The following is a 57,671-nucleotide window of genomic DNA, read 5'->3' on the forward strand; positions in this document are numbered from 1 at the left end:
GGCGGTTGCCCCACGTGCTGTTCGAGATCGTCACGTCGCGCACCCAGTTGTAGTCGCGGCCGACGGCGCCCTGCAGCGTATCGACGAGCTGCTTGTACGGCCCGAGACCCTTCGACACGTCGGCCACCGCCTGCTCGCGGGCTGCCGCGAGATCGGCCGCGAACCGCGGGTCGACCGACAGGCGGCCTTCGAGCCGGTCAGCCAGCTCGGCGAGCACGCGCTTCGAATCGCCGTGCACGAACAGCGCGTTGGGATAGCCGCGGTTGTCGGCAAGCGCGTCGGCATCGATGCGGAACAGCGGCTGCGGCAGCGCGAGCCGGTACTTCAGCGTCTCGTTGCCGCGCAGGCGCGAACCGACGACGACCAGCGCATCGCAGGTCTTGTAGAACGCTTCGACGGACGCGTGCACGTTGAACGCGCCGAGCGTCGCCGGATGATCCTCGGGCAGCACGCCGCGGCCCTGCACGCTCGTCACGACGCCGAAGCCGAGCTTCACGAGGCGTTCGACTTCCTCGCGTGCGTGGCGCGCGCCGCCGCCGAGCCACAGCAGCGGGCGGCGCTTGGCCGCCAGTGCGTCGGCGAGCTTCGCGACGCGGGCCGCGTCGTGCTCGCGAACCGCGACGTGCGCGGGCTCCAGGTCTTCCGGCCATTCGATTTCAGCGGCCTGGATGTCGATCGGAATCTCGACCGACACCGGGCCTGTCGGCGCGGTCTGTGCGATGCGCACGGCTTCGCGGATCGTCGGCAGCACGGTTTCGACCGAGCGCACGCGGAACGCGGCCTTCGAGATCGCGTCCAGCATCGACAACTGGTCGGGGGCTTCGTGGATGTACGCCAGATCCCGGTCGAGGTACGGCGTCTCGATCTGCCCGGTGATGTGCAGCAGCGCGGTGCCGGCCGTCAGCGCCTCGACCATCGCGCCGGCCGCGTTGCCCGCCGCCGTGCCCGTGCTGGTGAACGCGACGCCGAGGCCGCCCGACACGCGGGCCAGGCCGTCGGCCATGTTCAACGCACCGGCTTCGCCGCGTGCGCCGACATACCGGATGTTGCCGCGCGTGTTGATCGCGTCGAGGATCGGCATGTTGTGGATCGAGATGACACCGAATGCGGTCTTCACGCCGCACTGCTCGAGGAAGGTGGCAATCAGCTCGCCGACCGTGGTTTTTTCAGACATGGCGTGCAAAGCCTCCAGAAACGTCGATATGGCTGCCCGTCGTGTACGACGACAGATGCGTTGCGAGATAAAAAAGTGCCCAGGCGGCCTCGTCAGGCTTGCCGAAGCGGTTCAGCGGAATGTTCTTCGTGCGGGCGATCGCGCCCGTCCAGTCCTCCCAGCTTTCGCCGGACCGCGCCTGCGTTTCGTAACGGCGGCGCCACTGGCCCGACTCGACGATGCCGATCAGGATCGAGTTCACGCGGATGCGCTGCGGCGCGAGTTCGGTCGCGAGCGACTTCACGAGGCTCAGCACGCCCGCGCGCGCGGACGACGTCGCGACCATGTGCGGCTCCGGCTGCAGCGCGAGCAGCGAGTTCACGCAGGTGATCGTCGGCGCGTGCGCGTCGCGCAGCAGCGGCAGGAACGCGCGCGTCGGGCGGATGATGCTGAAATACTTCAGTTCGAGCTCTTCGCGCCACGCGTCGTCGGTCGTGTCGGCGAAGGTCGACACGCGCCCCTGGCCGGCATTGTTGACCAGCATGTCGGCACGGCCGAAACGCGTCGAAACCGCTTGCGCGAACGCGGCCACATCGGTTTCGTCGAGCACGTTGCAGCGCTCGGCGAGCAGTTGCGCGCCCGGGTATTTTTCAGCGAGCATCGCTTCGGCGCGTGCGAGGCGGTCGCTGTCGCGGCCGCAAATCGCGACCGATGCGCCCGCCTGCAGGAACCGTTCGGCCGTCGCGAGGCCGATGCCGGACGAACCGCCCGTCACCACCGCGACCTGCCCGGTCAGATCGATCTCAATCATCGGAGTCCTAATGCCTTCAGAAACGTGTGCTCGTCATCCGAGCGGTAATTGAGCCGCCGCGACAGTTCCGCCGCCGCGCGCTGCACCTTGTCGATCAGGCCGTCCGCGATCAGCGCCGCGTCGATTTCTGGCCTCGGCACCGTCACCGTGATGCACGCGACGATCTTCTGCGTCTCGTTGCGCACCGGCGCCGTGACCACCGAGATGCCGCGCTCGAACGACGAATTGCTGACGCCGTAGCCGCGCAGCGCATCCTCTCGGATCACTTCGTACAGCGCGTCGACCGTCTCGGGCGTCGCGTTCGTCATCCGGTTCAGCGCGCCTTCCGGATACAGCGCATGCAGCTCCTTCAACGACAGGTCGCCCATCAGTACGTGGCCGTGCGTCGTTGCATGCGCGGGCAAGCGCGTGCCGACGTTCACGCGGATCGAGCTGAACACCGGCGCCTGGCTCTGCGCCTTCGCGACGAATACCACGTCGCGGCCGTCGCGGATCACGATGTGCGTCGTGAAGCCGGTCGCGTCGCGCAGGCTTTCGATCACGGGCAGGCCGAGATCGGTCAGCTCCAGCGAGCTCAGGTATTCGAAGCCGAGCCGCAGCACGGCGATGCCGAGCTTGTAGTTGCGATCCTTGTCCGCGCGCTCGAGGAAGCCGAGCGATTCGAGCGTTTGCAGCAGACGGAACACCGTCGTGCGCGGAATGCCGAGCCGCTTCGACAATTCGGGCGCGCCGAGCACGGGCTCGCGCGGCGAGAATTCGGCGAGGATCCGCAGCCCGCGTTCGAGACCCGGCACCACGTAACTGGCTTCGCCCTTGCCGCTTTCGGATTCGGCCTGTTGCAGCGGTTCGTTCATGCGAGCCCCCGCTGTGGGTCGCACTGACGGCAGAACGTGTCGATCAGTGCGGAATAGACGGCCGGTGCTTCCACGTAGCCGGCATGGCCTGCTTGCGGAATCACCTGCAGCCCGACATGGGCGGCCGCGGCGATCCGCTCGCACGCGGCGGGCGGCGTGATCGCGTCGTTCGCGCCGACGGCCACGGCCGTGCGGCCGCGAAAACCGGCGAGATCGGTGGCGAGATCGGCGTTCGCGAGCAGGTGCGTGGCCTGCGCATAGCCGGCCGGCACGATGCGCGCCATGTTCCAGCGCACCCACGCACGCGCCTCCTCGCTCGCGAAACCGGACAGCATGTTGCCGCTGCGCTGTTCGGCGAGCCCGGCCGGACCGAGTGCGGCCAGCATCGCGAGCCGCGCGTCGCGGCGCGATTCGCGCGTTTCAGCCGGTGCGCTGCCGTAGCCGCCCGCGGGCGACACCAGCAGCAGGCCGGCGATCCGCGCGGGCATCACGCGGGCGAGACCGCCCGCGATGATCGCGCCGAGCGAATGCCCGACCAGCACGCAGCGTTCGATGCCGAGTGCCTCGAGCCACGCGTTCAGCGATGCCGCGTAATCGGCGGCGGCCGGCGACGCGCCGTGCACCGGCGTCGACACGCCGTAACCGGGCGCATCCCACGCGAGCACGCGCCGCGATGCGCCGAGCGTGTCGAGCTGGCGGACCCACGATGCGGCGCCCGAGCCGATCCCGTGCAGCAGCACGACGGGCAGCGCACGGCCTGCATGCTGCGCGCCGGCCTCACGGTAGCCGATCGTGCCCGCCGCGCCGGCCGCGCAACGCTGTTCGGGAAACTGCCCGAGCAGCGCGGCGAATGCCGCGGTGCGGTCGCGTTCACGTTTGTCGATGACACTCATTGCTTCACCGGCTCCGTCTCAGCGCTTGATCTTCGCGAGCGGCGAATCGGGCGGATACGTCGGCGTGATCGGCTTCGGCGAACCGAGCATCACGCACATCAGCGCATCTTCCTCGCCGATGTTGATTTCCGTGCGATACACGCCCGGCGGCACCGAGATCAGGTCGCGTTCGCCGAGGATCGCTTCCCACGTCTCGCCGTCACGCTCGCAGATCACCTTCATCTTGCCGCGCAGCACGAAGAAGATTTCCTCGACGTCCATGTGGATGTGGCTCGGGCCGATGTTGCCGGCCGGGATGACCATCGTCGAGAACGTGAAGCCGCCGGCCGGCACCGTGTTGACGTCCTTCGCGACGCCCGTGCCGCCCGTGCCGACGTAGCGCATCTGCGCGCGGCGGTACTTCGGGTCGTAGTCGGCCTGGAACTTCAGTGCGTCCCAGTCGTAGCGCCGCGTCGCGTAGCGCGCCACGCGCCCTTCCATCCAGTCGTTGAAGCTTGCGCCTTCCGGCTGGTCCCACGATTTGCGTTCGAGATCGGCGTCCGCCATCGTCAACTCCTTCATCAAGGGTGAAAACATCAATTCATCACGAAGCCGCCGTTCACCGGCAGCAGTTGACCCGTCACGAAGCGCGCGCCGTCCGACAGCAGGAACAGCACCGGGCCCGTCACGTCGTCGGGCACCTGCGCACGCGTCAGCGCGCGGCCCTGCATGTAGAACGCGTGGCGCTCGGCCGGCACGTAGGCCGTCGCCTCGACTTCGGTCAGCCCCGGCGCGATCGCGTTGACCGTCACGCCGTGCGCGCCGAACTCGCGCGCCTGCGCATGCGTCATCGCGATCACCGCGCCCTTGCTCGCGACGTACGCGAGCAGCTTCGGTGCGCCCCACAGCGCGGTGTCCGATGCGAGGTTCACGATCGCGCCGCGGCCCGACTGCGCGAGGTACGGCAGCGCCGCATTGCTGACGAGCCACACGCCGCGCACGTTCACGTTCATCACGGCGTCCCACGTCGACACGTCGAGCTCGGTCGACAGCTTGCCGCCCGAGTTCGTGATCGCCGCGTTGTTGATCAGCGCGTCGATGCCGCCGAGCGCCGCCGCGCCCTGCGCGACGAACGCGGTGACGCTCGCCGGATCGGCGAGATCGAGCGCGATGAAATGCGCGACATGGCCGGCTTCGGCGAGTTGCGCGGCAAGCGCGCGGCCTTCGTCGGCCAGCACGTCGCCAAACGCGACCTGCGCGCCCGCTTCGACGAGCGCCGTCACGAACGCCGCGCCGAGCCCGCGCGCGCCGCCCGTGACGAGCACGCGGCGCCCCGCGAGCGACACGACCGGAGCGCGCTCAGCCATTCGAGGGCTCCGCTGCGGCCTGCGCCGCGCGATGCGCGTCGAGCGCGGAGAGATGTTCCTGCGCACGCGTGCGCAGCATCCGGCGCACGCGCGTCATGCCGACGTCGTGCTGGTACAGGTATTCGTGATCGCGCGCATTCGGCGCGAGACTTTCGAGGACGTAGCGGTCCTGCTCGAGCACGTCCCAGTGCAGGCCCTCGAGGCGGTTGCGGTACATGAAGCGCCACACGTCGCGCTGCCAGCCGCTGACCTTGCGCGTGCGCCAGAAGTAGACCTGGCAGTTGTCGCCGTCGACCGGCGTCGCGAAGCCGATGATCCCGAAGTTGCCGCCCGGGCCGAACTTCTGCTTGTACGGGATCGCGAGGCGCATCCACAGGCAGCCCGTTTCGCCGAGCTCGACCCAGTCGAAGTTCACGTCGCGCTGGCCGATCTTCTCGAACATCAGGCCCGTTTCCGTCTTGCGCACGCGCATCTCGGCCTGCTTGTCGCCTTCGGCCATCGAGTGCGAGGTGGCGTGCAGGTACGCGCCGTGCATCGGGTCCATCACGTTGTCGATCGCGTACTGGTAATTGCACTTCCAGTTCGACACGCACAGGAAGTGGCCGTACTCGTCGTCGACCAGTTCCTCGGGCAGGTTCAGCGGCGCCGGCTCGCCGTGCGCTTCGTCGCCGAACCACAGGAAGATCGCGCCGGCCTTCTCCTCGACCGGATACGACTTCACGCACTTCATGCCTTCGAGCGGACAGTTCGATACGGCCGGCACGCGGTTGACCGTGCCGCCACCGTCGACTTCGATGCCGTGATACCAGCAGGCAATGTTGCCGCCGAGGTTCCAGCCGAGCGACAGGCGCGCGCCGCGGTGCGGGCAGCGATCCTCGAGCGCGTGAACCTTGCCGTCGTGATCGCGCCACAGCACGATCTGCTCGGACAGGCGCGTGAGGCCGACCGGTGCATTCGACACCTGCCAGCTCGGCGCGACGGGATACCAGTAGTTCTTGATGCCGCGGTCGAGGTAGGCACGGACCGGGTCGTGTTGGACTGCGTGTTGTACGGGGGACGTCATCAGTGTGCTCCGGATGCGGTTGTCGTCGGGTCGGCTGCCAGCGCTCAAGCGGTCATTCCGCGAGCGCGGCCATTTCGGCGCGGAAGCGCTCGGCGGTCCACACCGTGCCGTCCGGCGCGCGGAAACCGATGCGGTTCAGGCCCGCGACGACATCGTCCAGCTCGATCGCGCCGGCTTCGAACACGCGCTCGAGCGCATCGCCGAGGTCGTTTTCGTACTGGGTCGGCGCGGCCTTGCGGTTCTGCCAGACCTGGTTCTCGACCTGGCCGGGGATCTCGATCTGCCCCTTGCCCGCGACGTTGTTCGGCTGCGGCGCCACCCACGGCTTCAGGAAGGGATTGAAGTTGACGGTCGCTTCTTTCATGTCATTCCACCTTGATCTGGATTTCCTCGCCGGCGAGACGCACCGCGTACTGCTTCAGTGCGCGTCCGCCCGGCCCCTTCAGGCATTCGCCCGTCTTGATGTCGAACACGGCCTCGTGCAGCGGGCATTCGACCGTGCCTTCGTCGACGAACCCCTGCGTCAGCAGCGCGTACGCATGCGGGCATACGTTCTCGAGCGCATACACGTCGTCGCCGACGCGGTAGATCCCGATTTCGACGCCGTCGGTCCGCTTGAACTCGATCGGCGTGTCTTCCGACAGCGCGCCGGCGTGCCCGGCGCAAACCCATTGTTCAGACATCTCACACCCTTCCTTCTGATCGACTCTCGGTTTGTTCCTATTTGTTCCATATCCGGAACGTCAGTTTATGGATGGTGATTATAGGAGCGAGTTTCCACGAGTAAAACAAAAAGCTGCACGTCCTAGGGAAAACACCGACCGCTGGCTCGACGATCGCTTTCGCCTGCCTTATCAAATGTAATTTTTTGTTGTATTACGGGCATTTACCGGCTTTTTCGAGACGTCGGGCACCGCCGCCGGGCGTCGGTCGGCAACCCATCCGTCCCGAAAAAATTATTTTTGACTCGGTGCCCGCCGCCTCTATACTCCATTCCATCAGAGGCACATCGTTCCTTATATGGAACATACGAATGCCCACTCGATGGCGAAAACGCGCGACGGCCGGCCGTCCCTGCGCACGCCGCCACGGTACGTTTTCATCAGGTTGGAGATTCAGGAGATCAAATGGTCAAGCATGCGGTAGCAGCAGCAGTGATCGGATTGGGCGCCGCGTCGGGCGCGTGGGCGCAGAGCAGCGTGGTGCTGTACGGCAGCATGGATGCGGGCGTCGCGTACGTGAACAACGTCGGCGGCCAGGCGAAATGGGCGATGATCCAGGGCAACACGCAGCCCGATCGGTGGGGCCTGAAGGGCAAGGAAGACCTCGGCAATGGCCTGTCGGCGATCTTCCAGCTCGAAAACGGCTTCTATACGAACAATGGCCAGTTCGCGACCGCGAACACGATCTGGAACCGCGCGGCATTCGTCGGCCTCGGCTCGGAACGGTACGGCACGCTGACGCTCGGCCGCCAGACGCCGCTGTCGTTCGACTATCTCGATCCGCTCAGCACGGCCTACCTCGCGATGAGCTGGTACGCGTTCCACCCCGGCAACATCGACGGGCTCGCCGCGACCGGCAACGTGCCGTACAACAACGCGGTCAAGTACCGTTCGCCGACCTTCGCGGGCTTCTCGGCCGCGGCGACGATGGCGCTCGGCAACACGACGAACTTCTCGACCGGCAAGTCGCTCGGCGTCGCGCTGAACTACGCGAACGGGCCGTTCAAGGCGTCGGCCGTGTACTCGAACGAGCACGACCGCTCGATCCTGATCAGCACGACCGGCATCACGTCGTTCCAGGGGCAGAACACCGCGAACGGCTACACCGCAAGCAAGGTCGAGAACATTGGCGCAGGCGCGTCCTACCAGTTCGGCGACTTCCTCGTGCACGGCCTGTACACGCGCACGAAGATGCAGTCGAACGGCTTCTCGGACACGTTCCAGAGCTACGACGCGGGTGTGAACTACCGCAGCAGCGCGTTCAACACGATCGCGGGCGGCGCGGCGACCACGACGCTGGCCGGCCGCCGCTGGACGCAGGCCGAGCTCGGCGACATCTATTCGCTGTCCAAGCGCACGCAGTTGTATGCAAACGTGCTGTACGAACACGGTTCCGGCGGCGCGCAGGCCGCGTTCTTCACGGCAGGCGTGTCGAGCACCGCGAACCAGGTGATCGTGCTCACCGGGATCCACCACTCGTTCTGAACGAAGCCAGGCGTTCGCCGCCTGAAACGACAAGAGCGGCCCGCGGGCCGCTCTTTTTCGTTTGTGCGCGGCTTTTGCACGGCCGCGCATCGCAACACTCAGAACATCGCGACCTTGTGGCGCGCGTGCGCGAATGTCGGATCGCTTTCGAGCGGACGATAGTTCAACCGCTGTGACAGGTCGACCGCCGCGCCGCACACGGCCTCGACGAGCCGTTCCTTCTCGCGGGCCTCGCCGATCTCCGAGCGCGGCACCGTGGCTGTGATCGCCGCGACGATCGAGCCCGAATGATCGCGTACGGGCGCGGTGACCGCCGAAATGCCGCTCTCGAATGCCGCCTCGCTCACCGCGTAGCCGAGCCGCGCATAGTGGCGCACGCGTTCGTACAGCTCGTCGACGGTGCCCGGCGTGCGCTCAGTGAACTGCTCGAGGCGCTTTTCCGGGTAGAGCTGGCGCAGTGCGTCGCGCGTCAGGTCGCCCATCAACACGTGGCCGTGCACGGTCGCATGCGCGGGCAGGCGCGTGCCGACGTGCACCTTCACCGAACCGAACATCGACGCGTTGCTCTGCGCCTTCGCGACGAACACGACGTCGCGCTGGTCGCGGATCAGCAGATGCGTCGACAGGCCGGTCGCATCGCGCAGCCGTTCGAGCACGGGCCCGCCGAGATCGGTCAGTTCGAGCGAATTCAGGTATTCGAAGCCGAGCCGCAGCACGCCGACACCGAGCCGGAAATAGCGGTCGCCATTCACGCGCTCGAGGAAACCGAGCGCTTCGAGGGTCTGCAGCAGGCGGAACGTGGTCGTGCGCGGAATGCCGATGCGCTTCGACAGCTCGGGCGCGCCGAGCACCGGCTCGCGCGCGGAGAATTCGGCGAGGATCCGCAGCCCGCGTTCGAGCCCCGGCACCAGGTAGGACGACGCGCCGCCATGCGATTCGTCGTCGCCGGGCGCCGCGGTTTCAGGTGCGTCGCTCATCGTTGTCTTGACCATGTGGACATGGACGGTAGGAAATCAGTCACGAAACAGGCCACGGATCGTCGTGGACGGCCGGTCATGCCGCCCCGGCGCGCACGCAGTGGCACCCGCGCGCTTCGCCGCGACGCAGCATGCGCCGCCACGACTCCATGAAGAGTCATTCACGGTCGAGAGGATAGCAGTGATGGACAGCGCGACGCCATGCGGAAATCGCCGGACGGCCGGTAGCCGCCGCCCGGCAGCGTGCGCGGCGAGCGGCCCACGGATCGCGGCCGGCGCGGCCTGCCGCGCCGGGAGGCGCGAGTGCTACAGGCGCGACAGATGAACCCGAATGTTCGCGCGGTCGTACGTAAAGCCGCCGGCCGCGGCCGGTTCGAGCACGCGTGCGAGGTCGACCGCATACCGCCATCCGCTGCCGAGGAGCCCGCCGTTCACGGCCCGGATCGAGGTGCCGCCGACGGCGATCGCCGCATGAAAGACCGAGCCGCCGCGCGAGAAGCCGACCGCGGTCCCGGCCGGAATGTTCGCGCGCCCGTCCCATTCGCCGCCGTTCTCGAAGTTGAACCGCGGCCACCAGTGCTGACCGATCGTGTCGAGCAGCGTGTTGGGCGTGATCATCGCGTCAGCGCGCATCAGATACCGCACATAGGCCGCGGCGTCGTAGCAGACGCCGCCGGAAACATACGTGTTGATGTCGGCCGTGCCGGCTATCAGCGCCTGCGCGTGTCTCTGCCGCTCGGGGAAACCGAACTGGGCGACCTGCGCGCCCAACGGGGTCAATTGCATGGAGGGCTCCTGTTGAAGCGGCGGGACGTCATCGCCCCGCCAACGCAATAACCTCATATCTTATTACGATATCCGGCCTGGTCCGCGCGCACGGCTCCGGACGTCACGGCATGCGCGCCGCCGAGGCCGGCGCGGCGGCCGCCGCATCGGGATTCGGCGCGAGCCGCAGGCGCACGCGCAGCGGCTGCAGCATGTCGGGCGGCGGCGGCTCCCCCAGCGGGCCGGCGGTGAGCAGCTGCCGCAGCGTCGCGTCCGCGTCGGGATCGCCGAGCGACGCGAATTCGACGCGCGTGACGGCGCCGCTCGTGCCGATCCACGCGCGCACGACGATCGCGGGCGGCGGCGCCTCGGCGCTCGCATTCAATACGCGCGCTTCGAGATAGCGGTGCAGACGATCGGCCGCGTCGCCGTCGGCTTCGAGCCACGTCTGGAACTGCTGCCCGGCGAGTTGTCCGTAGCGGATCCACGTTTGCGGCACGTCGGCCGTCTGTGCGACGGCCATCGACACGGCACCTGCGAAAAGCGCCCACGCGACGACGATCGCCCGCCACCCACCGGATACGCCCCACTGCTGCATTCGTTTCATCCCGCCTCCCGTTTCGACGATGCGCCGACGCGCCGCGTTGCGTCGCCCGCTCGTCCTGCAACCCTCAGCCGATCTCGATCGGCACATACAGGCGCGTGCCGCCGCGCTGGACGAGCAGCGCGACGTTGCCGTGCGCGGCGTCGATCTCGGTCATCAGCGCACCGATGTTCGCGACCGGCGTGCCGTTGACCGACAGCACGACATCGCCGGGCTGCAACCCCGCGCGGGCAGCCTGGCCGCTCGCCTGCTCGACGACGAGCGCCTGGCCGACGCCGAGCCGCTGGCGCTCCTGGTCGGTCGCCGCGCGCAGCGCGAGCCCGAACCGCGCGGGCCCTTGCTCGCCGCTCGCCGACGCCGTGCCGCTGTCGAATGCGCCAACCGTCGCGCTCATGTGCATCGCCCGGCCCGCGCGCCACACGAGCAGGTCGGTTTGCCGCCCGGCCCGCATGCCTGCGACCGCGCCGAGCAGGTCCGCCGATTCGGCGACCGGCCTGCCGTCGACCGCGAGTACGACGTCGCCCGGCTGCAGGCCCGCGTGCGCGGCCGGGCCATCCGGCTCGACCACGGTGATCAGCGCGCCGTCCGGGTTGGCGAGGCCGAACGAACGCGCAAGCGCCTGGCTCACTTCCTGGACGGCCACGCCGAGCCGGCCGCGCGTGACCTTGCCGGTCCGCAGCAACTGGTCCTTCACGTCGAGCGCGATATCGATCGGAATCGCGAACGCAAGCCCCTGATAGCCGCCCGTCTTCGAGAAGATCATCGAGTTGATCGCGATCACGCGGCCGCCGAGGTCGAACAGCGGGCCGCCCGAATTGCCGGGGTTGATCGGCACGTCGGTCTGGATGAACGGAATCGCGCGCTCGCCGGGCAACGAGCGCGATTTCGCGCTGACGATGCCCTGCGTGACCGTGTTCGCGAACCCGTAGGGCGAACCGATCGCCATCACCCAGTCGCCCACTTCGGTGCGCGCGGGGTCGCCGGTCGCGACGACCGGCAGGTTGTGCGCGTCGATGCGGATCACCGCGACGTCGGAAACGGGATCGCTGCCGATCACACGCCCCTTGAACTGCCGCTTGTCGGTCAGCTTCACGTCGATCGCGACCGCATCGCCGACCACGTGCCGGTTGGTCAGGATTACGCCGTCCTCGCTGACGATGAAGCCCGAACCGAGGCTCACCTCCTCGCGATTGCCGATCACGCGGCGCGCAAGAAACGGCGCGAGCGGATGATCGGGCGCGATGCCCGGCGGCAACTGGATGCCCATCTGCGTGACTTCGCGCGTGACGCTGATGTTGACGACGGCCGGGCCGACGCGCCGGACCAGCGCGGCAAAGTTCGGCAGCGAGACGGAAGGCGCTGGCGTTGACGTCGGCGATGCGGCACCCGACTGCGCGGGCCGCTCGGCAGCCGTTGCCGTTGCACAAACGCACGCGCAGGCCAACGCCAGCCCGCCGGCCATCGCTCGCGGCATCGCCGCCCGGTTCGTTTGCCTGCCCGCTTTCATGTCGCTGTTCCTCGTCGGTTCGCGCCGGAACGCCGCCGGCTCATCGATACCCGCGCCCCACGTCCGCCCGCATGCATTACTTCGGCGGCACCGCGACCGGCGCATCGGGCCGCTGCGGCGTCACCGACCGGCCCCAGTTCGCGCCGAAACGGTTTCGCTCGGTCGACAGGTTGAACGTGCCGAGTCGGTTCGACGGCTGCTTCGACAGCCGCTCCGAATCCGTTTGCGACGCGCCCGCCTGCGGGTCGGCCTTCGGCTTCAGTTGCTGACTGAGGCAGTCGTACGACAGCGCACGCTTGCCGTCGACCTCCGCATCGACGCACACCGGCTTCGTGACCGAACCCGGACTGGCCGGCGCAGGCGCGGCCGCACTCGCCGCCGCGCGGCCGACCTGCGCGTGTGCGCCGGTTGCCAGCAGCAGGCAGACAATCGTCGAGATGCCGCGTCGTCGCATCCTCATGCGCGCCTCCTTCGGAAATGGCTTCATGGCACTCGCCCCGGCGCCGTCACAGGTTCGTCCCCTGCGCCGACGCGCGCGCCAGGAAACGCGCGAACGCCGCGCGATCGGACGCTTCGACGGCAGGCTCCTGCGCATCGACCTGCCGCACCCATGCGTCGCGCATGCCGTCGACCGGCTGCCACGCTTGCACCTGTGCGCCAGTCGGATACGGCGTGACGAGCGGTTCGCGATAGTCGACGCGAAACAGCGGCGGCGCACTGCCGCCCGCCGTCCACAGATCGCCGACGTCGCGCACGCTCGCGTCGAACCAGAACCGCACCCAGCGCACCGCCGGCGCGCGCGTGTCGTTGCCGGGCGCATCGGCACCGCACGCGTCCGGCACGCGCAGGAAGCCGGCCAGCACAAGCAGCACGGCCGCCAGATCGTCGTCGCGCAACATCCGGTACGACCAGAGATCCGCCACGTCCACGCACGAGATCACCGCAATGAAGCGCCCGATCGTGAGCGCGGGCCACGCGCGCCGCATCAGCGTGTAATGGCGCGCCCAGTGCGCCACGAAGCGCTCGCGATGCCGGGCGGCGACCTGCACGTCGCGCGAGCCGCGAATCGTCAGTTCCTCCGGCTGATACTGGCGGGTCGTGAGCACGCACTGCGCGGAGCACCGCGCGCTCCGGTGCCGTGCATAGCCGCCGGCACCGGGCAACGGCTCCAGTGCGCCGAAGCACAGCGGGCAATGCGTGGGCCACTCGCCGGGCCGGCCCGGCCACGGATTCGCCTTCGGCATGCGCGGGCGGTCGGCCGCCGCGGCCGGACGGCGTCGCCCCGGCGTGCGCGGGTCGGGGGCGTCGACGCGCGGCGTCGAACGAACGGTTGCCATGAGCACGCCTACCGGGCAGACGCGAGCGCTTTCTTCAGCGCGTCTTCGTTGATCGGTGCGTTCGCGGCGAGCTTCGCAAGATACGCCTGTGCATTCTGCTGCGTGCGCTGCGCACGCATCATCTCGCGCAGTTGCGTCTTCACGTCGGCCAGCGGACGCGGCGCGGCCGCGCGGACGTCGATCAGCTTCACGACATGAAAACCGGCCGGCGTCTGGATCGGCGCGGAGACCTGGCCCGGCTTCAGCGCGTCGGCCGCCTGCCGCACTGCCGGCACCATCAGTTGATCGGGCACGAAACCGAGATCGCCGCCGTTCGCGGCACTCGCCTTGTCCTGCGAGTTCGCCTTCGCGAGCGCGGAAAAATCGCCGCTGCGCGCGCGGTTCGCGAGATCGGCCGCCTGCTTGCGCGCCTTGTCGAGCGTGGCGGCATCCGCGTTCGGCGGCACCGCGATGTAGATCTGCGCGACATGCAGCGCGCGCGGCGCGGTGAACGCGGCGCGGTTCTTGTCATACGCGGACTGCAACTCCGCGTCGGACGGATAGTCGGCCGGCGGCGCATTCACCGACGCCAGGTAGCTGCGCACGACGATATCGCGCCGGGCCTGCTCGACAGCCGCCTGCACCTGCGCCTGCTTGTCCCAACCCTTCGCTTTCGCCTCGGCCAGCACGGCCTTCTGCGCAAGCGTCGAACGCACGACCTGGTCGAGCGCCGCGGGATCGGCCGCGAGACGTTCGCGCCCTTCCGGGCTCACCGTTTTCAGCAGGCCCGCGATGTCGTCCTGCGTGACCGACGCCTGCGCGGCATTCGCGATCACGTCGTCCTGTGCATGCGCGACGAACGGCACGCCCAGTACGAGACTGCCTGCCACGACCGCCAGCCTCTTCATCTTCGTCATCATCGTTCGACTGCCCTCTCGATTGCTCTTGAAATGCGGACGCCGCATCAGCGCGCGTCCGTCAGCGTCATGCGCAGGACCAGCGGCTGCGCCATCCCGCGCGGCGGTGCCGCGCCGACCGCCCGGCCGACGAGTGCCGCATGCAGCGCGGCGTCGAGCGCCGGTGGCCCGGCCGCGCCGCTGTCGACGCGCGTCACGTGCCCGTACCGGTCGAGCCACGCGCGCACCGGCAGCACGGGACCGTCGTCGCCCGCATCGGCCCGTTCGCCGGCCCAATGCTCGATGCCGGCACGCAGGAGGCATACCGCCGCGTCGTCGCCGTCAAGCGTCTCCTGCAGCCACAGCGCGGTACGCCGGGCATACGCGCCCCACGCGGCGGGTGCGTCGCCCGCGGCTATCGCGTCCGCCGCGCGCCGTGCACGGCCCGGCAGCAGCGCACGCAGCGCGGCGCCGATCCTCACTTCGCAGTGGCCTCGACCGCTGCCGTGGTCGCTTCGACCGGCGATGCGCCTGCCTGATCGCCGGCCGCCGCGCGTGCCGCCGCTTCCTGCTCGGCCATCGCGGGACGGTTGCGCAGGTGCAGCAGGAATTCCTGGATCAGGCGATCCCATAGCTCGATCGTCGAACGCAGGTAGCGCTCGGACACGCCGCCCGCGACGACCACGTCCATTTCCAGCGCGAGAAACGGCCCGTGGCTCGCGAGACGCGCGAAGCGCTTGGTCCGGTTCCAGTCCGCGACGAGTTCGGCCGGCAATTCGCCCTGCACCTGCAGCACGCACGACAGCGTGTAGTCGATGAACAGCAGCGCGGCGGGCGGTGCGTCGGCGCCCTGCGGCGCGAGCGCGGCGGCCGGATTGCCGAAGCGCACCGCGAAGCCGATGCCCTGGCTTGCGCTCATCAGTTGCACCGCGCCGTTCTGCTCGGCCGCCGTCACGCGGTAGCCCGCGCGGCGCAGCACGTCGGCAAGGTGGTCGGCGCTGATCGCTTCGATCGGCGCGTCGTGTGCCGTGCGTTCGTCGCCGGCGTTCGGTTGCGTGTCTTGCATGTCTGTCTTCCCCGTATTCAACGAATCGATCGGTTCCATCCCGGCTGCGGGCCACGCGCTCACTGCGCGTTCGCCGCGGTAGCCGACGCCGACGCCGGTGCCGGCGCCGGTGTTGCGGCCGCCGGCCGCGCGGCCGGGTCGTACTTGCCCGCATACAGCGCATCGCCGTAACGTTGCGCGATGTCGTCGTACTTCACGCGCGCCGACTGCGCGAACGGCTGACGCGACGAGAACAGCGTGCCGATCCCGACATGCTCGTACGCGTCGAGAATCTCGTGCCCCACGCGATACAGCTCGGCATTCTGTGCCTGGCAGGATTTCAGTTGCGTGTCACGCGCGGCGGCGTCCTTCTGCAGTTGCGTGTGCTGTGCATCGCGGGCGCGCGACACGGCGAGCAAGTCCTCATAGGACGACTTGTATTTCGCCAGCGACTTCGCGTCCTGCTCGCGGCTCGCGCGCTCCTGCGCGAGCGCGCGCTTCGCAGCCGCCTCGGCGCCCGAGTCGCCGCGCGCGGCCGCCAGTTGCCCCTGCATCGCCTTCAGCTGCGCGAGCGCGTCGTCGCGCTGCTTCTCGGCCGCCGCCTTGTCGCTCTGCAACTGCGCCTGGTTGTCCTGCAACTGGCGCAGCTCCTGCACGGTCGAGCGCAACTGGCTACGCAGCTTGTCCTCGATGCTCTGCGCGTGCGCGCCGCCGGCCGCGAGCAGCAGCGTGCCGGCCAGGGCGCTCGCGAACATCATGCGAGTGATCGTGTTCATGCGCGACTCCGGTCAGAAGCGAGCATTGAGCTCGATCTGCAGCACGTCGATCGAAACCGGCGGCCCGTACACTTCCTTCGAGCTCAGGTAACGGGCCGACACCCAGGTATCGCGTGCGACCGCATACGCGGCGCCGAGCACGTAGCCGCGCGCGTTGGTGCCGCCGAGGTGGAAGTCGGGATCGTTGAATGCATCGAGCACGGCGTCCGGCTGCAGGTACTTGTAAGCGATCGAGAAGTTCCACTGGCCCTTCTCGCGCGGCTCCGGCTCGCCGAACGTCGCCTTCGCGAGGAAGCCGTTCGGGCCGCTGCGGTAGTCGGCGCGCGTCGCGTTCACCGACGTCGAATCGTAGTTGTTGACCGGCAGCGACGCCGCCGCGAACGCCTTGTTGTCGTTGTACGCGAGGTTGCGCACGTACTCGCCGTCGAGACGCAGCTTGAAGCGATCGGCCACCACCGTGTCCCACTGCGCCTTCAGGTCGAGCAGCCGGTAGTTGTAGGCGAGGCCGAACAGCTGCGGCTGCGGCGTCATGCCGGGCGCGAGGTTCGGGTTCTGCACGATGTTGCGCAGCGCGATCAGCGTGTTGCCGCCCTGCATGAATGCAGGCGCCTCGTTGTCGGTGCTGCAGCTCGTCGCGCCCAGATACAGCGCGCACGGCGACGACAGCGTGCCGCGCATGTTCTGGAAGTCGTAGTACGCGATCGCGCCGCGCAGCCGGTTCTTCGCATCGATCTTCCAGTCGGCGCCGAATTGCGCGCCGAACATCCACTTCGTGTCGCTGCCGGCCTTCTCGGTGCTGTTCGACGGGAAGTTCTCGCTCGTGTACTGGATCGGGAACACGCCGAGCGTGCCGAACAGCGTGACGTCCGGATTCCACGGCAGCGCATGCCGCAGGTTCGCGGCGATCCCGTCCATCATCAGGTCGTCCGAGAACACCAGGTCCGACTTGAAGAACGGGTTGTCGAAACGGCCGGCCGTCAGGTTCAGCCACGACGTGGGCTTGTACGCGAAGAACGCCTTGTTCAGCCAGATGTTCTTCTTCGCGAAGCCGCCGCCCGCGGTGGCCGTGGTCGACACGGGCCCGTTGTCGTTGCCGCTCGCGAGCTGGATGCCGGCGATCATCTCGTCGGACAGCGTCGCCGTCACGCCGAGCCGCGCGCGGTAGCGCAGCAGGTTGTTGCGGTTCTCGCGCGTGTTCTGCGTGGGGATCTGCGTGTTGTTGGTGTTCGGGTTGACGTCGAATCCGCCGGCCTGGTTGATCGCCGCGAAATTCGTCACGCCATTCGTGTTGCCGCCGCCGTAGAAGTGATACTCGTCACGCACGCGCAGGTCGCCGTCGAGCTTGATGCGCGACACCCAGTCGGGGAACGTGTTCGGCTGCGCCCAGTTCTCGGCCTTCGCCTGCGCGATCACTTCCTGCTTCACCTGGTCGCGGATCTGGTCGCGCACGAGCTGCGGCACGTACGGCACCGCGACGTCGCCCGGCTGCGTCGGCGGGTTGACCACGCCGCCCGCCACGACCGGCGCGCCCGATGCGCGGGCCGATCTCGCCTGCACGGCCTCGGTGCGCGCCTCGCTGATCAGCTCGTTCGCGTTCTGCTGCGTGAGCACGCCACGCTTCACGAGCAGGTTGATCAGGTTGATCACCACGCTCTCGGTCGGCGCGGCTTTCCCCGACGCGGCCTGCGCCTCGAGCGATTGCCCGTGCGCGGCGGACGCGCAGGTCAGCCCGAGCGTCAGCACCGCCGCGCCGACGCGCGACAGGCGCGCGGGCAGCGCGCCGTTGCGGGGCACCCCACCCCGTCCGTTCATCTTCCTAATCATCGAAGCACTCCGAACAATTTTCGTTTCTTTTCCGGCAGCATCCGTGCAACGGCGCCACCCCAGGATTCTTTCGTCGTATCGCGCACGCATCGTCATGCCGGCTTGCGCCCCTGAAGCTTGACGAGCACCGGATACGAGGTCGCCGGCGGCGGTGCCTCGTCGACCCGGCCAAGCGCTTCGACCGCCGCGACGACCGCCGCGTCGATCTTCGCGTCGCCGGTGGACTGCGCGACCGTCACCTTCGTGATGCGCCCCGACGTATCCATCCACAGGTTCAGGCTGCCCGCGAAACGCGCGCCGCCGGCCTCCTGCACGCCCTTGTCCTGCTCGATCGCACGCTGCAGTACGTACACCATGTACTGCGCATAGCTCGCGTTGCCGAACTTGCCGCCCCCGCCGCTGCCGACCATCCCCGAGCCGTCGCCCGCGCCGATGCCGAAGTTGTCGGTGCCCGCCTGCGCATCGGCATTCATCGTCATCTGCTTCGGCTGGTTGTCCGACGGCTTCGGCGCCTCGGACGGCTTCGGCGCGATCGTCGGCCGCTCGACCGGCGTCTTGACCTCTTCCTTCACCTTCTCGGGCGGCGGCTTCTGTTTCGGCGGCGGCGGGGGCGGCGGCAGCGGAATCACCGTCGTCACCTGCGGCGCGCTCACGCGCTTCACGCCTGCGGTATCGCCCGCGAAATGCCAGATCAGCGCGGCAACGCCCGCGAGCACCAGCACGATCGCGACGGGCTTCACGTAGCGGCCGGGGCCCTTGTCCGGCGGGCCGCCGTTATAGGTCATTTCCATCGCATCAGCCACCCTGCTTCGCCTTGCCGGTCACGAGACCGACCTGCGACAGATCGAGGCGGCGCAGCAGGTCGAGCACGTCCATCACCTTCTGGTACTGCACGCCCGCGTCGCCCTTTAGCACGATCGGAAAATCCGGACTGGTCGCCTTCTCGGTGCGCAGCCGGCTCTCGAGTTCGTCCATCGTCACCGGGTACGCGTCGAGGAACACTTGCCCCGAATCGGCGACCGTGATTGCCTTCGTCTTCGGCTTCGCAAGACTCGCGGACGAGCTCGCCTTCGGCAAATCGACCTTGATGCCCTGCACCGACGCGGTCGTCATGATGATGAAGATGATCAGCAGCACGTACGCGAGGTCGAGCATCGGCGTGATGTTGATGTCGTCGTACGGCTTGTCGTCGTCCTGAACCTGCATGGTGGTCTCCTGCGTGCGTCAGTCGGCCAGCACCGCGTGATCGGGCGCGCGGTGTGCTTCGGCGAGGCGCGTGACGAATTCGTCGACGAACACCTGCATGTTCGCGGTCACGTTCTTGTTGCGGATCAGCAGGTAGTTGTAGCCAAACAGCGCGGGGATCGCGACGAACAGGCCCGTGACGGTGGCGAGCAGCGCGGCCGCGATACCCGGCGCGATCGCGTTCACGTTCACGTCGCCGGCCGCCGCGATCGCGGCAAACGTGATCATCACGCCCACCACCGTGCCCAGCAGCCCGAGGAACGGGCCGCCCGAGATCGCGATCGTCAGCAGCACCATCGACTTCGACAGCCGCTGGTTTTCCCGCACGAGCGTCGCGTCCATCGACGCGCGAATCGCCTCGATCGATTCCGACGTGATCACCGTGCGGCCGTTGCTGTCCACGCGGCTGTGGATTTCATGCACGCCGGCCTTGTACAGCCGGTACAGCGACGACTGATACAGGCGGCGGCCGTCGGCGCTCGCTTCGTCGACATGCGCGAGGCCGACCAGGTGACGCCCGGCCACTTCGCGGAAGCGCTGCACGAAATACTGGTTGGCCTTGTCGACGGTGCCGACGTAGCGCGCCTTCGTCCACATCACGATCCACGACACGAGCGCCATGCCGAGCAGGATCGTGATCACGACCCACGCGTCGACGGTCACCGATTGCACGATCACGCCGAAGTAACCGAAGCCGAAACCCGACTGCTTCTCGTCGGCGCCGTACGCGACGAGCTTCGATTCCGAGCCCTGCGCGAGCGCGTCGACCGCGATCGCGGCCGGCGAGCGCGCGATCTTCGACAGACGCAGTTCGTCGAGCGCGCCCGAATACGCGGCGAACCCGGCCGGCGCGCCTGTTGCGTCCGCACCGATCGTCGCCGCGGCGTTCAGCGCGGGCAGCGCCGCCGCGACCTGTGCGGCCTGCTTGCCGTTCACGTAGACGGTGAGGTTCCTGCCATCCGCCGTGACCGCGAGAAACGTCCACTGGTTCGCGGCGACCGGCGACGCGGCCGGCGTGCGCACCGGTGCAGCGCCACCGTCGACTTCCGCGAACGGCACGCCATTGTCGAGTCCGATCAGCAGCGCGTTCGCGCCGTCGCGACGGCTGTACAGCAGCGTATTCGGCGTGAACGCCGACGGCTTCACCCATGCGCTGAACGTGAAGCTGCCGCCTGCCGGCACATTCAGCGACGGGCTCGCCGGCAGCGTCAGCGACCCGTTGCCGTCGAACCGCGCGCCCTTGCCGACGATGCCGTCCTCGACCGTGCGGAACGACGCGTTCTGCGCGTGGTTGCCGTACGCGGTCAGGTCTTTCGGCGGCGCACCCGCCGCACCGTTGAAGTGGTAGACGAGCGTGTAGTCGGCATCGAACGTCTCGGCCGGCTTGCTGCCGTCCGGCGCCTTCTTGTTGCCGTAGTACATCCAGATCGACTCCGCGGCGCCCGCCGGCATCTTCGGAATGTCGACCCAGATCAGCGCGACGCCGAGCACCGGATCGTATTGCTCGACGTGGTAGTTCAGCGGCGTCTTGTCGTCGGCGGCGACGAAACGGATGTCCGCGCCGTTGTCGGCCAGCCCGTCGAACTGGAAGTTGCCCGAGTGCAGGCGGATCAGCAGCGGCACCCGGCCGGCCGATTCCGCGAGGTTCGCGCCTTTCGCGCTCGCGTCGATCGTGATCGCCTTCCGGTACGACCAGTCGTTCTGCCACCATGCGTTCGCGATGCCGGGCAGCACGCCGAGCATCACCGCCAACAGGAAAAACAAGACTCGCTTCACGATCCACTCCCCGAATGTGCGGGCGCCGCGCTCGTCGCATCGCCCCGGCACGATCAAAAAAATCCGTCAGAACCCCAGCCTTACGTAGAAATCGAATCGCGGGCTGTACTGCCGCGTATAGATGCCCGCCTTCAACGGCCAGCCGGCCTCGAAATCCGCGCTGGCGTACTTCATGATCTGCACCCGTGTACCGACGCCGACGCTCATCAGGTTGAAGCGCGACGTCTGCTCCGGCAGCGGGCTCAGCAGCCAGAGGTGCGCCGCGTCGAAGAACGCGTGGAAACGCCATTCGTTCACGCGGCTGCCGACCGCGCCGCCGAGCCACTTCGCGAGCGACGGGCTGCGCAATTCGACCGATGCGATCACGCCGCTGTCGGCCGTGTCCTCGGCCTGCATGTAGCCACGCACGCTGTTCATCCCGCCCGCGGCGAACTGCTCGCTCGACACGAGCGGCGAGTTCGCGATCTGCGCGTTCACGTGCGCATTGGCCTGCATGTCGTTGGCGAAGCGCTGCGTGTGGTTGACGTCGAACTTGCCGTACACGAAATCGGGCGTCGCGTTGTAGCGCTTGTTGTCCCATGCGCCCCAGTCGCTGCCGAGGCCGCGGATGTTGGTCGTCACCGACGCGGAGAACGACGTCTGCGAATGCTTCAGGCTCAGCTGGCCGTTGTACGACAGCGTCACCGGCACGTATGTGAGCGGCGCGGTCGAGCCCGCCTGGCCCGGTATCGACACGTTTTCGTCGAAGTGCTTGCGGTCGATCTCGACACTGACCGAGTGCGCGTAGGTTTCCGATGCCGGCAGCGCATAGATCGCGGTGAAGCCGTACGTGGTGCCCTTGCCGAGCACGTTGGTGTTCGCGACCGAGGCGACGTTGCTGTCGGAATGCACGACCGTCGCGAGGAAACTCCAGTGCGAATCCCTGATCGGCGCGAGATACGAGAACGCATAGACGCGCGCATCGTTCGGATGCTGCGGCGCAAGCACGTAGGTGCCCGAAATCACGTGGCCGAGCTGCCACAGATTCGAGTAGCTGAGGTTCGCGGTCGTGCGCAGCGACGACGTGCCGGGGCTGTTGTCGTTGTTCAGTTCGAGCGAGCCGTGCAGCGGGCTGTGATCGTCGACCTTCAGGTCGACGTCGACCGTCTGCGGCAGCGCACCCGGCTTGAGGATCGGAATCACTTGCCGGTCCGCCGAGCGGTTCAGGTCGGTGAGCTGTTGCTGCGCCTGGTTGAAATCGGGCACCTGGCCCTCGGCCAGCGCGGGCACCGCGTCGCGAATGTTCTGCGGCGAGTTGTACTTCGCGCCGTCGACGCGCAAGCGCCCGACCTTCGCTTCCGTCACCTGCAGCAGGATCACGCCGTTCTTCACCTGCTGCTGCGGCAGCTCGACGACGACCGACTGGTAGCCGCGATCCTGGTACGCCTTCTGCAATGCGTCACGCGCCGCGTTCACGTCGGCGAGCGTGCGGCCCGGCCCTTCGAACGGATACACGGCCTTCTCGATCTCGAGCGTCGGCAACGTCGTGTTGCCGCGCACCACGAAGGCATTCACGTCGAACGACTGCGGTGCAGCCGGCACCGCCTTCGCGGCCGGCGCGGCTTCCTGCGCATGAATCCCCGGCGCGAAGCCCAGCCCACCGGCCAGCACGACACCTGCCAGGCATCGGCAGTTCAGCCGCCATCGTTCGCGTGACTTGCGGTCTACTCTCGGCGGCATGCGCCATTCCCCTTTGTTGTTCCGGATCGACGCAAAGCGCACCGCGCCAGCCGTTCGCTCCGCTATCAAATGCCTGTTTCACTTTGATGACGATTTATTCGTCATCCTTAGCATGATCTGCGCGATGCTGTTCCGATCACCGAACCGACCTTACCCGTGATGCATCCGCGCCGCCCCCGCATCGACCGCACCGCCAAACTGCGCACACGCGAACTGCACCAGCGCATCGACGCACATCGCAAGCGAAGCACGACCCGCATCGATCTCAAGGTCGGCTGCCACCGGCGGTTCGTACGGTGCCGAAACACCCGTGAACTCCGGCAGCGCGCCACGCCGCGCCTTCGCATACAGCCCCTTCGGATCCCGCGCCTCGCAGCAGTCCAGCGACGTGCTCACATACACCTCACGGAATGTCGGCCCCACGATCGCTTTCGCTTCGTCGCGCATCGCCGCAAGCGGTGAAATGACCGCGACGATCGCAAGCGCGCCCGATTCGCTCAACAGTGCCGCGACTTCGGCGATGCGCCGCACGTTCTCGAAACGATCCTGCACCGTAAAACCGAGATCCCGATTCAACCCCTTCCGCAACCGGTCGCCATCGAGCACCACCGGATGCATGCGTCGGTCGCTCAGTCGCGCGGCCACCGCATCGGCCAACGTCGTCTTGCCCGCGCCCGACAGCCCCGTGAGCCACAGCACTCCGCCAGCCCGCTGCGGCGAGCCCCCCCACCCTGCGCGAGCCCCGTCTATCGATATGGACGAAACGACGGCCGGAAACCCGCAACGATCGATCGTCATCACGCCTTCTCCCCCGTATTCGCGGGTTCATCGTCCTCACGCGGACGCGTCTGCCAGAAGCCGCCCTGCATCGTTACGATCGACGGTGTCTCGGCCCATTGATGCGGGCTCAGGATTTCGGCGCGCCGCACGTTCGGAAGCACCTGCACGTCGAAGATCTCGTCGACGCCGTTGAAGAACTGAAGGATGCCGAGCACGTCGCCGGTGTTCGCGTCGAGCGCGGCCACCCCCGCGACCAGCACGTCCGATTCGCTTTCGATCGGCAACCCCTGCGGGCCGCGTTTGTCACGCAGCTTCGACAGGCCGACGAACAACACGCCGCCGTACTCGGCGAGACCGTGCGTAAAGCCAGGCAGCTTCGCGAGCACACGCCGCGCACCGGACTGCGGATCGATCTGCAGCACGTGGCCGCGGCCGCCTTCGAGCACATGCAGCCGCCCGCCGATCACGCGCGGCGAATGCGGCATCGACAGCCCCGATGCGACGACCCGGCCCGACGGCACCTCCATCACGATGCCGCTGCCGGCCATCCCGCTCCGCCAGCCGAACGGCTCGTTGCTCATGCCGAGCGCGGTCACGAAGCGCACCTTGCCCTCGGCAAACGCCATGCCGTTCAGGTGGCAACGATCGTCCGGTGCGGTTTCCGTCACGAACGGCGGCTGCCAGATCGGCGTGAAGTTGAAATAGCCGTCGATCACGCTGATGCACGAATAGCGCGTGTTGACCGCGAGCAGGACGTGCTTGTCGAACGCCATGTCGTGCAGGTCGAGATCGCCTGTGTAGTAGGACATGCGCGGCACGAACATCGCGTCGTAATGATCCGGGCGAACCGGATAGCGCGGCGCAAGCGTCGACACGTTCGCGAACACCATCAGCTCGTGCATCGTCGCGACCGCGAGCCGGTTGCCCGACACGGCCATCCCCATCGAGCGCGGCAACAGGCACGCGGACAGCGTGGGAACGCCATCGTCAACACCGATCACGGCGACGCCGGACGGACGGCGGCTCACGGCCAGCGAGCACTTGAGCGCCTCGAGCACCTGCAGGAAGCGCCCCGTGTCGCGCAGGTTGATGACCGGCGACAACGCCTCCGCCCGCCGTGCCGATGCATCGTCCGCCGGCGCGCCGCTATCACCGGTCGTCCTGGTTTCCTCGAACTGTTCCACTGTCATGCACCTGTCGGCTTCATGCCGCCTGATGAGAAAAAATGCGCGTATCCGCGTGCCCCCGCGCGCCGGCACGGCGCATCGGGGCCGCTTGCCGCGCACCGAGTCGCAGCTCCCACCTACCTAGACGGAACGAAGCGCGCATTGCCGCAATGTTTTTTGCGTGACGTCGATCGATCCGCCTGCACCGGCAAACGATCGACGCACGCGGCCTGCAATGCGCGCGCAGCCGCCCCTCGCGCAAGACTGGCGAGAAGCGGCGCATGACCTTGCGTGGCCCCCGTTTCGTGTACGTGTCGTCGCGTGGCCGGCGTGCGGCGCTCGGCGGTCCGCCGTTGCGCGCGGATGGCCGGCAAACGTGTCGCCGTCTGGCCGGCCGACGCGCAAAAAGCGCGACGTGCCGACGAACAGCCCGACAATCCTCGGGTTTCAACCGGGAAGTTTTTGTGACATTCCGCTGAAGATATTCACGAAACGCTCGCGAAACACGGCAAGCGATCGTCGAGACCGTTTACGCGGCGCCGCGCAATCGCGATGTGCAGCGCGGCAAACCGCCGGCATGCGCGAAATCCTGCGGCTTGCGGCTGCCCGCTTCGTCCTAGCTATTGAGACCAGAACACGTCACCGACAGGACCCTCCATGTCATTCGCCACGATGCTCGTACGGTGGCTCGCCGGGCGATTGTCCGGCGCCGCCGGAATGCCGGGCCGGCCGCTTCCGCCCGCCGCTCATGCCGCGCTGATTCCGCCGCTGCGCTGGCGCGGGCCGTGGCTCGCGTGGCAACTGCTGTCGTGGTCCGTCCTCACCTTGCTCGCGCCGCCGATCTGGATGATCGGCACGCTGCTGCTGATCAATCCGGCGAGCGACCAGCCGCTGTTCTGGCGACTCGCGATGGCGATCGTGCCGGTCGCAAACGGGGTCGCGATCGTCGCGACGAACCAGCGGCATCACCGCATGCCGTTCACGCGGCGCCCGGTCGTCGCGGCACACATGTTCGGCATCGCGATGGCCGTCGGCTGTGCGCTGTTCGTGCTGCTGCTGTGGCGCTCGCACGCAATCGCCAGCCTGGTCGGCCCGCTGGCAAACGACGGCATGCGTCCCGCGACGCTCGCGTGCTGGGTCGCGGGGCTCGCCGCGCTGTTCGGCGTTACGTCATCTGCGCATGCGAGCATCGCGCATGCGTGGCTGGCGTTCGAGGTGTGAGCGCACCGCGCGGACAGACACTGCGGAGGCACGCGGATGCATCGATACGGGACGGGAAGGACGGCGCGCGCGCGGCGCGAACGCGGCATCGCGATCGTGACGGTGCTGCTCGTCGTCGCGCTGGCGGCCACGCTGGCCGCCAGCGTGCTGTGGCGCCAGCAGGTCGCGACGCGCGACGTCGAGAACCAGCGGCTCGCCACGCAGACGATGTGGATCGAGCGCGCCGCGGTCGAATGGGCGCGCGCGACACTGCGCGCGCAAAGCGCGACGTCGAACGTCACGTTCGTCGGCCAGCCGTGGTCCGCACCGGTCGCCGACGTACAGCTCTCGGACCTGCTGCCGTCCGACGCGCTGGCGGTCAACGCCGAGCTGTCGCGCGCGTGGATCTCGGGCAGCGTCGAGGACGCGCAGGCGCGCTTCAACCTGACGAACCTCGTGTCGCGCGCGGCGCCCGGCAAGCCGTGGCAGTCCAGCGGCGAAGGCGTGCTGGCGTACCGGCGCCTGCTCGGCCAGCTGTCGCTCGATCCCGCGCTCGCGCAATCGACGGCCGACTACATGCTGCGCTCGCTGCGCGACGCGAACGGCCCTGACGGCTGGCCGCTGCAGCTCGTGTCCGTCGACGATCTCGCGCGCATTCCCGGCTACGACGCGCGCGTGATCGAAGCGATCGCGCCATTCGTGACGATCCTGCCCGACCTGACCGTCGTCAATGCGAACACCGCGGCCGAACCCGTGCTCATGGCCGCGATTCCGAGGCTGTCGCCGAGTCAGGCCAAGCGGCTCGTCGACCGGCGCGCGACTGCCTATTTCGTCAGTACCGGCGACATCGCCGAATACCTGCTGCCGGCGCAGGGCGGCAACCCGACGCTGCCGGACGGCTCGGCCGTCGGCGTGAACAGCGGCTATTTCCTCGTGCATTGCCGCGTGCACTCGACGCGGATCAACACGCGTATCGACACGCTGATCGCGCGCTACGGCAGCGGCAATTTCGCGTGGACGTCGGTCATCTGGGTACGACGGCTCACGAGTTGAAGCCGACGAGCCGGCGGCACGCTAGACCCGCGACAACTCGCCCAACCCGACCGCACGCACGCCTTGCGGCGTCACCGCCGCATCGAACGACAGCCGCGTGAAGCTCGTCTCGCGCACTTCGCCGAGCAGCCGGTTCCAGTCGTCGATCGACACGAGCAGCGCGATCGGCCGGTTGTACTTGGTCACCATCACGAGCGCCTCGCCCGCATGCCGCAGCGCCTTCGACGGGTTGCTGCTGAAGTCGCGCGTCGCCATCGCGATCGTGCGCAGGCTGAACACGTTGGCGGCCGGATCGTCGCCGTCGTCGTGCATCAGGCGCTCGAGCGTCGCCGCGCGCAGCAGCGCCTGCGACTTCGCGGAAAGCCGGTTGTCGCGGCGCCGACGCCGCTCGCTGCGCGGGTCGACGTGCACGGCGAGCATCCGCACGATCTGGCCGAGCGTCGTCGCGGGCAGCTGGTCGTAACGCTGCCACCAGTCGGGCGGCAGCGCGATCATCATGCCCGCGTAGGTCGCCGTCACGCCGTCGGCGATCAGCGACGGCAAGCGGTCGACGTCACGCGCATCGAGATCGAGCGCACCGCCGACGACGCGCGTCATCACGCTGAACGCGTTGTATGCAAACGCGGCGATCCCGCTCGCCAGCAGCGCCGCGCGCGCGGGCACGGCGCCGAACGGCGCGCCGCCCGTGACGGGCTCGAGCGCCAGCGGCAGCGCGTCGCGCCAACGCCGGCAAGACAGCGCCACGACCTGCGGTGCGTCGAACCGCTCGGCCGGCAGATCGGTCAACAGCGTGACGACTTCGCCGGGCGCCTCCGCGCGGTGCCATTCGATGCGCCGAAACGCGCCCGACACGCCGCCTTCGCCGGCCATCCCGACGGTTTGTTCGCGCAGCCGCCCGTCGCCGAACACGCCACCCTCCTGCCAGTCGCCAAGCGGCCGGCACGCGGCCGAGCGGCCGTATTCACGCAGCACGAACGCGCCGCCGCGGCGCGGCCAGCCGGAAAGGAGCGCGTCCGTATCGAAGCGCCCATCGACGATCCACAGCTCGCCGGGCCGCACCGTTTCGAGCAGCGCGCCGACGAACGCACGCTCGTGCGTCCGGCCACGCTCGCAAGGCAGCAAGTCGACGATCATCCCGAGCTCCGGATCGTAGACCGGCAGGACTCGCGCACCGCTCGCCGCCGCATCACGTGCGGGGTCGTCGCACGCGCGCCCGCAGTCGCATCCGCCGGCCTGTGGCGCGCAAGCCTCGCCGGTACCGTCCAGCACACGCAGCCGCATCCCGTCGACTGCATGCGCGCCGTCGGCGTTATGCGCCGACGCGACCGGCAGCAGCAGTTCGACACTGTCCTTTGCCAGCGCACGCCCCCAGCCGGCACGCCACCGGCTCATGCAATCGTGCAGTGCCGTCACGGCCGCGCCGAACCCAGGCGTAGCGGCCACGCCGGCATCCGGCATCCGCTGCCACGCGGCAATCGACGCGATCGCGTCGACGGCGAGCGCAAACAGCGCCTCGCGGATCGACTCGCCGTCGGGTTCGTCGCCGGCGTCCGCCGCGGCGCCGATCCAGTCGTCGTGCAGCGCGCATTGCAGCACGAGCCGCGCCATGATCGTCATAGGGCTCTGCTCGACAAAGCGTTCCACGATCGTGCGCATCATCGGATTACCCCACACTGTCTGGTTGATCGCACGCGCCGCCGCAACGGCATGCGCACGCGTGCGTCGCGATACGTTCGCACTTGACGGGCTGCCCGCGACGCCGCAGCATCGTGGGCGACCGGACCCGCGCGACGGCGCGCCGCCGCGGCGGTCCGCCCGCAATCGATGCACGAGGCACCGGCATGTACGTAGATCCCCGCGTGGCCCATGGCCGCGCCCGGTTCGACCTGAGCGGCTCGCCGCGGCTCGTCGCCGACGAGCGCCGCTGGGAAATCAGCGACGTCGTCACGCGCGGTCTCGACGATTTCACGGGCGTGCGTAACCGCCGCAACCTGATGCGGCTGCTCGAGCGCCAGATCGCGCCGAAGCTCGCGCGCCTCGGGCTCGAGCCGTACGTCGGCGTGCTCGGTCATGCCGAAGGGTTGTTCGTCAACTTCTCGACGATGAGCGCCGAGCACGGCCTGCGCGAATTCCAGCTTCAGCTGACGGTGCCCGACCTCGTGCTGCGCAGTTTCGCGTCGAACGTGATCCGGCCGCACGCGGTCGCACGCTGCATGCAGCGCAACGGCGTGATGTCGCTGGCGGAAATCGAACACGAAACGCGCATTGCGTTCGTCGCGGCGCGCGTGATGCGCTCGCTGGCCCTCGCGGAAGGCTGGCAGCAGATCGGCGTGCCGACGCCGCACGGGCTGTTCGTCGGCGCGCTGACCGACGCGCACGACATCGCGATGAACACCTATTTCCGGCCTGGCGACAACGACCGTCCGTCGCGCTGGAGCGGCTTCTCGGCCCTCTTCTCGTCGATGCCGGACTGGCGGCCGGAACAGGTCCGGCACGGCGGCGATCTGCTGCAATGGATGGTCAAACATATCGTGGCCCTGCAAGAATCCGCACCGTTCGTGGAACGCTTTCCCTTTCTGCGCGAGCCGCTGCGCGGTGCCGGCGATCCGCTCGACGCCGCCTGGAACGGCGCACGCGCCGGCCTGCAGCCCGGGGCGCCATCCTGAATCCCGGGTCGTAAATCCGGGCCTGCATGACGCGGCCGGCACATCGGCGCCACACGCCCGCCACCGTGCGTGCACGGTGATCCGGGGGCCCATTCAGGCCCCCGTTCCCCGGTCTCCGCACTACAGCCCCTCCGCACTGCCCCCTCGCTCTCTCATATACAAGGTCGAAGCGGGCCCGCATAACCCGCAGACTTTCTTGCAACGCCCGTGCGCCGCCGCGCGAACGCGAATGCGCACCATGCCAGTGCAGTGCGCGCGCAAAGCCGCCGCATCAATGCGTACGCGTCGACCCGCCCGGCTCCGGGCGGCCGACCGTCTCCAGCACGGCCCACATCCAGATCAGCTCGCGGACCGTGCGCGCATGCTCGTCGCTCTGCGCGCGCCAGCACGCAAACGCATCCAGTTCCTGTTGCGTCGTGTCGCCGGTGCGCAACCACAGCAGCCAGCGCACCGCGCCCTCGCGGATCGCATCGGCGCGCGTATTCGCGTCGCCGGGATCCTTGTCCCGTTGCGATTCGTTCATGATCACGCCACCGCCCGAAGCTCCATCGACACACATCCCCCGCACCGCGCATCGCTGCACGGCCGGGGCGCTTGCCACCCACGCCTCGGGTCCGACGACGTCACACCGGGCCGCCATGACAGACGGCCCGGCGTTTGCCGGCCCTCATTGATCAAGTCGTATCGGACGGCCGTAACCCGCAGTGCGCGGACAGCCGCAAGCGCCGCGAACGCATCGCCGGCGGGAAGGAGAACGGGAAGTAAAGCGCGGGGAGCCGGTCAGGTCAGCAGCACGATGTTGCCCGGCAGGCGCGTGATGTGCGCGCCATACAAGCGGCCGACCATGTCGATCACGTCGTCGAGCCGCGTGATCGGGAACTGCGCCTGCATCCGGTTTTCGCCGAGCGACGCGCTGCGCAGGATGACCTTGCCGCGCCGGTAGCGATTGATCTCGTCGACGACGTCGGATAACGGCGCGCCATTGAACACCAGCATCCCGCGCCGCCATGCGCTGACCGCGCCCGGATCGATCCGCGACACGGGCTGCACGCCGCGATCGTCGTACACGACCTGATCGTCGGCCGTCAGCGTGCGCGCGCCGCGCGGATGCTCGAGCGCGACCGTACCGGAGAGGCAGGTCACGCAGACCTGCGAGCCGGTGCGCCGCACGTTGAAGCGCGCGACGGTCGCCTGCATGCGGCCGCCGCCCGCCACCACGGTGACGGGCCGGATCGGCGTCGCGCGGTCGGCCGGCGGCGCGGCCGCGTCGATCTCCGCCTCGCCGGCGACGACTTCGACGCCGTGCGCGGCATCGCTCGCGGCCAGTACGTCGAGGCGCGTCTGCGTATTCAGCTCCACCGTCACGCGTGACGACAGCGCGACGCTGCGCTGTTCGCCGGTGCCCGTGTGGTAATCGGCCGCGAGATCGCCGAGCGACGGCCACAACTGCATCGGCGGGCGCAACGCGAGCCACGACGCGCCGGCCGCGACCGCGAAGCCGATGAACGCGCGCCGCCCGGTGCGCATCGTGCGCTCGCGTTTTGCAACGTTTGCCCAGGCAGCGGCCGCCCGTTCCTCGTGCGCGAGTTCGGTCGCCGCCGTGCGCAGCGAGCGCCAGGTATCGCGCAGCAGATCGGCGGCTTGCGGACGATCGGCGCACCAGCGCTCGAACGCATCGGCTTCGGCCTGGCTCGCGTCTCCCGAGCGCAGACGCAGCAGCCACGCACTCGCTTCGTCGAGTTCGTCGTGGGCAGGTTCGGCCTGGGCTTTCGTCATCGTCCTGATGCTCAAAATTTACGCGGGCCGCCTCGCGTGCCCGGGTACGGATCGCCGTCTTCCTGCATGCGCTGCAGGCAGTACTTCATTGCCGCACTCAGCTCGCTTTCGACGAGCCGCAGCGAAATGCCGAAATGCTCGGCGATCTCGCGGTTCAGCAGGCCGTCCACGCGGGCGGCCAGCAGGATCGCGCGGCGCCGCGGCGGCAGGCCGCGCAGCACGTCCTTCAGTGTCTCGACCTTGCGGCGCGCCGCGACGATGCGCTCCGGATCGGCCAGTTCGTCGGGCATCTCGAGCAGCGTCTCGACATCGTCGTCGTGCAGATGCCTGCGTTCGCGGCGATGCTGGTCGATCGCGACATTGTTCGCCATCCCGAGTATATAGGCGTCCGCGTTCGTCACCTGCGTGGAGACGTTCGCGTTCTCGAGGCGCAGCCAGGTCTCGTGCAGCGCGTCGGCGGCACCGTCCTTCGACCCGGTCACGCGCTCGAGGCGCCTGACGAGGTACGCGTAGCGCGTCGCCAGCAGATTCCGGAGCCCGGAGCGGTTGCTGTCGGACATGACGGCCTAGCTCCGACCGGCCGGCTGCGGCGCCGGACAGCGGAAATGCACGCCGTTGCCGGCCGGCCGCAGCAGGATCGTGACCGGCTGCGGCAGGTCTGCCGGCGGCGCGTCGTCCAGCTTCAATGCGCGCAGCGCGCGCATCACCGCCGCGTCGCGGGCGGCCGAACCGCTCGATGCCACCATGTTGACCGCCACCACCGCCCCCCTGTTGTCGATGCGCACCTGCGCGACGAGTCGATAGCTGCCCGGCACCGCTCCCGGCTGCACGCAGAGCGCATCGATCAGACGCGCCTGCAGCAGGCCCGCGAACGCGCGCCGATCGTCGGAATCGCCGATCCCGTCGATCGGCAAGGCCGCATCCGCCGGCATGTCGGCCGTCGCGGGCGCCTGCTCGGCGGCCGGCTGTGCGACGATGATCGCTTCGTCCGGGCGCGAGAATTCCGCACGCAACCCCGTTCCGGCCAGCATCCGCTCGAGCGCGTCGCGCGGCGTGAATTCGCCCTGGACCGGCGCACTCGTGCGCCCGTCGAGCAGCGGCGCCGGCGCCAGCACGATCAGCTCGGTGAGCCGCGCGAAGTCCTGCAAGGTCTTCGCGAGCGGCTGCGCGGGCAGATCGAAACGCACCACGCTGCCCGGCCGGCGGACGATGGAACCGGTCTCCTGCGCGTGTATGCCGTGCATGCACGGCACGACGAACGCCAGCCACGCGACGAGCGCCAGGACACCGGTCGGCGCCCGTGAACGAGTCATGAATCCCTGGACGGAAGTGGAGTTGCACGTTGCCGGCGAAACGCGCACCCCCGTGAGCGGTTCCGCAGCAAACGAACGTCAGATTGTGAGCGGGCACTATGACAGTCCGGTGAAGCGTGCAGCGATGCGATTCAATCGCGGCGCGTTCCCACATTGCGGGCATGCCAGGCGCCGAACGTCGCTCACGGCCGGCGCACGACGAAGTTGCCGATGCCCGTGCCGACGACGGCCATCCGCACGTCGCCGGACCACAGCGTGATCGTCACGGGCACGTCGATGCCTTCACTGCCGAGCACGACGCGCGACGGCACTTCGCCTCCGCCGGTGTACCGCACCGACACGCCCGTCACTTCCGCGCCCCAGCGGCGTGCGCGATACATGTCGTCGCTCATCGGTGCCCACGCGCCGCTTTCGGTGCGCTGCACGAAGCGATAGCCGCCGCCGATCGGCTGCCATGCGATCGGGATCGACCGCACCTGCGCTTCGTCGCCGGCCGATTCGAGCAGGTTCGCGAGGCGCTGCGCCTCCTCCGCTAGATCGGTGCGGCGATTACGCGACGGCGCGAGCGTCACGACCGCGACCAGCAGCCCCACGATCACGAGCACGACCAGCATCTCCAGCAGCGTGAAACCCGTCGACGTACGACGCACGACGCGCGTGTGTCGTATGCGGCGGTTCACGACGCGCACGCCGTCACTGCCACGAGCCGATGTCCGCATCGTTCCCCTCGCCGCCCGGTTTGCCGTCCGCGCCGTAGCTGAACACGTCGATCGCGCCGTGCGCGCCCGGGTTCAGATATTGATACGCGTTACCCCACGGATCCTTCGGCAGCCGCTCCAGATAGCCACCGTCCTTCCAGTTGTTCGGCACCGGATCGGCGGCCGGCTTCTGGACCAGCGCGGTCAGCCCCTGCTCCTGCGACGGATAGCGGCCGTTGTCCAGGCGATACAGGTTCAACGACTGCATCATCGTGCCGATGTCCTGCTTCGCGGCGATGCGGCGCGCCTCGTCCGGACGGCTCATGATCTTCGGCACGATCAGCGCCGCGAGAATCCCGAGGATCGCGACCACCACCATGATCTCGATCAGCGTGAAGCCGCGTTGCGTGTGTCCTCCCGAGTGACCGGCGTATCGCGTTGGGGTTTCGTTGGGCCCCGTCATCATGCATTCACCCTCGCAACAAAGAATGGAAAACCTCTTCTGTTCATCGCACCGACCTGTCGCCATGAAACCGTTCGACCTGCTTCGCATCGCGCCTTCGCGCGCCGATCTCGTTCCACTCGCCGCGACGCTCGCGGCCGCGGCCGCACTCGTGACCGTGTCGCTGTGGGCCGTGCGCGTGCTGAGCGCTGCCGATGCGCCGGTCGCGACGCTTGCACCGCCGCCCGCGCCGATCGACGTCGCCGCCGGCGCGCGGCTGTTCGGTGCAAAACCCAACGACGGCCGCGATGCCATCCAGCTGCTCGGCGTGCTCGCCTTCGATGCACACCGAGCGGCGGCGATCGTCAGCGTCGGCGGCGATGCCTCGCGCGTCGTGTCACTCGGCGCGGCGATCGGCGAAGCCGCGAAGCTGGCCGAGATTCGCGCACGCTCGATCGTCGTCGACCGCAACGGGCTGCATCGCGAGATCGCTCTGCCCGCCGCGGAGAAGGCCAACGCGTACGTGCGCTGAGCGGCGCATCACTGCACCATGTTGTTCAGCTCGATGATCGGCATCATCACCGCCAGCACGATCACGAGCACCACGCCGCCCGTCGCGAGAATCAGCAGCGGTTCGAGCAGGCTCGTCAGAAACATCGTGCGGCGCTCCAGCTCGCGCGATTCGCCTTCGGACGCGCGATCGAGCATCGTCGTCACGTCGCCGGTCGCCTCGCCCGAACGGATCAGGTGCACGAGCACCGGGGGGAACGTCTTCGTATGCGCCAGCGCGCGTGACAGTGCCGAGCCCTCGCGCACGCGCACGATCGCATCGTCGACGTTCGCGCGCATCGCGCGGTTCGATAACGTCTCGCCGGCCGCCTGCAGCGCGCGCAGGATCGGCACGCCGGCCGCCGTGAGAATGCCGAGCGTGCTGGCGAAGCGCACCGTGTTGTAGCCGCGTACAAGCTTGCCGGCGAGCGGCGCGGTCAGCACCCACGTGTCGAACCTGAGCCGCGGCGCGTCGCGCGACAGCACCTTGCGGATCGCATGGACGAGCGCGGCCGTCGCAGCCAGCGACGCCCACCACCAGTGCCGCACGAAGTCCGACAGCGCGAGCATCACGACCGTCAGCGTCGGCAGCTGCTGCTTCGTGCTGGTGAACACGTTCGCGACCTGCGGCACCACGTAGCTCAGCAGGAACGTGACGATGCCGAACGCGATCAGCGTGACGATGCCCGGATACGTGAACGCGAGCAGGATCTTTTGTTTCAGCGCGTTGCTTTGCTCGATGTAGTCGGCCAGGCGCGACAGCACGATGCCGAGCTTGCCGGTGTGCTCGCCGGCCGCAACGAGCGCGCGATAGATCTCCGGGAAATCACGCGGATGCTGGCTCAGCGCGTTCGCGAACGAATGGCCACCGACGACTTCCGCGCGGATCGACGCCATCAGCTCGCGCACGTAGTCGCGCTCGGCCTGCTCGCTCAGCACCGACAGCGCTTCGTCGAGCGGCAGCCCCGCGACCAGCAGGCTCGCGAGCTGGCGGGTGATGATCGCCTGCTCGCGCTGCGACAGCTTGCGGCCGAGCGACAGGCGTTGATGACGTTCGCCGTGCAGGCGCTGCGCGGCGAGTTCGACGACGAGCGGCGTGAGCCCCTGCGTACGCAGATGGCTGCGGCCTGCGCGTGCGCTGTCGGCTTCGAGCACGCCTTTCAGCGTGCGGCCGGTGGGATCGATCGCTTCGTAGCGGAATGCCGACATGTCTGTGCCCTCGTGTCACGCGTGCGACTTTTTCGGCGACGGCGCGCAATGTGCCGGACGGAGTCGCCGGGGAAGACTACGGAGCGAACCGGCGCAGATTTGTGACGGATGTTGGGCTACCTTTTTTGGCGGGGTTTATTACCTGCTATCGTTATTCTTATAACGTAAAAACGATTACAAACTCAACGAATCAATTAATCGGTCACACATTAAATACATGCGACCATCGTCAATCTTAAATTTTCATATTTTCGCGGAAATCGGAAGAAATACATCAAAACTGACGACATTCATCAACGCGCAGAATGTTCCGTAACATCCGCCACACAACCGTCTTGAAGTTGGGATAGCCGCGCGCGGGCTCGCATGCTACGTCGACGGCTTCCGTCAAGCGTGATAAGGATTCCCGCGCACGACCCGCCGAACGATTCCGGCTGCGTCCCAATATCTGGACGCACCGACCGGTACCGAATAACGCTTCAATCGACGCTTTACTCATCCGAATAACGCAATGTCTCATTCAACAAAAATGTTACGCATCATTCGTTATTAAAAATTCACACGCGTCATTCGTATTTCCCCCTACATTTACCCGGCGGTCCATAAGCATTCCAACCGCAGTAGCAGGGGTTCCCGTTTATCTTCGTTCAAGGAAATTTCTCATGAAATCCAGCAAGCGCAAGATCTGTCAAGTCCTCGCTCTCGTTGTTTCCGGTCTGGGTGCCACGGCCGCAATGGCCGCGGACATCCACGGCGGCGGTTCGTCGCTCGTCGCCCCGACCATCGGCGCGATCGGCAACACCGCGACCGAAATCGGCCTGTTCGGCACCGCCGAAGGCTCGTTCACGTACTACTCGGTTGGCTCGGGTGCCGGCCAGAACGCGTTCCTGAACAACCAGCCGACGTATTTCGGCTCGACGGTCACGGGCACGGTCCACTTCGCGAACAGCGATGCGGCGCTGTCGACCGCCCAGCTCACGTCGTACAAGGCCGGCCTCGGCGCGACCAACGGCCCGCTGATCCAGATCCCGTACATCGTCACGCCGATCACGGTGCCGGTCGTCAACGGCCCGGCCGTCACGAGCACGACGACGCCGCAAACGACGCCGGGTCAAGCGCACAGCATCGCGCTGAACGACAACGACCTGTGCGGCATCTTCTCGGGCAAGCTGACCGACTGGAACCAGGTCATCAACCCGCAAACGGGTTCTGCGTACACGACGACCAGCTCGCCGATCAAGGTCGTCTACCGTTCGGACGGCAGCGGCACGACCGAACTGCTGACCCGCCACCTGGCAGCTGTCTGCTCGAGCGCCAATACGGCCACGGGCGTAACGTTCGTCGATTCGCTGACGTTCACGGCTTCTTTCCCGGGCGGCGTACCGGCAAACTTCACGCCGGCTTCGGGTAGCGGCGGCGTCCGTTCGCAACTGGTGAGCTATCAGTCGGCCGGTACGGCTGCTGTCGCTTACCTGAGCCCGGACTACACGAACACGTTCCTGGCTCCGCAAAGCACGGTGGTGACGCCGGCCAGCGCATTCCAGATCCCGGTTGCTAGCCTCGTGAACGCGACGAACGGCGTGTACTACGCACCGACGTATGCGAACGCAACGACGGCGCTCAGCACGGCAACCGTGCCGAGCGGCCAAGCTCGCGCCGCCAATCAGGCCAACTGGGTGCCGAACGTCGGCAATCCGGGTTCGGGCTATCCGGTTTCCGGCACCAGCCAGATCATCCTGAGCCAGTGCTATGCGGATTCGTCGGTCAAGACCGCCGTGCACGACTTCCTGAACGCTCACTTCACGAACGCCAGCTTTGCGTCGATCGTTCATGGCAACGGCTTCGATACCGTGTCGTCGAACTTCCAGACGGCGATTTCGGCCGACTTCCTGAGCAACACGAGCGGCTACAACCTCGACATCGGCAACACGGGCGTCTGCACGGGCTCGGTCACCGGTCGTTAAGCGGTTGACGGACCACAAGGTCCGTCGTCGAACAGACTGCGCCTCCGGGTAACCGCGGGCGCAGTTTTCATATGCCCTTTCGATCCGCATTGCGCGACGGCTTGCACGATGTCGGCAAAAGGCATCGAACCACGATCGTCACGCTCGCACCGAGCGACGGTACCCGACACGCAGGCAGGTAGACAGATCACGCTTCGTGCCCGTACATCTCGTACAGCAGCACACCCAAGCCTGCTGAATGGAAATACTCGGCCAGCCTCCGCGTCACCTTTGACTGGAGCAGTCCCATGAGATTTCATCAACGCAAGATTTACCAGCTCATCGCCCTGCTGATTACCGAGATGAGCGCATCGACCTCGATGGCCTTTCCTGTCGTGATGGGAGGCGGGTCGTCGAACGTCGCACCGATGATCGGCGGGATCGGCAACCCGGCGACCGAGATCCGCCTGTTCGGCACCGCCGAAGGTTCGTTCACGTATTACTCCGTCGATTCCGCCGCCGGCCAGAACGCATTCCTGAGCAATCAGCCGTCGTACTTCGGAGCGGGTATTACGGGCACCGTGGCCTTCGCAAACAGCGACGCGGCATTGACGACAGCGCAACTCAATGTGTATCGGATCGGCCGCGGCGCGACCGACGGCCCGCTGATTCAGATTCCTTACGTTGTCACGCCGATCACGATCCCCATCGTCAACGGACCAACCGTGACGAGCACGACGACACCGAAAACGACGCCCAGCCAAGCGCACAGCATCGCGCTGAACGACGACGACCTTTGCGGCATCTTCTCCGGCAAGCTCACCAGGTGGAATCAGGTTGTCAATCCGGAAACAGGTTCTACGTATCCGATCAACGTGCCGATCACGGTCGTCTACCGCGTCGACGGAAGCGGCACGACCGAACTGCTGACGCGCCATCTGGCGACAGCGTGGTTATATGCGGCAGCGTGCAGGCTGTCCGTCACTCCGGCAACCTGCACACCGTCTTGCACTCAAATCTTGCCCAACCGTGCACGCTCCTCGGCCGTGAGAACCGCCCTCTGCGACGGCCCCGCCTGACCAAACCCGAGAATCGACACCGAACTCGACGCGTCGTAGCCTACCTGCTGTTTGTGCTTCTTCCCGCCGTCCCCCCCCGCATCGCCGAACCCCTCGACCTGCACCGAGATCGTCCAGCGACGTGACGACACACCGGATGCGTTGTTCTTGGCCATATCCTGGGCGACCTGGGTCGCAGCCGATGCGGCTGCACTCGCAGCCGTGAGCGCGCCGGTATTCACCGCCTGCACGAGCGGAATGCCACTCGCCTTGCCGGTTACCTGGATATTGTCCGCGTTCACGACGCGCAGTGCCGCGACGTTCAGGTTGCCGGCACGAATACCCGCATCGCCCGCATCGACCGTACCGCGCGGTGCAATCAGGTTGATCGTGCCGAGCGGTACGCCCGGCACGCTCTGCAGTGTCGCGATACCCGCGCCGGTGACTTGCCCGCGTGCATCGACCGTGCAGTAGTGGTTCGCATCGCAAACATATTGCGGCGCCGGCGTATCGGCTGACGATTTCGCACCCTTGCCCGCGTTGATATCGCCGTTCGAGCTCCAGATCGTCATGTCCCCGCCCTGCTCGGTGAAGATCCGGCTCTGCGCGAGCAGCACGCTGCGATCCGTGAAGATATCGATATCCCCCTGTTCGAGCGTGAGAATCCCCATCGTCCCCGGCCCGGCGATCACTTTGCCGCTGGCATCGATGATCTGCGGCGGCGCAGAAGTGCTGCCGATCAACGCCTGCCCACCAGGGCCGAGGATCGTGACGTTGCCGCCCTGCTGGGTCTGGATGGTCGTGCTGCGAATGTCCAGATCGCCCGTGTCGAGCATCTTGTTCGAACCGTTGCTGCCTCCGCCGAGATTGTTGGCCGTGTATCCCATCGAGGCGGGGAACATCGTATTGAGGGCCTCGTATCCGCGCGCATATTTCTGATAGTAAGGACTGGCGGGATTGTTGTAGTCCTCGCCGACCGCAGTCAGCACCTTGAACAGCACCTGCTCGGCAAACAGTTGCTGGACATATTGCGGTAGCGCCCTGAATTTCGACCATGCTTCGTCCGCGCTCAACGGCTTGACCGCCGGCTGATCGTTGACCAGCCCCGAATCGACCGAGAGTCCGGCCTCGTATTGCTCCATGAACGTGACGAGCGCCGGCGTCGCACTGGAAACACCGGCGACCGACTTCGCCGGATCGACATACGTCGAGATGAACGACGCAGTGTCGATGCCCGGCCCCACACCGAACAACACATTGACGCTCGCGCTTTCATGCGGCAAATACGGATTGTTTGCGTTGCCGATTGCGTCGATGCCGGTTGGAAGCCCGGAGACATAACTCCCGCTGCCCAGGCTCGCATAAGCTTGAGCCTGACTCGTCAACGGTCCGATGTTCCTGCCGGCTTCGACATCGAACGTGCCCGGACCGCCGAGCACCAACGCGGGTATGACGGCGCTCGTCGAACGAATGAGCGGTGTATCGTAAATGTCCCGCCCTGCCACGATGCGGGTCACGTCCGACTTGCGCAGGTTCTGCCCCATGAACGAGAGATTGACGATGTCACGGCCAGCCTGGATCAATGCGGCCTTGTCGATCGCGACGGGCACCAGGCCGCTGTACAAGCCGGCATAGGCGCCGGTCGTCTGCAGCATGCCATCGACAATATCGCCGTTCAAACTGTAGATCCGTGCGGGTACGACATCGCCGCCGTGCAGGGCAACCGGAGCATGCGCTGCCGCGGTTGCGAGCGCCGGATTCACGACGAAGACATTCGGCTCGACGGGTGAAGGCATCGCGGAAGGATCGACATCGAGCATACCGAACACCGGCCGCCCATCGGAAGCCAATCCATTGATACTCGACAGATTGACCGACTGGTCCGCGATCAGACTCAGATTGCCCGACGCCGATGGATACAGCTCACCGCTCGCCGCTACCGTAATGCCACCGGTGAATGCGGTCAGATTCACCGAGGCTGGCAGAATGGACGACAGGTCGACCCTGCCGGGTGTCTGCGTTGCGGTGGCACCGCCGCCAATCAGGTCGACCGCCGAGAGCGTGCCGATCGCCACGTCACCTGTCGTCGACGAGATATTGACGGCCGACGTCGACGAATACCCCTGCATGTCGGATTGCTGGCCGTATGCGGCAAGCAACGTGTTGTTTTGCACATATGACGGATCGAATACGCGCCCAATGCTGGCGCCTTGTCGCGCATTCACGTTGAGTACGCCGTCCTGCGTCGCCAGCAACGTATCCACCGTGACGGGCGGTTGACCGTCAAGTTGCGCGGGCGCGGTAACGTCCGATCCGATCTTCCCGCCGGCCGCAATGGTTCCGGTTCCTTTGGCGACGAAAAAGCCGCCGCTCAGAATGTCTCCGCCAGCCCGCACCGACAGGTTGCCGCCGCCAGCCGTATTGACGGTCGGCGTGTCTGTCCGAGTTCCGGTCAGCCACCATGTGGTCGGCAACGACACCGACAGGTCCGAAATATTTCCTCCAGCCGACACGGACACATTCCCGCCCGCACTCAATACACCTTGATCGAATGCGCCGAAGTTGATCGACGTCTGGACGGTCTGCATCACGGGATTGGTGGCACCGACCAGCCCTGTCGGATTGCCGATCTGCATCCACTGCCACCAGAACTGACTGATATTGGCGCCCTTCCGACCGGTCACCGCGCCGTTTGTGTCGGTCAGGTATTCAGCGCCGGTGATGTCGCCCTGCGCGCGAATCGTGATGTCACCGGCTGAATCGGGGTTGACGGCCGGCGTAACGAGAATGTCCTGATAACCGGTTCCGGCATGTACGATCGCCAACGTCGGGCCCCCCGAAGGCGCGGACGCCACCGGCGCCCCCGCCGTGTAAATCACGCCCGGCACGGTCACATCCGCATCGTTCGCTTGTGCCGCGGCAGCATTGAACAATGCAATGCCGTTACCCGCTGCCACGTCGATGGCTCCAGTACCGGTACGAAGCATCGTGGGCGCGAGCACGGCGAAACCGCTGCTGTCGACATACGTGGCGTGCCCATCGAAGACAACGCTCTTGCCGCCCGTCTCTCCGCCTGCCGGCAGAGCCTGAAGCGCGAGCGGATTCGTGCTGTTCAGATCCGCACCCGCCACTACCCGGAACGAACTGCTCGCGCCGCCCGCTAGCGATGCAGACTGCAGCGGAATTGGATTGATAGCAACGGGCGTAGGCGACGGTGAGTTGTCGGTCACCGCCGGAAGGCTGATCGTGGGTGTCGTGATGACGGAAACAGGCTGGACGGCCGGTGCCGCTAGCACGTCCACCAGAGGATTCTTGCCGCTCTGAATCTTGAATTGCACCGAGTCGGCGAGGTATTTCTGATACTGATTCAGATAAATCAGGTAAGAGCCGGGATTCGCGGCCTGCTCGGCGGCCGACGGGGCAACCGGGCCCTTCGGCTGCCCTGTTACAACCGAACCGTTGCCGTTGATTCTCAACTTGTAGACGATACCGATATTGTTGTAATTCGGATCGTAGTTCAGTGCCGACGAAAGACTGGTCGCCTTCTGGTCGAGAAAGTTCGCGTACGCCATGTAGAGTGCGTAGTACTCAGCGACCTCGTCAGGCGTACCGCCTGCCGGCACGCCCGGGGCGAATGCGACATTCTTTGACGCGTAGTACCAGATTCCATAGCCGTAGACTGCGTTGTAACCCGACGGCAGCTTGAAGATGGCATCGGCTTCGCCCGAGGTCGACAACGGCGGCACCGCAATCGTCCCCCCACCGCCCAGCGGGTTCGCGATCTGGAAGAACCCGTCCGACAGGCTCGCGTTCACCTTGACGTTGTTCTCCGCGCGCAGCGTCACGACCGGCGCCTGCCCGTCGAAGCGGAACGCGAGATTCGTCGGCGATGCACCCGCGCCAAGGTTCCAGTTCGTCAGCACCTGGATGTCACCGCCATTGATTGCGGAACTCGGGTTGTCGAGCTCGATTCCGGGCACGATGCGCGTATTCGCAATGTTCTTGCCGGCAAACGGATCGACCAGCGTATCGAGTCCGTGCTGCACGAACCCCATCAGCGTGCCCGGCGCCGCCGTCGAGGCATCGCCGTTCTGATATCCGTAGAAAGTCTGGTGATCCGTATTCGCACCGTTGCTCGCCGGCGCGAAATACATGTTGTTCAGTCCGCCGAACCCGATCGCGCTATTGCCCCCCTGAAGCTGCGCCTGCGTGACGGTCGCCGTTGCACCCGTCGCCTGGTTCGTCAGCGTGCCACCGCCTGAACCGTCCGGCGCGAACGAAAACGTCGCCGGCGTGCCGGACGTGCCCTGCGCGGTAAACGTGCCTGCCAGCAAATATCCGCTACGGTCATACCATCCAGCCGGATCGATAACGCCATCGAAGTGCTTCGCGCCTGTCGTCGCATCCGTCGTGCTCCATACGGCATATGCCTCGAGCGAAGTCGCACGCGAGCCGACAATTCCTTTGCCGTCGTTGAATGCTTCGGGCAGATTGATCTTCACGCCGCTGTCGATCAGCAGCGGCGCACGGAAATTCACCGTGCCGCCCGACAAACCGCCGGCGGTCCCACCCGACACGTCGATCAGCGCATTCGCGCCGAGCGTAATCGTGCCGGCATTCGCGCGCAGAACATTCTCGTAGCCGTAAGTCGTGTTGTATGCGATCGAATCGCCATTTGCATCGACGATCGTCGGGTCGAATAGCGCTGCCGTGCCAATGTTGACTTTGCCGCCTCGCTGGTGCGGGTCCGAACCGCGCGCCAGCAACGCACCTTCGACATCCACGCCGTTGCGGCCATACAGATCGATCGCACCGCCCGCCTTGCCGGATGCGTCGATCGTCCCAAGCACATTCACGTTGCCGTTCGCCGTATCGGCCGAGCTACCCGATCCGCCATCGGCCGTCAGCAGCACCGAATTCGCGCTCAGCGTGTTGCCCTGCGACAGCGTCAGGTTGCCCGTCTTCGTACGGATCGCAATCGACTGGTTCACGCCGCTGGAAGCGAGCGTCTTCGACAGCGCGTCGAGGTCGGTCGCGCCACCGGTATTCAGCGAGAACGAGCCGCCCGCAAAGCCGCTCGCCGCAGCGCCCTTGATCGTGCCGTTCAGGTTCACGACCTGCTGCGGCGCCGAGAGCGACAGGCTGCCTGCCGCGCCACCGCCGCTGGCCCCCGAGAAATCAAGCGTTGAGCCGGCCTGCACGTCAACGGTGCCGGCATCGGCCGTCAGCGTAATCGACCCGGCCGGCGCGTAACGCATCACGTCGAAGAACTGCTTCGATACGCCCGCCGAACTGACCGTCGATCCACTGCCGATCGTCAGGTTGCCGCTCGTCGCTTCGAGCGTCACGTTGCCCGCCGGCGCGCTGATCGTCGCGCCGTTGTCGGCAACCGTGCCGCCGATGAAGATCAAAGCGCCGCCAACCGCGCCGCGCGTCAGCGGCGTACCCGACGCTCCATTGAGCGTCAACGTCCCCGTCGTCTTCACCGCGGCAGCCGAGCTCGTATCCGCCAGGTAGACTGGCGCATTCAGCGTCACCGGCAGCGCACCGAAGTCGAATGTTCCGGTTCCTTGCCCGACTACGCCACCGGTCGCATTCATCGCCGCCGAGCCGAAACCGCTCGCCGTCTTCGTGCCGCTGCCAAAGTCGATCTCCTGCGCATTGACCGTCAGCGTGCCACTCCCGACCGTCGTCGTGCCGGGCGTGGCACCCATCTCGTTCGTGAACGCGACCTTCTGCGCATTCAGCGTCACGTGCCCGCCATCGCTCGTGAACATGCCCGCGCTCAGATCGATGCTGTTGCCGAATGTCGCGTTCACGTCGCCGATGAAACCGATTGCGCCGTAGCTGCGCAGCGTCACCTGCTGCGCGTTCGCGAACTGGGCGAGACCGGCCGGATCGACCACGAAGCCCGGCAGGCCGGCCGCCGCGCTACCGCTCGCGTTCGTGAACGTAATTGCCGAGCCGTCGGCGGTAATCGCCTTGGCGGAGAGCGCCGCAGATGGATCGACCTTCAGGTTGCCGGACGAGTCGAGCAGCAACGCCTGGCCACCCGCGAGCGTCGCGCCCGCGCCAACCGTCAGCAGGCCGATGCCCGTGCCACCCGTGCGTGCGAGCGGTACCATCGCGCCGTTGGACACGCGCAGCAGCGCGCCATCGCCGGCGATCGTGATCGGCTGGTCTTTGGCTGCCGGGTAATCGCCCTGCGCGGCAATCGATGCACCAGCGTCGACGCGCAATCCGTTCGCTGCGTCCGGATCGCCGTTGCTGGCGTCCGTCTTTGTGACCAGCAGGATCTCGGGACCCTTCAGCGGCGTGCTCCCGTCGTTCGACACGACGACGCTATTCGCGATCGGCGTGATCATGACACCGCTCGACGTCGCCGAACGCGTGCCGCCGATCAGCAGGCTGCCTGCGGTCAGCGAATCAAGCGCATCGCTACCGATCTGCAGATAACCTGGCAGCGCCGCAGCACCGTTGCCAGTGATCTGGATGTCCTGCGACGCGATGTCGACCTCGGCCGGCGCACCGCCCGCGCCGGCGGACGCATTCAGTGTCGCGCCGAGCGTCAGCGCCTTGGTTGCGGCCAGCACCAGTTGGCCACCGTCCACCGGCAACGGCGGTGTCACGTTGCCCTTGGTCGAAGCGAGTTTCGTGAAGTACGCATTCGCGCCGGTCAGCGTGTACTGCGAATATTGCTGCCACACGCTGTTTGATTGCACGTTGAACAGCGTCGGCGTCGCGCTGCGGCTGCCCGTCAGCGCATCGGCAAAATAGCCGCCCGTCACGACCGTGCCATCCGGCAACACCTGGCTCGCGCCCGGCGCGACATTGCCTGCGATGTTCGACACCGTGACGCGATACGCGCCCGGCACTGTCGCGTACTTTCCCGGCAGCAGCGTGTAATAGCCGGCCGGCAGCCCCGGTACGCCCGACAGATACACGGCCTTGCCGACCGCATCGTTCATACCGGCCTGGGCGACGCCGAGCGCCGCCGTGGCGGTCGTTGCCGTGCCGTTCGCATTGGTCGAAGGCTGCACCGTTTGCGCGAACGTCGGGTCATAAGCCGCGACCGGCGATTGCTTGCCCGGCAGGATCGCATAGACGTTGCCGGCTCCGGCATTGACCGGCACCGCCGTCCCGCCCTTGCCGCCCGCGTAGCTCACGTTGTATTGCGACAGCACATCACGTGTACCGCCCGTGCCCGGCACCCATTCGGCCGCCTGCAGGTCGCCGCCACCCGACAGGTCGATCGTCGCCCCCTTGTCGAGCGCGACGTTGCCGGCGTTCACCCCCACGTATTTCGCGGGCGGCGCGGTCAAGTCGGGCGTCGTGTTGCCGGCGACAGGATTGAACTGCCACTCGACCCCGTCGACCGTCGTGCCATACGGAATCACGGTGCCCTGGTTTGAGACCGACGTCACGCTCCCGCTTGCCAGCTTGACCGAATCCGTCGCAACGAGCGGCAGCCCGCCGAATTGCGCCTGCGTCGCCGCGTTCGACGGATCGCCGACGCCGAACACGAGCGTGCCGGACGGCGCACGCACCGTGCCGCCTTGCACGATGTGCGTTGCGTCCACGAGCAACGTCCCGCCCGCGGACAGCGGCGTGCCCGACGCGCCGTTCGACGCGAACGTGACCGTCGTGGGTGCCGGTTTGCCGGTTGCCGGATCGATCGGGCCAACTGCATCGACGACGAACGTACTGCCAGTCGACGGGTACAGATCGGCTGCCTTGAAGGTCAGGTCGCCCGGCGTATAAAGCATGCCGGGCGTCAGGCCCGGTGTCTGAGTCTGGCTGACGTTCGTCGAACTCAAGCGGATGTCGCCGCTGCTCGTGAAGTTCGCTCGGCCAAAATTGTTGAGCTGAACCTGATTCATCAGATCGATGAACGACGCGTTCACGGTTAGCGTCGCATTCGACAACGCCGGGACCGGCGTGAATTTTGGCGCCGACGGCCGAATCATCGGCCCCGACAACGCGACGTACGGCGCATCGATTTCCACTGCCGCGCCGAGCGGCGCTTGCAGCGCCTGTGCCAGCACGGTGTTGACGACCGGCACGATCGTGCCGTCAAGCTTGCGCACCGGCGTCGACAGCAGCGTCGACAACTGTCCCATGTCGACGGCTGCAAGTCGCCCCGCATTCAAAGTCACCGACTCCGGCAGCGACAACGTCACGTTGCCCGCGAACAGAATCGGTGTCGGCGACACGCCGTTCAGATCAGGCGGCGTGGCCGTACCGAGCACCAGGTTCGCAATGCCGGACCCGGTCAACCTGTCCGCCGCAAACTGCAGCACACCGTTCGGCTGGCCGATCGGCAACCCGGTCGTCGGATCGATCGCCGACGTGAAATCCTGTCCGGGCGTCAACCCCGTGGGCACGAGTGTTCCGCCTTGCCGCACGACCAACGCCGTACCGCTCGCGCCATCGTTCTGATGCGGCAGTATCGTCAGCGTGCCGCCGCGCGCCTGGGTCGCGCCCGGACGCCCCACCAGCGTTGCGTCGGCAAACAATCCGTTCGCCGCCGACAGCGTGATCGATCCTGCATCGCCCCAGACCGGTTGCGACGCGTATCCCCCATTTGCCCGCAACTGGTCGAAATTCGCCGAGGTACCCGACACATCGATTTTCGAGCCTGCCTGCGCAACCACGTAGCCCGTATCGCTCGACATCGTCACCGAACCGCCTGGCAGCACCTTCCCCGCGTTCGGCACAACCGTCGTCCCACCCATCTTGACCGGCGCCGCGAGCGGATTGGCCAATGCCGTACCCGATACGTCCAGTGAAGCGTCCGCGCCGAGCCACACCGACTGGCTCGAGCTTCTGAAACCACTGTTGAACTGGCCCGCCTGTGCATACGTGCCGTTCCCGTCCGCGCTCAGCGTGATCGACCCGCCCGGTGCAATGATCGAGCCGAGTACCGTGACCTGCGCCGGCGAGCCAAGGCCAACGCTCGCGCCGGCGTCCGTGTGAATCGACGCTCCTTCCGACAGCGTGACCGCGCCGGTGACGCCCGGATAGGTGGGCGCCGCGCCGGCCGGGCTGCGCCACGACGTATCGTTGCCCGCCGTCAGGACAAGATTCGTTGCCTGCCTGTGATAGGCATCGAGCTGGCCAATCGTGGTCAGCCCCCCCGCCGACAGGTTCGCACCCGTGCCCGCCTGCTGAAGCGCGAGCATGTCCGGAATACGGTTCAATTGCGTGACGGCAACCGACGCGCCGGGTGCGACCGTCGTGTCGTAGAACGCATTCAGCACATACTTGCCAAAGCCCTGCCTCGCGAAGAAGGTTTCCGGGAGGTCGATATCCCACGGCGACGCTGCGGCCTCTGCACCGCCGATCCGGAATCCGAGCGCCTGCAGCGTCAGCGTTCCTCCCCCCGAAAACCCTTCGCTCAGGATCGTGCCGCCCAGTGCGATCGTGCCGGCCGTCGGCTGTGCGGTCGGCAGGGTCGGCGCGCCGTCCGACGCGCCAAACTGCTTCAAAGGTGTCGCGGAATACGCCTGCAACGTCACGTTCCCGCCTCGTCCGGCAGGCACGCCGTTCTGCATCAGCATCTGCCCGTTCGACAGCAGTTCGCCGCCGCTCGACACGTCCAGTACGCTACCGGGCTGCAGCAGCACCGAACCCGAGGTATCGCCGAACAGCCCGCCGCCGACGACGTTCGATCCAAGCAGCGCAGACAGCGTAATGCTGCCGCCGTTGATGAACTGGCTGTTTCCGGGTGTCGTGCCCGGTGCCGCTTGCACATCGTTGTTCACCCACTGCCCTGCCGCACTGATCCCGCCCTGCGGGCCGACGATCACGTTGCCACCGCTCGTGATCGAGATCGATCCCGACGGCACGGACAACCGCCCGGCCACGTTGACGTCGGTACCCGGCACGGGGCTGTACAAGGTAATGGACCCACCCGGTTGCAGGTTCAGCTGCGTGCCCTGCGGAACCACTACCCCCTTGCCGCCGACCTTGTCCTCGGTGACGTTCAGGTTCGCGAAACCGCCGTTGCTCAGCGTCGCGACCGGTACCACGGTGGTCGTGAGCACGTTGCGCGGATCGTTCGCGGGCAGCGCCTGCAGTGCCGTCTTGTCGAGCGGCGTATCGATCGAGAATCCCGGCGCGATGTCGGCGAGCTTCGGCGCATTGTCCTGGAGCACAACCATGCCCGCCATGCCAGACGCGACGTCACTGTTGTTCGATGTCAGGTGCACCAGCGCGGCGCCGTCGAGCTTCGGATCGGCGCCGAGGTTGAACGTCCCGCCGCTCGGCAGGCTGTTGCCCTGCATCTGCTTCGCGCCGCCGAACGCCTGCGCGCTGATGTCGCCGTCGAGCACCGTGGACTGCAGCCCGTAAATATCGAGCGTGCCCGCGTTCCCGCCGACGATGTAGTCACCCTGATAGCCGCCCATCGTCAGCAGCGGGTTGTACCACGTCTTCGTCACGCCCCAGCGCGGATGCGATTCGACGAATTGCCCCGCAATGCCGACGTAGGTGTCGTTCGGGCTTGCCTGTCCGATCGGCACGAGCGCGCCGTTGGCGTCGACGAGCCGTGTCGTATTGACGATCCCGCCGTCGTAATGCACGTAGCCGCCATTGAGGTTCATCGACGAACCGGTCGCGGTCATCACCTCGTTGCCCGACAGCGTGATCGAGCCGCCATTGGTCAACAACTGGCCGACCGTGCGCGGAATCAGGTTCACATAACCCGACAGATTCAGGATCGGGCTGCCGACCCATTGCACGCCGTCGCTGCGCGTGCCCGTCAGCGTGCTGTCGAACACGAGATTCTTGTACCCGAGCAGGAAGCCGTTGCGCAGCAGCGGCGAATCGGCGAGTTCGTTCTGGCCGATGCGGTCGACCGTCACGAGCGTCTGCCCGATCGGCACCTCGACGTTCGCGAGGCCCGACACGTCGATCGTCGCGCCGGTGTCGACATAAATCCGGCCTGGCACGGCGGTCTGGCCGGCCGGCGCTTGCGCGCCCGATGCCGAAGGCGTCAGCGCCGCAACAGATACTTTCGAACCGGGCGCCTCGATCAGCGAACCGCCCTGGAACCACACCGAGCCGGCCGTCATGCCGATGCTGCCCGGCGTGAAGGTCGCGCCGGGCGTCGACGGCGTCGTCTGGCCATTGCCGTCCGGCATCACCGTGGTCACCGAATCCGGGCCGAAGCTCAACAGGCCGGCGCGGTGCGTGTCGTTGGCGCCACCGGTACCGTCCGTCGTCTGAAGCGATTGACCGAGATAGGCCGCCCCGGTCGGATTGTTGGAAGAATATTCGTCGACCGTGGAAATCGTGATCGTGCCGGGCGAATTGACGCTCGTCGTCACACCCACCACGCCGTTCTGCGCAACGCGGCTGCCGAGCAGGTTCACATTGCCGCGCGCGGCCTCGACGATGCCGGTATTGGTCAGCGTACCGGCCGGCGTGATGTCGGTCATCTGGCCATTCGGGCCGAGCAGCGTGATCTTTCCGCTCAGTTCCGGCAGCAGCACCTGCGGATTCGTCGTGGCGCCGCTGTTGGGCCGCAGGCTTACCCCGACGCCGGCCGCCAGCACCACCTGCCCGTCCGTCGCCTTGATATGCCCTGCGTTCGTCACGTTCGGTGCGGCGATCATCACGAAGCCGCCGTCGCTCGCGTTTCCGTTCGCGTGCGTGGTAATCGACGCGCCCTGTTCGATCGTGACGTCGCCCCACGGTTGATACTGGCTCGCGGAGGTAAGGTTGACCTGGTTGCCCAGACCGAGCACCTCGTTCGGAAGCCGGCTGTTGCCGTTCAACCCGCCCGAACTGCCCGATTCCGCATACGCGAGCCCGCCCGTCGTCCCGGCCGGCAAACTCAGGAACTGCTTGTTGCTCGCGACGATCCCCGCCGCGTCCTGCGCGAGACTGCTGTCCGTCACAACCGGCACCCGGTTCTGCAGGGTCTGGTTGTAGTTGTTCATGTTCAGCACGTCGAGCGACGACGCCACCAGCGAATGCACGTTCACTTGCGACCCAGCGCCAAACAGCACCCCGTTCCGGTTGATCACATACACCGCCCCCTGCGCGGTGATGTTCCCCAGAATCTGGCTCGGCCTGCCGCTCGGATCGTTGATCCGGTTCAGCACGGCCCAGTTGTTCGCGCCGTTCGTCTGCGTGCCGCCCGACTGATCGAAGTTCAGCGTCGTCTGCCGGCCGACGTTCATCGTCTCCCACGTCAGCACCGCGTTCTGTCCGGTCTGCTTCACGTCGACGTTCACGTGGCCGCTCGCGTCGACGTTCTGCGTCGGCGCGTTCGCGTTGACCCACAGCACCGGATTGTTCGTATCGCCCGATGCGCCCGCCGCCACCTGCAGCCCGCCCGGCGCCAGGCCGTTCGGCACGGTCGACGGCAGCTTTGCCGCGGCCGCCGCCGCATTCTGCTGCGCGGCGATCTGCGCGGCGATCGCGTGCGCCGCATAGCCGAGGTTGCGGATCGACGGCTGGCTCGCCTGCAGCGCCTGCTGCGGCGACACGCCCAGATTCGGCATGCCCGGCACGCCGCCGGCACCGCCCGCGCCGCCGCCCGCCGGGCTCGCGGCCACGTGACCGAGGTTCATGATGCCCGCCGCATGCGCATGGGCAGTTACGCCCGCCGCGAGCATCAGCACGACCGCGCGGTAAAGCGGGCTCAGCTCCGATTTCAGGACCGACCGCGAGGCCGTTGCGCGAAGTTGCCGTTCCGTACGTGCGCGTGCTGCCATTCTTGCCACCCCGATGCTAGGAATTTGCGTGCGGCGCCGGTCCGGCACCGTACATGTCGTTGCGCCTGAAGCAGGCCGCTGGAATCCGAAGACCATACGAAGCGCGAATGGCAATGACATGGCGACTGTTACGGACCATTCCGGCCGCCGCGAAAAGGTCCGTAGCTTTTGTCATGGAAAGCCGGTCACGCTGCCACAGAGGGCGTGCGGCGCACCGTACCGAGCGCGTCGGCCACCCGGCCGATCACGGCCGGCCAGTCTCCGGGCCGCGCTTGCCGGAACAGCCGCGCGGACGGATACCACGGACAGTCGTCGCGCTCGAGCAACCAGCGCCAATCCGGTACGCGCGGCAGCAGCAGCCAGACGGGCCGCCCGAGCGCGCCAGCGAGGTGCGCAACCGACGTGTCGACGCTGATCACGAGATCCAGCGTGTCGACCAGCGCAGCCGTTTCGGCGAAATCCGTGAGCGTGTCCGCGAACGACAGCACGCCGCTCGCGGCAAACGCGTCGGCGTCGCGTGCGCGTATCTGCGGTTGCAGGCTCACGAACGTCGCGTCGTGCGCTGCAACAAGCGGTAGGAGCGCGGCAAACGGTATCGAACGGTTTTCGTCGTTCGCGTGGCGCGGGTTGCCTGACCATACGAGCCCGATTCGCAACCGGCCGGGCGGCGACATCGCGTCGAGATGTTGTGCCCACGCGTCGCGCCGTCGCGCATCGGCACGCAGGTACGGTACGTCGGCCGGCACCGTAGCCAGCGTCGTGCGAAACGCGTACGGCAGGCTCATCAGCGGACACTGCAGGTCGAACGCCGGCATCGGCTGCCCTTCGGTGACGATCCGGCTCACGCCGCGCAGCGTGCCGAGCAGTTCGCCGAGCGCGGCCGGCGCGTCGACGATCACCGTCGCGCCCGCATCGTGCGCCAGGTTCGCGTAGCGGCAGAACTGCAGCGTGTCGCCGTAACCCTGCTCCGCATGCAGCAGCAGCGTGCGGCCCGCGAGCGGCTCGTCGCCGGTCCACGGCGGCCGGTCCGCATGACGCCGGTGCAGCATCACGTCGGCCGCATCCCAGCGCGCCTCGTGCAGCCGCCAGCCCGCGTCGAAATCGCCCGTCAGCAGCCGGCAGAACGCCTCCGAACGGCGCGCGGCGCCGTGGTTCGGCTCGCGCCGGCATGCATCGGCATAATCCGCCAGCGCCGCATCGTCGTCGCCGAGATGCTGGCGCGCGAGCGCACGCGTGAACAATGCCTGCACGGATTCCGCCGGTGCGGCCGCCGCTGCCGCATGGCTCGCGAGCGCCTCGTCGTAGCGGCCGAGCTGCTGCAACGCGAGCGCGCGGTTGTAATGCAGCTCCGCATGCGGGCCCGTCAGCGCCAGCGCCGCGTCGTAATCGGCGAGCGCGTCGTCGAACCGGCCGAGCGCACGCAGCGCAGCCGCGCGGTTGCGGCGCGCGTCGATATCGTCGGGATTGCGCGCCAGCGCTTGCGCGTAGGCCTCCGCAGCATCCGCGTGACGTTCGAGCCCGAGCAGCGCATTGCCGCGCCCCACCCACGCCGCGACGTTACCGCGATCCAGCGCAAGGAGCCGGTCGCAGCGCTTCAGCAATTCGTCGCGCGCGTGCAGCAGATCCAGCGCGACGCAACTCGCGTACAGCAACTGCTCGTCTTTCGGGTGTCGTGCGAGGCCTTCGTCGAGACACGCGAGCGCGTCGGCCGGGCGGCCGAGTTCGGTCATCACGACGCCGCACGCGTAGACGAGCTCGGGCGTCTTGCCACGCACGACCATCGCGAGCTGATAGCTGTGCAACGCCTGCTCGCGATGGCCGAGTGCACGCAACGCATGCCCGCGTTCGATGTTCGCGGCCGCATCGCCCGGGTCGAGCCGCAACGCGCGCTCGACGCTGATCAGCGCATCGGCGGGCCGCTCGAGCCGGCGCAACGTCTCGCCACGCTTGCGCCACGCCGCGACATGAGCCGGTTCCCGCACGAGCGCCCGATCGTAGGCCGCCAATGCCGCGTCGTATTGCCCGAGCGCGAGCAGCGCATCGCCGCGCGCCGCATGCGACGGCGCATGGTCCGGATCGGCCGCGAGTGCGCGATCGGCGAGCGCGAGCGCGTCGCGATGACGGCCGACACCGGTCAGCGCCGCCGCGTGGTTCGCCAGATTCCACGGCTGGCTCAATCCGAACTTCATCGACCGCGCGATCAGCGGCTCGGCCCGCGCGGGATCGCCGAGCTCCAGGTGCACGAGGCCCAGCAGGTGCAGCGCCTCGACATGATCGGGCGCCATCGTCAGCACGCCTTCGTAGAGTCGCCCGGCCCCCGCGAAGTCGCGCTGTTCGAGACGCGCGCGCGCCTGGCGCAACGCATCGGCGAGCACCGCATGCAGCGGCATGGCCGCGGCGCCCGGTATGGCGCTCGCCATCGACGCGGCCTCGCGGCGCGCACTCATCGCGCGCCTCCGCCGACGAGCGTCGGCAACTCGGCTGCGATCCGCTCGACGACAGGTGCCCACTGCCCGCCCTCCGGCTGGCGGAACAGGCACGCGGACGGATACCACGGGCTGTCGTCCCGATCGATCAACCAGCGGAAATCGGGCGTATGCGGAATCATCAGCGCAAGCGGGCGGCCAAGCGCGCCGGCGAGGTGCGCGACGGATGTATCGACGCTGACGATGCCGTCCATCAGCGCAGTCAGCGCCGCCGTATCGGCGAAGTCCGCAAGATCGTCGCCGACGAAGCGCACCGCGCTCGCGTCGAGTACCGGGCGATCCTCGTCGCGAACCACTTTCTGAAGGCTGATCCACTCGTAACGGTCGTCGAACAGCGGCAGCAGATCCGCGAGCGTCATCGAGCGGTTGCGGTCGTTCAGGTGCAGCGGGTTGCCGGACCAAACGACGCCGATGCGCGGCCGCGTGGCCGTGCCGAGCCGTTCGCGCCACTGCGCGACACGCACGGGGTCGGCAGCGAGATACGGCACGCCGGCGGGAATCGACGCCAGGTCCGTGCGGAATTCGAGCGCCAGGCTCAGCAGCGGGCAATGCAGGTCGAACGGCGGCAGCGGCTCGCCGCGCGCGACGAGCGTATCGACGCCGTCGAGCGTCGCGAACAGCGCCTTCAGTTCGACCGGCGCTTCGAGCACGACGCGTGCGCCGAGCGCTTTCACGAGGGGGACATAGCGGCAGAACTGCAGCGTGTCGCCGAGCCCCTGTTCCGGGTACAGCAGGATCGTCTTGCCGTCGAGCGGCATCCCGTGTGTCCAGCGCGGCTGCGCGAACGTGCGCCGGCTTGCATCGAGCTGCGTATCGCGCCAACGCCATTCATACTCGGCCCACCCCGCCTCGAAATCGCCGATCGACAGGCACAGGAACGCGCGCATGCAGTGCGCGAGCACGTAATCGGGATCGATCTCGATCGCGTCCGCATAAGCCTGGCGTGCGGCGTCGTGCTGCCGCAGCGCACGCAGGGCGTTGGCTTTATGAAAATGCGCGAGCTTGTCGCGCGGTGTCGCGTCGATCACCCGCGCGAAATCGTCGAGCGCGGCCTCGTAGCGGTGCGTCTCGAGCTGCACCCGGCCGCGCATGAACCACGCAGGCACGTAGCCCGCATCGAGCGCGAGCGCACGGTCGCACATGTCGCGCGCATCGTCGTGACGTTCGATGCGCATCAGCGCGCTCGCGTAGTTGCACAGCACACCGGTGCTGCGCGGCTCCGCGTCGAGCGCACGCGCATAGCTGTCGGCCGCGTCGCGATAACGTTCCAGGTGGCTGGCCGCGTTGCCGCGGTTCGCCAGCGCCCGCGCATGGCGCGGATCGATCGCGAGCACGCGGTCGCAGCGCACGAGCGCTTCGTCGTGCCGGCCGAGCTGCTCGAGCGCGATCGAGCTGTTGAAGATCGCATCGATGAAAGTCGGGCTCGCCGCGATCGCCGCATTGAAATCCGCGAGCGCGTGCTCGGGATCGTGCAGATCGAGATACGCGACACCGCGCAGGAACAGCACTTCGGCGCTGCCGGGCGTCTGCGCGAGCGCGTGGCCATAGCTGTCGACCGCTTCGCGGAAGCGGCCGAGTTCGCGCAGCGCGAGGCCGCGCCCGCGCATCGCATCGAACGAACGCCCGGCCAGCGCGATCGATCGATCGCAATCGGAAAGCGCTTCGTCATGACGGCCGAGCGCGCGCAGCATGTCGCTGCGCTTCACATAGCCGTCGGCAAAACCGGGCGTCAGCTCGAGCAGCCGATCGTAGACCGCACAAGCGTCGTCGTACCGGGCGAGTTGCCCGAGCAGGCCCGCGCGCTGAAACAGCACGCGCTGATGAACCGGGTTGATCGCGAGTGCCTCGTCGAGACGCGCGAGCGCGTCGTGCTCCCGCCCGAGCCCGGTCAGCACCGCCGCGTAATTCGCCAGCGCAAGCGGCACCGGCCGATGCTCGATCGAGCGCCGCATCAGCGGCTCGGCATCGCCGAGCCGCCCTTGCTGGAAGCGCACCGCGCCGAGCAGGTGCAGCGCCTCCGGATGCTCGGGATCGAGCGTCAGCAATTCGGTATAAGCGTGTTCCGCATGCTGCAGCGCGCCCTCGTGGTGCGCCTTGCGCGCGCGCAAGAGCAGCCGTTCGAGTTGCGCGGTATCGGGCGGACGGCGATCCGGCGCGACCGGCGCGCTCGCGAGTGTCGTCCCTTCCCCGTTCGGTGTCATCGTGTGGCCCCCACTTGTCGCTGTTGGTATCGCGTATCGTGTCTAACGTGTCATCGGCTCGATCGCGGCACACACCGCCTCGATCGCGCCCGTCCAGTCACCCGGCGCCGCCTGCCGGAACAGCCGCGCGGACGGATACCACGGGCTGTCGCCGCGCGTACGCATCCAGCGCCACTCCGCCGGATCGGGCAGCAGCACCCAGACCGCGTGGCCCAGCGCACCCGCCAGATGCGCGACGGCGGAATCGACCGCAATCACGAGATCCAGCGCGCCGATCAGCGCGGCCGTGTCCGCGAAGTCTCCTAGTTCGTCGTCGACGCGAAGCACCGGCGCGGCCGCGAGCAGCGCCGCGTCGCGTTCGCGCACGGGCGTCTGCAGACTGATCCAGTCGACGTCGAGATCGAACAGCGGCGCGAGCCGCAAGAAATCGATCGACCGGTTGTGATCGTTCCGGTGCCCCGGGTTGCCTGCCCATGCGATCCCGATCCGCGGCCGCCGACGCTCGCCGAGCAGCGCTTCCCACTGGCGCGTGCGCTGCGGGTCGGCATGCAGATAAGGGCCCGGTTGCGGAATCGTGGCTTCTTCCGTGCGAAACGCATGCGGCAGGCTCAACAACGGCGTCTGGCAGTCGAACGCCGGCAACGGGTCGCCGCGCGCGATCACATGGGCCGTGCCAGGCAGCGACGCCATCAGCGCGCGCAACTGCGGCTGCACCTCGAACACGACCCGCGCGCCACGTTCCGCCACCAGGGGCACATAGCGGCAGAACTGCAGCGTGTCGCCGAACCCCTGCTCCGCGTGAATCAGCACCGTCAGGCCGTCGAGCGGCGTGTCGCCCTGCCACGCCGGCTGCACGAACGGCCGGTAGTGCCGCGCAAGCTGTGCATCGCGCAGCCGCCATTCGTACTCGGGCCAGCCGCGCGCGAAATCGCCGTCGATCAGATACAGCGACGCGCGCGCGAAATGCGCTTCGGCGTAGTCGGGTTGCAGCGCGATCGCGCGGTCGTACGCGGCAAGCGCATCGTCCGTGCGCGCCGTTTCGAAATGGAGGTTGCCGCAGTTGAGCCAGTTCGTCGCGTGATCGGGGCGCAGCGCGAGCGCGCGGTCGAGCGACGCCATCGCTTCGTCGTAGCGATGCAGGTCCTGCAGCACGCTGCTGCGGTTGGTCCACGCTTCGGCGAACCGCGCGTCGCGCGCAAGCGCGGCGTCGTAGCTTGCCAGCGCTTCGTCGTAACGCTTCAGGTAACGCAACGCGGTGCCGCGATTGCACAAGGTCTCCGCCGAGTGCGGATCGAGCGCCAGCGCACGCGCATAGGCAGCCAGCGCATCGTCGTGGCGCTTGAGCTGCAGCAACGCGTTGCCGCGGCTCGCATGGGCGCGGACATGGTCCGGATCGAGACCCAGCACGCGCTCGCAGCGGGCGAGCGCTTCGTCCGCGCGGCCGAGCCGCTCGAGCGCGACCGCGCTGTTGTACAGCACGTCGATCCGCCCGGGATCGGCCGCGATCGCTTCGTTGAATGCGTCGAGCGCCTCGCCCGGCCGATCGAGATCGATCAGCGTGCGGCCGCGCTCGGCCATGATCGCGGCCATGCCGGGCCGGATCGCGTTGGCGCGCTCGAAGCACTGCAG

At 67.4% G+C, this 57,671-nt stretch carries 45 protein-coding genes (2 of these 45 running past the window's edge); 7 read left to right on the top strand and 38 right to left on the bottom strand.

Annotated elements, in window-relative coordinates; translation table 11 throughout:
• The 9 genes in view from LGN17_RS16890 to LGN17_RS16930 are tightly spaced (at most 52 nt apart) and all read right to left on the bottom strand, a layout consistent with a single transcriptional unit that may run on beyond the window.
• Nucleotides 1-1,174 carry the 5' portion of a thiamine pyrophosphate-binding protein gene (locus LGN17_RS16890; RefSeq protein ID WP_175957767.1) on the bottom strand. It extends 497 nt beyond the left edge of the window, so only the first 1,174 of its 1,671 coding nucleotides appear in the window; the start codon lies at nucleotides 1,172-1,174; the stop codon falls past the left edge of the window.
• Nucleotides 1,167-1,964, bottom strand: coding sequence for an SDR family oxidoreductase (locus LGN17_RS16895; protein WP_226197808.1), 798 nt, complete (start codon nucleotides 1,962-1,964; stop codon nucleotides 1,167-1,169). The genes LGN17_RS16890 and LGN17_RS16895 overlap by 8 nt, the downstream gene beginning before the upstream one ends.
• A complete protein-coding gene (locus LGN17_RS16900; protein WP_226197809.1) occupies nucleotides 1,961-2,818 on the bottom strand; it encodes an IclR family transcriptional regulator in 858 nt (285 codons plus the stop codon). The genes LGN17_RS16895 and LGN17_RS16900 overlap by 4 nt, the downstream gene beginning before the upstream one ends.
• Complete coding sequence (locus LGN17_RS16905) at nucleotides 2,815-3,711, bottom strand: alpha/beta fold hydrolase (protein WP_226197810.1); 897 nt, start codon at nucleotides 3,709-3,711, stop codon at nucleotides 2,815-2,817. Before LGN17_RS16905 ends, LGN17_RS16900 begins: the two co-directional genes overlap by 4 nt.
• Nucleotides 3,712-3,729: 18 nt before the next feature.
• Complete coding sequence (locus LGN17_RS16910; protein ID WP_043177345.1) at nucleotides 3,730-4,257, bottom strand: cupin domain-containing protein; 528 nt, start codon at nucleotides 4,255-4,257, stop codon at nucleotides 3,730-3,732.
• Between the two features lie 29 nt (nucleotides 4,258-4,286).
• Nucleotides 4,287-5,057, bottom strand: coding sequence for an SDR family oxidoreductase (locus tag LGN17_RS16915; protein ID WP_226197811.1), 771 nt, complete (start codon nucleotides 5,055-5,057; stop codon nucleotides 4,287-4,289).
• Nucleotides 5,050-6,120 (bottom strand): aromatic ring-hydroxylating oxygenase subunit alpha, encoded by a 1,071-nt coding sequence (locus LGN17_RS16920; protein WP_226197812.1) that lies wholly within the window; start codon nucleotides 6,118-6,120, stop codon nucleotides 5,050-5,052. Before LGN17_RS16920 ends, LGN17_RS16915 begins: the two co-directional genes overlap by 8 nt.
• A 52-nt stretch (nucleotides 6,121-6,172) precedes the next feature.
• The gene (locus LGN17_RS16925; protein ID WP_175957761.1) at nucleotides 6,173-6,484 is read right to left on the bottom strand and encodes a recombinase-like helix-turn-helix domain-containing protein; all 312 of its coding nucleotides are present in this window, start codon (nucleotides 6,482-6,484) and stop codon (nucleotides 6,173-6,175) included.
• A 1-nt stretch (nucleotide 6,485) separates the two neighbouring features.
• Entirely contained in the window at nucleotides 6,486-6,803 is a 318-nt protein-coding gene (locus tag LGN17_RS16930) for a non-heme iron oxygenase ferredoxin subunit (protein WP_011354710.1), read from the bottom strand.
• A gap of 444 nt (nucleotides 6,804-7,247) precedes the next feature.
• Here LGN17_RS16930 and LGN17_RS16935 point away from each other — a divergent pair, with 444 nt between their 5' ends.
• Nucleotides 7,248-8,327, top strand: coding sequence for a porin (locus LGN17_RS16935; protein WP_226197813.1), 1,080 nt, complete (start codon nucleotides 7,248-7,250; stop codon nucleotides 8,325-8,327).
• Between the two features lie 98 nt (nucleotides 8,328-8,425).
• Here the strand turns inward: LGN17_RS16935 and LGN17_RS16940 are convergent, their stop codons facing one another.
• From LGN17_RS16940 to LGN17_RS17020, 17 genes are all read right to left on the bottom strand, one after another.
• Complete coding sequence (locus tag LGN17_RS16940; RefSeq protein WP_413227031.1) at nucleotides 8,426-9,319, bottom strand: IclR family transcriptional regulator; 894 nt, start codon at nucleotides 9,317-9,319, stop codon at nucleotides 8,426-8,428.
• A 291-nt stretch (nucleotides 9,320-9,610) separates the two neighbouring features.
• A complete protein-coding gene (gene tecA / locus LGN17_RS16945; RefSeq protein WP_226197815.1) occupies nucleotides 9,611-10,090 on the bottom strand; it encodes a type 6 secretion system effector deamidase TecA in 480 nt (159 codons plus the stop codon).
• A 103-nt stretch (nucleotides 10,091-10,193) separates the two neighbouring features.
• Nucleotides 10,194-10,676, bottom strand: a complete 483-nt coding sequence (locus tag LGN17_RS16950; RefSeq protein WP_226197816.1) for a YbaB/EbfC family DNA-binding protein — start codon at nucleotides 10,674-10,676, stop codon at nucleotides 10,194-10,196.
• Nucleotides 10,677-10,740: 64 nt separating this feature from the next.
• Entirely contained in the window at nucleotides 10,741-12,180 is a 1,440-nt protein-coding gene (locus LGN17_RS16955) for a Do family serine endopeptidase (RefSeq protein WP_226197817.1), read from the bottom strand.
• 76 nt (nucleotides 12,181-12,256) lie between these two features.
• The gene (locus LGN17_RS16960) at nucleotides 12,257-12,640 is read right to left on the bottom strand and encodes a hypothetical protein (protein WP_226197818.1); all 384 of its coding nucleotides are present in this window, start codon (nucleotides 12,638-12,640) and stop codon (nucleotides 12,257-12,259) included.
• 46 nt (nucleotides 12,641-12,686) lie between these two features.
• The gene (locus LGN17_RS16965) at nucleotides 12,687-13,517 is read right to left on the bottom strand and encodes a hypothetical protein (RefSeq protein ID WP_226197819.1); all 831 of its coding nucleotides are present in this window, start codon (nucleotides 13,515-13,517) and stop codon (nucleotides 12,687-12,689) included.
• Nucleotides 13,518-13,525: 8 nt separating this feature from the next.
• Complete coding sequence (locus LGN17_RS16970; RefSeq protein ID WP_226197820.1) at nucleotides 13,526-14,416, bottom strand: peptidylprolyl isomerase; 891 nt, start codon at nucleotides 14,414-14,416, stop codon at nucleotides 13,526-13,528.
• Nucleotides 14,417-14,460: 44 nt separating this feature from the next.
• Nucleotides 14,461-14,874, bottom strand: coding sequence for a hypothetical protein (locus LGN17_RS16975; RefSeq protein WP_226197821.1), 414 nt, complete (start codon nucleotides 14,872-14,874; stop codon nucleotides 14,461-14,463).
• The gene (locus LGN17_RS16980) at nucleotides 14,871-15,458 is read right to left on the bottom strand and encodes a YbjN domain-containing protein (protein ID WP_226197822.1); all 588 of its coding nucleotides are present in this window, start codon (nucleotides 15,456-15,458) and stop codon (nucleotides 14,871-14,873) included. Before LGN17_RS16980 ends, LGN17_RS16975 begins: the two co-directional genes overlap by 4 nt.
• 59 nt (nucleotides 15,459-15,517) lie before the next feature.
• Entirely contained in the window at nucleotides 15,518-16,213 is a 696-nt protein-coding gene (locus LGN17_RS16985; RefSeq protein WP_226197823.1) for a hypothetical protein, read from the bottom strand.
• Between the two features lie 12 nt (nucleotides 16,214-16,225).
• Complete coding sequence (locus LGN17_RS16990) at nucleotides 16,226-18,037, bottom strand: putative porin (protein ID WP_226197824.1); 1,812 nt, start codon at nucleotides 18,035-18,037, stop codon at nucleotides 16,226-16,228.
• Between the two features lie 92 nt (nucleotides 18,038-18,129).
• Nucleotides 18,130-18,828 carry a TonB family protein gene (locus LGN17_RS16995; protein WP_226197825.1) on the bottom strand — a complete coding sequence of 233 codons (699 nt, stop codon included), beginning with the start codon at nucleotides 18,826-18,828 and terminating at the stop codon, nucleotides 18,130-18,132.
• A gap of 4 nt (nucleotides 18,829-18,832) precedes the next feature.
• A complete protein-coding gene (locus LGN17_RS17000) occupies nucleotides 18,833-19,243 on the bottom strand; it encodes an ExbD/TolR family protein (protein ID WP_021161942.1) in 411 nt (136 codons plus the stop codon).
• A gap of 18 nt (nucleotides 19,244-19,261) precedes the next feature.
• Nucleotides 19,262-21,058, bottom strand: coding sequence for a DUF2341 domain-containing protein (locus LGN17_RS17005; protein WP_226197826.1), 1,797 nt, complete (start codon nucleotides 21,056-21,058; stop codon nucleotides 19,262-19,264).
• A 66-nt stretch (nucleotides 21,059-21,124) separates the two neighbouring features.
• A complete protein-coding gene (locus LGN17_RS17010; RefSeq protein WP_226197827.1) occupies nucleotides 21,125-22,777 on the bottom strand; it encodes a ShlB/FhaC/HecB family hemolysin secretion/activation protein in 1,653 nt (550 codons plus the stop codon).
• 150 nt (nucleotides 22,778-22,927) lie between these two features.
• Nucleotides 22,928-23,575: an adenylyl-sulfate kinase gene (cysC, locus tag LGN17_RS17015; protein ID WP_226197828.1), complete on the bottom strand. Its 648-nt coding sequence runs from the start codon at nucleotides 23,573-23,575 to the stop codon at nucleotides 22,928-22,930.
• Entirely contained in the window at nucleotides 23,575-24,747 is a 1,173-nt protein-coding gene (locus LGN17_RS17020) for a TIGR03032 family protein (protein ID WP_226197829.1), read from the bottom strand. The genes cysC and LGN17_RS17020 overlap by 1 nt, the downstream gene beginning before the upstream one ends.
• A 633-nt stretch (nucleotides 24,748-25,380) precedes the next feature.
• Here LGN17_RS17020 and LGN17_RS17025 point away from each other — a divergent pair.
• A complete protein-coding gene (locus tag LGN17_RS17025; protein WP_226197830.1) occupies nucleotides 25,381-25,944 on the top strand; it encodes a hypothetical protein in 564 nt (187 codons plus the stop codon).
• A gap of 36 nt (nucleotides 25,945-25,980) precedes the next feature.
• Nucleotides 25,981-26,976 carry a type II secretion system minor pseudopilin GspK gene (gspK, locus tag LGN17_RS17030; RefSeq protein WP_226197831.1) on the top strand — a complete coding sequence of 332 codons (996 nt, stop codon included), beginning with the start codon at nucleotides 25,981-25,983 and terminating at the stop codon, nucleotides 26,974-26,976.
• A 21-nt stretch (nucleotides 26,977-26,997) separates the two neighbouring features.
• Here the strand turns inward: gspK and LGN17_RS17035 are convergent, their stop codons facing one another.
• On the bottom strand, nucleotides 26,998-28,635 hold the full coding sequence (locus LGN17_RS17035) for a transposase (RefSeq protein WP_226197832.1): 1,638 nt from the start codon (nucleotides 28,633-28,635) through the stop codon (nucleotides 26,998-27,000).
• 182 nt (nucleotides 28,636-28,817) lie between these two features.
• Here LGN17_RS17035 and LGN17_RS17040 point away from each other — a divergent pair, with 182 nt between their 5' ends.
• On the top strand, nucleotides 28,818-29,642 hold the full coding sequence (locus LGN17_RS17040) for a hypothetical protein (protein WP_226197833.1): 825 nt from the start codon (nucleotides 28,818-28,820) through the stop codon (nucleotides 29,640-29,642).
• A gap of 271 nt (nucleotides 29,643-29,913) precedes the next feature.
• On the opposite strand, the gene LGN17_RS17045 is transcribed toward LGN17_RS17040, so the two are convergent.
• The 6 genes from LGN17_RS17045 to gspG all read right to left on the bottom strand — a co-directional run bounded on the left by LGN17_RS17045 (nucleotide 29,914) and on the right by gspG (nucleotide 33,892).
• Nucleotides 29,914-30,165: a FecR/PupR family sigma factor regulator gene (locus LGN17_RS17045; RefSeq protein WP_223274306.1), complete on the bottom strand. Its 252-nt coding sequence runs from the start codon at nucleotides 30,163-30,165 to the stop codon at nucleotides 29,914-29,916.
• A gap of 257 nt (nucleotides 30,166-30,422) precedes the next feature.
• Nucleotides 30,423-31,418: a FecR family protein gene (locus LGN17_RS17050; protein ID WP_226197834.1), complete on the bottom strand. Its 996-nt coding sequence runs from the start codon at nucleotides 31,416-31,418 to the stop codon at nucleotides 30,423-30,425.
• A gap of 11 nt (nucleotides 31,419-31,429) precedes the next feature.
• Nucleotides 31,430-31,978 carry an RNA polymerase sigma factor gene (locus LGN17_RS17055; protein WP_226197835.1) on the bottom strand — a complete coding sequence of 183 codons (549 nt, stop codon included), beginning with the start codon at nucleotides 31,976-31,978 and terminating at the stop codon, nucleotides 31,430-31,432.
• A 6-nt stretch (nucleotides 31,979-31,984) separates the two neighbouring features.
• On the bottom strand, nucleotides 31,985-32,731 hold the full coding sequence (locus LGN17_RS17060; RefSeq protein WP_226197836.1) for a secretin and TonB N-terminal domain-containing protein: 747 nt from the start codon (nucleotides 32,729-32,731) through the stop codon (nucleotides 31,985-31,987).
• 182 nt (nucleotides 32,732-32,913) lie between these two features.
• Nucleotides 32,914-33,450, bottom strand: a complete 537-nt coding sequence (locus LGN17_RS17065) for a GspH/FimT family pseudopilin (protein ID WP_226197837.1) — start codon at nucleotides 33,448-33,450, stop codon at nucleotides 32,914-32,916.
• Nucleotides 33,425-33,892: a type II secretion system major pseudopilin GspG gene (gene gspG, locus LGN17_RS17070; RefSeq protein ID WP_226197861.1), complete on the bottom strand. Its 468-nt coding sequence runs from the start codon at nucleotides 33,890-33,892 to the stop codon at nucleotides 33,425-33,427. Before gspG ends, LGN17_RS17065 begins: the two co-directional genes overlap by 26 nt.
• Before the next feature lie 64 nt (nucleotides 33,893-33,956).
• Between gspG and LGN17_RS17075 the strand changes: the two genes are divergently transcribed.
• Complete coding sequence (locus LGN17_RS17075; RefSeq protein ID WP_226197838.1) at nucleotides 33,957-34,403, top strand: general secretion pathway protein GspC; 447 nt, start codon at nucleotides 33,957-33,959, stop codon at nucleotides 34,401-34,403.
• Between the two features lie 8 nt (nucleotides 34,404-34,411).
• On the opposite strand, the gene gspF is transcribed toward LGN17_RS17075, so the two are convergent.
• A complete protein-coding gene (gspF, locus tag LGN17_RS17080; RefSeq protein WP_226197839.1) occupies nucleotides 34,412-35,629 on the bottom strand; it encodes a type II secretion system inner membrane protein GspF in 1,218 nt (405 codons plus the stop codon).
• A gap of 662 nt (nucleotides 35,630-36,291) precedes the next feature.
• Between gspF and LGN17_RS17085 the strand changes: the two genes are divergently transcribed.
• Together LGN17_RS17085 and LGN17_RS17090 are read left to right on the top strand one after the other, a co-directional pair.
• Nucleotides 36,292-37,593, top strand: a complete 1,302-nt coding sequence (locus LGN17_RS17085) for a substrate-binding domain-containing protein (protein WP_059686201.1) — start codon at nucleotides 36,292-36,294, stop codon at nucleotides 37,591-37,593.
• Nucleotides 37,594-37,880: 287 nt separating this feature from the next.
• Nucleotides 37,881-38,651: a substrate-binding domain-containing protein gene (locus LGN17_RS17090; protein ID WP_264165964.1), complete on the top strand. Its 771-nt coding sequence runs from the start codon at nucleotides 37,881-37,883 to the stop codon at nucleotides 38,649-38,651.
• Here the strand turns inward: LGN17_RS17090 and LGN17_RS17095 are convergent.
• The 4 genes from LGN17_RS17095 to LGN17_RS17110 form a co-directional block, all read right to left on the bottom strand.
• A complete protein-coding gene (locus tag LGN17_RS17095; protein ID WP_226197840.1) occupies nucleotides 38,585-51,355 on the bottom strand; it encodes a filamentous haemagglutinin family protein in 12,771 nt (4,256 codons plus the stop codon). The two genes, LGN17_RS17090 and LGN17_RS17095, sit on opposite strands and share 67 nt — an antisense overlap.
• Nucleotides 51,356-51,540: 185 nt before the next feature.
• The gene (locus LGN17_RS17100) at nucleotides 51,541-53,802 is read right to left on the bottom strand and encodes a tetratricopeptide repeat protein (protein WP_226197841.1); all 2,262 of its coding nucleotides are present in this window, start codon (nucleotides 53,800-53,802) and stop codon (nucleotides 51,541-51,543) included.
• Entirely contained in the window at nucleotides 53,799-56,042 is a 2,244-nt protein-coding gene (locus LGN17_RS17105; RefSeq protein ID WP_226197842.1) for a tetratricopeptide repeat protein, read from the bottom strand. The genes LGN17_RS17100 and LGN17_RS17105 overlap by 4 nt, the downstream gene beginning before the upstream one ends.
• Nucleotides 56,043-56,084: 42 nt before the next feature.
• Nucleotides 56,085-57,671: the 3' portion of a tetratricopeptide repeat protein gene (locus LGN17_RS17110; protein WP_226197843.1), read on the bottom strand. It continues 636 nt past the right edge of the window; the window shows 1,587 of its 2,223 coding nt (coding positions 637-2,223); its start codon lies beyond the right edge, outside the window; its stop codon occupies nucleotides 56,085-56,087.

Source organism: Burkholderia sp. AU30280 (genome assembly GCF_020420125.1).
Taxonomy (GTDB): domain Bacteria; phylum Pseudomonadota; class Gammaproteobacteria; order Burkholderiales; family Burkholderiaceae; genus Burkholderia.

Bases quoted from the DNA above. Each gene is read 5' to 3' on its own strand.
- LGN17_RS16895 (WP_226197808.1), bottom strand. From the start codon at position 1,964: ATGATTGAGATCGATCTGACCGGGCAGGTCGCGGTGGTGACGGGCGGT.
- LGN17_RS16900 (WP_226197809.1), bottom strand. From the start codon at position 2,818: ATGAACGAACCGCTGCAACAGGCCGAATCCGAAAGCGGCAAGGGCGAA.
- LGN17_RS16905 (WP_226197810.1), bottom strand. From the start codon at position 3,711: ATGAGTGTCATCGACAAACGTGAACGCGACCGCACCGCGGCATTCGCC.
- LGN17_RS16910 (WP_043177345.1), bottom strand. From the start codon at position 4,257: ATGGCGGACGCCGATCTCGAACGCAAATCGTGGGACCAGCCGGAAGGC.
- LGN17_RS16915 (WP_226197811.1), bottom strand. From the start codon at position 5,057: ATGGCTGAGCGCGCTCCGGTCGTGTCGCTCGCGGGGCGCCGCGTGCTC.
- LGN17_RS16920 (WP_226197812.1), bottom strand. From the start codon at position 6,120: ATGACGTCCCCCGTACAACACGCAGTCCAACACGACCCGGTCCGTGCC.
- LGN17_RS16925 (WP_175957761.1), bottom strand. From the start codon at position 6,484: ATGAAAGAAGCGACCGTCAACTTCAATCCCTTCCTGAAGCCGTGGGTG.
- LGN17_RS16930 (WP_011354710.1), bottom strand. From the start codon at position 6,803: ATGTCTGAACAATGGGTTTGCGCCGGGCACGCCGGCGCGCTGTCGGAA.
- LGN17_RS16935 (WP_226197813.1), top strand. From the start codon at position 7,248: ATGGTCAAGCATGCGGTAGCAGCAGCAGTGATCGGATTGGGCGCCGCG.
- LGN17_RS16940 (WP_413227031.1), bottom strand. From the start codon at position 9,319: ATGGTCAAGACAACGATGAGCGACGCACCTGAAACCGCGGCGCCCGGC.
- tecA (WP_226197815.1), bottom strand. From the start codon at position 10,090: ATGCAATTGACCCCGTTGGGCGCGCAGGTCGCCCAGTTCGGTTTCCCC.
- LGN17_RS16950 (WP_226197816.1), bottom strand. From the start codon at position 10,676: ATGAAACGAATGCAGCAGTGGGGCGTATCCGGTGGGTGGCGGGCGATC.
- LGN17_RS16955 (WP_226197817.1), bottom strand. From the start codon at position 12,180: ATGAAAGCGGGCAGGCAAACGAACCGGGCGGCGATGCCGCGAGCGATG.
- LGN17_RS16960 (WP_226197818.1), bottom strand. From the start codon at position 12,640: ATGAGGATGCGACGACGCGGCATCTCGACGATTGTCTGCCTGCTGCTG.
- LGN17_RS16965 (WP_226197819.1), bottom strand. From the start codon at position 13,517: ATGGCAACCGTTCGTTCGACGCCGCGCGTCGACGCCCCCGACCCGCGC.
- LGN17_RS16970 (WP_226197820.1), bottom strand. From the start codon at position 14,416: ATGATGACGAAGATGAAGAGGCTGGCGGTCGTGGCAGGCAGTCTCGTA.
- LGN17_RS16980 (WP_226197822.1), bottom strand. From the start codon at position 15,458: ATGCAAGACACGCAACCGAACGCCGGCGACGAACGCACGGCACACGAC.
- LGN17_RS16985 (WP_226197823.1), bottom strand. From the start codon at position 16,213: ATGAACACGATCACTCGCATGATGTTCGCGAGCGCCCTGGCCGGCACG.
- LGN17_RS16990 (WP_226197824.1), bottom strand. From the start codon at position 18,037: ATGATTAGGAAGATGAACGGACGGGGTGGGGTGCCCCGCAACGGCGCG.
- LGN17_RS16995 (WP_226197825.1), bottom strand. From the start codon at position 18,828: ATGGAAATGACCTATAACGGCGGCCCGCCGGACAAGGGCCCCGGCCGC.
- LGN17_RS17000 (WP_021161942.1), bottom strand. From the start codon at position 19,243: ATGCAGGTTCAGGACGACGACAAGCCGTACGACGACATCAACATCACG.
- LGN17_RS17010 (WP_226197827.1), bottom strand. From the start codon at position 22,777: ATGCCGCCGAGAGTAGACCGCAAGTCACGCGAACGATGGCGGCTGAAC.
- cysC (WP_226197828.1), bottom strand. From the start codon at position 23,575: ATGACGATCGATCGTTGCGGGTTTCCGGCCGTCGTTTCGTCCATATCG.
- LGN17_RS17020 (WP_226197829.1), bottom strand. From the start codon at position 24,747: ATGACAGTGGAACAGTTCGAGGAAACCAGGACGACCGGTGATAGCGGC.
- LGN17_RS17025 (WP_226197830.1), top strand. From the start codon at position 25,381: ATGTCATTCGCCACGATGCTCGTACGGTGGCTCGCCGGGCGATTGTCC.
- gspK (WP_226197831.1), top strand. From the start codon at position 25,981: ATGCATCGATACGGGACGGGAAGGACGGCGCGCGCGCGGCGCGAACGC.
- LGN17_RS17035 (WP_226197832.1), bottom strand. From the start codon at position 28,635: ATGATGCGCACGATCGTGGAACGCTTTGTCGAGCAGAGCCCTATGACG.
- LGN17_RS17040 (WP_226197833.1), top strand. From the start codon at position 28,818: ATGTACGTAGATCCCCGCGTGGCCCATGGCCGCGCCCGGTTCGACCTG.
- LGN17_RS17045 (WP_223274306.1), bottom strand. From the start codon at position 30,165: ATGAACGAATCGCAACGGGACAAGGATCCCGGCGACGCGAATACGCGC.
- LGN17_RS17050 (WP_226197834.1), bottom strand. From the start codon at position 31,418: ATGACGAAAGCCCAGGCCGAACCTGCCCACGACGAACTCGACGAAGCG.
- LGN17_RS17055 (WP_226197835.1), bottom strand. From the start codon at position 31,978: ATGTCCGACAGCAACCGCTCCGGGCTCCGGAATCTGCTGGCGACGCGC.
- LGN17_RS17060 (WP_226197836.1), bottom strand. From the start codon at position 32,731: ATGACTCGTTCACGGGCGCCGACCGGTGTCCTGGCGCTCGTCGCGTGG.
- LGN17_RS17065 (WP_226197837.1), bottom strand. From the start codon at position 33,450: ATGCGGACATCGGCTCGTGGCAGTGACGGCGTGCGCGTCGTGAACCGC.
- gspG (WP_226197861.1), bottom strand. From the start codon at position 33,892: ATGACGGGGCCCAACGAAACCCCAACGCGATACGCCGGTCACTCGGGA.
- LGN17_RS17075 (WP_226197838.1), top strand. From the start codon at position 33,957: ATGAAACCGTTCGACCTGCTTCGCATCGCGCCTTCGCGCGCCGATCTC.
- gspF (WP_226197839.1), bottom strand. From the start codon at position 35,629: ATGTCGGCATTCCGCTACGAAGCGATCGATCCCACCGGCCGCACGCTG.
- LGN17_RS17085 (WP_059686201.1), top strand. From the start codon at position 36,292: ATGAAATCCAGCAAGCGCAAGATCTGTCAAGTCCTCGCTCTCGTTGTT.
- LGN17_RS17090 (WP_264165964.1), top strand. From the start codon at position 37,881: ATGAGATTTCATCAACGCAAGATTTACCAGCTCATCGCCCTGCTGATT.
- LGN17_RS17095 (WP_226197840.1), bottom strand. From the start codon at position 51,355: ATGGCAGCACGCGCACGTACGGAACGGCAACTTCGCGCAACGGCCTCG.
- LGN17_RS17100 (WP_226197841.1), bottom strand. From the start codon at position 53,802: ATGAGTGCGCGCCGCGAGGCCGCGTCGATGGCGAGCGCCATACCGGGC.
- LGN17_RS17105 (WP_226197842.1), bottom strand. From the start codon at position 56,042: ATGACACCGAACGGGGAAGGGACGACACTCGCGAGCGCGCCGGTCGCG.